The organism is Halosolutus gelatinilyticus (assembly GCF_023028105.1).
GTDB classification, from domain to species: domain Archaea; phylum Halobacteriota; class Halobacteria; order Halobacteriales; family Natrialbaceae; genus Halosolutus; species Halosolutus gelatinilyticus.
This window is the reverse complement of record NZ_CP095491.1, coordinates 892,877-947,424: the sequence shown is the minus strand read 5'-3', so window position 1 is coordinate 947,424 and position 54,548 is coordinate 892,877. Positions and strand designations below refer to the sequence as shown.

Here is a 54,548-nt window from a genome sequence, read left to right as displayed (position 1 = left end):
CGAGGAAGACGACCGCGCTCGCGGCGAGGATGTTCTCGACGTTCAGCCCCACCACCGCCGCGACGATGGCGACGATGGTGATCACGCTGATCGCCGGAAAGATCGACAGCCCCATCTTCGCGACGGCCGGCGCGCGCCTGTCCAGGACGTACCGAAGGACCAGTCCGGCGACGACGGGTACCAGGACGATCTGGACGATCGACTCGGCCATCTCGGCGAACGTGACCGCGATCGACTCGCCGGCCAGCAGGACGGCCCACGCCGGCATCACGATCGGGGCGGCGATCGTCGTCAGCGACGTGATCGTCACCGACAGCGCGACGTCGCCCCGACCGAGGTACGTCATCACGTTCGAGGCGGTGCCGCCCGGCGCCGCGCCAACGAGGATCAAGCCGAGGCCGACCTCCCAGGGAAGCGCGAGCGCGACGACCAGGGCGTACGCGGCCAGGGGCATCACGAGCCACTGGGCCGTCGCACCGATGAAGACATCCCGCGGCCGCTCGACGATCCGCCGGAAGTCGTCGGGCGTCAGCGTCAGGCCCATACCGAGCATGATGACGCCCAGCAGCGGCGAAATGTAGTCGGCGATCGGCGTGAACGCGCCGGGCGCGTAGAGCGCGATCCCGGAGAAGGCCAGCACCCAGACGACGAAGTACTTGCTCGTGACCTGTCCGATCCGTTCCAACTGCGTCGATACCATCATTCGTGTCTCACGTCCCTGCGGAAAGTACACTCAACTGGGGAAGAACACCGTATAATACTGTCTCTACACTCGTGGAGGACGAGTCCCGTCGATGCGCGTCCCCCGAAGCCTCGCGAATGCGCCCCGTCACAATAACCCCGTACGCCAGCCCCGGCGCGGTTGTCTCGTCGTCACTCGCTTCCGACGATCGACCGTAGCAGTTTGGACTCGGCCTTTCGAATGTGTTCGGCGGCCGTACTCGGAGCACAGCCGATCGCGTTCGCGACCTGTTTGTGGCTCGCGCTTCGCGGGAGTTCGTAGTAGCCGAGCGCCAGGGCGGCCTCGATCGCGTCGCGCTGGCGTTCGGAGAGCAGCGAGTCGGCGACGCCGGGCGCCGCCTCGATCCCGCCGATCTCGGTAACCGTCACCGCGATCGGCTCCGGGAGTCCGTCGATCGCGGTCTGAATCTCCGCCGGCGGCCCGACGATCGAGTACGACACCGTCCCGTCCGCGTACTCAACGGGCGGGATCACGAGCGCCGGCGCGCGATCGGCGAGTTCGAACACGTCTCTGAGCGGTTCCGTGGTCGCGTCCCTGATGTAGGCGTAGAAGGCCGCGTCGCCGGCGGGGACGAGTTCGTACGAGCGGACCGGTTCGATCGCCTCGATTCGGCCCCGGAACGCCTTGCGATCCCCCTCGACGTAGTGCATGATCCCGAGTTCCTCCCCGGTGAAGTTCCAGTGCATCGCGGTCGCCCGATCGACGTACGGTGCGTTGACCAGCAGGTCGTACATCGGGTGGATCTCGTCTTCGCGGCCACCCGCATCCAGGGTGAGCCGGACGTGTTTCATATCTGGTCAGTCGAGGGCGATACTATAAACCCCACGGACGGATCCGGCAGCGCGTATTCGGCGATCCGATCACAACTGCCCCGTGATGAACGGAACGCACCGAACGCTGCTTACGGGCGCAACCGGAACGCTCGGGCGGGCGCTTCGATCCCGGTTGCGCGAGGCAGGACACGAGGTTCGCGCGGCGAGTCGATCGCCGCCCACCGCTGGTGGCGCCGCCGACCGCAGCGACGCCGCCGACGTCGACTGGGTCGAACTCGATCTGCTCGACGGGACCGGACTCCGATCGGCCGTCGAAGGCGTCGACGTCGTCGTTCACGCGGCGTCCGCTCCTCGCGGCGACAGCGAGGCGGTCGACATTCGCGGAACCGAACGGCTCCTCGACGCGGCCGCCGAGGCCGACGTCTCGAACGTCGTCTACGTCTCGATCGTCGGCGTGGACGAGATCCCGCTCTCGTACTACGAGCACAAACTGGCCGCCGAGCGATCCGTCGAGGGGAGCGCGGTCCCGTCGACGATCGTCCGCGCGACGCAGTTTCACCCGTTCGTCTTCGACCTGCTCGAGGCGGTCTCGCGCCTGCCGATCTGGCCGCTCCCGACCGAGTTTCGGCTGCAACCGATCGACGTGGGCGAGGCCGCGGACGCGATCGTCGAGCGCGCGACACCCGAACCAGGGGGGCGGGTCCCCGACGTCGGCGGTCCAGCGGCGCGAACCGTGGGGGATCTCGCGCGTGCTTACCGCGACGCGACGGGGTCGAGACGGCCGATCGTCCGCCTCCCGCTCCCCGGATCGACCGCCGCCGCGTTCCGATCGGGGGCCGCGCTCTGTCCCGATCGGACCGTCGGCTCGGTGACGTGGGAGGAGTGGCTGACGGCCGGCGAATAGGAATCGCCGCTCCGCCGATTCCAGTGACGTGAACGCGAGCGGCGGCCCCGGTCGCCGGAGGTTCGCGATTCCGCTCCTCTCCTTGCTCCTGCTCGCACACCTGGCGATCCCGATCGTCACCGGGACGGGCGCCGCCGTGCTCGCGCGGCTCGGTCAGGTATCGGGTCTGGTCGCGATCGTGCGCTCCGGATCCCGCAATAAGCGCCGATCGTCGAGAAGGGGCGAACCGCAGCGGCCGGAGAATCGATCGCCCAAAGACTCAGTCCGCGGCGAGTTTGTCCAGGCCGGCGGACTCGATATCCGTGCCGCCGACCGACGATCGCAGCGAGTCCATCCCGTCGTCGCGGTCGATGTCGAAGTTCGTCTCGTACAGCTCTTCCACGCGAGTTAGTTCCTCGTCGGAGAGTTTGGGCACGTCGCTGGCGGCCGCCCACTCGTCGATATCGTCCGCGGTGCGGAACGTCGGCGTTACGGTCGCGACCGGCTCGTGCGAGAGCAACCACGCGATCGAGGCCTGGCCCATCGTTCGCTCGCCGTCCCGCTCTAAGAACCGCAGTTTCTCGAGTTTCTCCCAGCCGGTCTCGTACCACTCGTCGGGGCGGAACCCGCGGTGGTCGCCCGCGTCGAGTTCGGTTTCGGGCGTCACCTGCTCGTTCAGGATACCCGAGGAGTGTGGCACGCGGGGGATGAGGCTGGTCTGCGATCCCGTCCCGTCGATCGTCTCCAGGAAGTGGTTGCCGACCTCCTGTTCGAGCACGTTCCAGACGAGTTGCAGGGAGTCGAACTCCTCTTCGATCGCCAGGTCGCCCTCGGCGAGCCAGCCGATCGACGGCCCGAGCGCGAGCCCGCGCGCGCGGATCATCCCTTCCTCTTCGAGTTCGTCGAGCACCTCGAGCACGTCGGGGGTGATTTCTTCGACGTTCGCGTTGTGAAGTTGGAGGACGTCGATCGTCTCCACGCCGAGGCGATCGCGGCTCCCCTCGACGGCGTCCCGGACGTAGTCGGGTTCGATCTCCTTCGGGAGTTCGCCGTGGCCGGCCTGCGGGTTGTTGTAGAAGTCGTAGCCGACCTTGGTCGCGATCGTGACCTCATCGCGTCGGTCCGCGAGGGCTCGGCCGATCAACTCCTCGCTGCGGCCGTGGCCGTAGACGTCGCCCGTGTCGAAGTAGGTGATCCCGCGATCGAGGGCGTGGTGGATCATCTCGATCGCGTCGTCCTCGCTCCGATCTCCCCACCAGTCGGTGCCGACGACCCAGGCGCCGAAGCCGATCTCGCTGACCTCGACGTCGGAATCGCCGAGTTGCTGGTAGTGCATGCTCAAGGGTTCGTATTGAGGGGACTTATTGCGTGCGGAACTCGGCCTTGGCGGATCGGCGCTTCGTTTGGAACCGCGGATCCCTCGAGTACCCCGAGTATCGATCCTATCGCGAAATATTTTGGTCCCGTGCCACGGAAGACGTGACATGAGACATAACGATCCGGTCGGGTTGACCACTGCGCTCGTAGCAGTCCTGACGCTGCCGCTCGGCCTCCTCACCGGACTGTTCGTGAGTCTGCAGGCGGCGGTCGCCGTATTCGTCGTCGGGTGGCTGTTACTCGTCCCGTTGCTACCCATCGTCGGCAACGAAATCCTGGGGATCGACGAGCCGGAATTAGCGTTCTCCGAACCTGCCGATTCGCTCGACCGACTGAAACAACAGTACGTCGACGGGGAACTCGACGAAGACGAGTTCGACCGAAAGGTCGCCCGATTGGTCGATCCGACACCGGGACCCGAACGAGGGGGACGCGCCCGATCCGATGACGAGATCGACTCCGACATCACGGAGAGGGCGCTCGAGTAAGCGTTCTCGAGCGATTTCCCGGAGAGAACCCGTCCGCCGAACGAAGCGAGGACGCGATTTTGACGCCACCTCAAGGCTATCTGCAACGTACGTTACACGGTACCCCTTGCGGAGGAATGCGGACGTGAGTGACGACCGACAAACTGAACGCACAACCGAACCACTATCAATGCCGGCAGTAATACCTCGGGATATGACAAAGCGGTACGTCTCGCTTCCCGCCGAAGCGGAAGCAGGCATGCGCGAGTTCATCGACGAGGTCGACGAGCGACTCTCCGGCGACGAGGACACTTGTTCCGTCGTCGAGGACGTTCTGATCGACCTCTCCGGCGACCGGGAGGCGTACGAGCGGTGGCGGGCGGGCGAGCAGGTCTCCCCCGCAGAGCAGGTTCGCCTCCAGAGTTACGACCCCTGCAACACCACCCTCGAAAGCGAGTACTACGCCGAGAAGGACGAGGATCGATTCCGCCGATCGAAGCACCTCCAGTGGCTCTGGCGGCAGTTCGACAGCCTGCCGATCGCGGACAACGTCGAGTTCGCCCTCCGATTCCGCCGGATGCTCGCGGGCCACCTCTTCGAGGAGTGCGGCAAGGGCTGCCGGTTCTTCAAGGGAATCACCTTCACGTACGGCCACAACATCTCCGTCGGCGATAACACGATCATTCACGACGACGTCCACCTGGACGACCGCGGGAAACTGACCATCGGTAACCGGGTTTCGATCTCCGACGGCGTCCACATCTACAGCCACGATCACGACGTCGTCGATCAGACCGAGGTCCGCAACTACCACACGATCGTCGAGGACGACGTCCGACTCACCTACGACTCGATGGTCCGCGCGGGCAACAGGGTCGGCGAGAACGCGATCGTCGGCGCGCGCGGAGTCGTCCAACACGACATCCCCGCCCACCACATCGCCGTCGGAATGCCCGCCAAGAGCGCCAAGATCAAACCCGGCTGGGAGGGCGTCGCGACGCCCGTCGACGAGGCCGGCGTCAACCGCCAGGAAGAGCGCCGAATCGAGTACGAACTCCCGGCCGAGTTCGAGGCGTTCGACGAGTTCGAGCGCGATCTGGAACCCCCTCACCGGCGCACCGATTAGTCCGCCGCTCGTCCCGCCGACTCGATCGGCGACCGACCCCGTCCACCGGTGAATCGATCGTCCGCCTCCGCGTCCGGGTAGCTGGCTGCGGTCTCTGTCCCCCTGCTATCGTTACGCGTCCATCTCCGGTTCCGTCGACCGATACGCCGCCGTGACTGTCACCGAGCGATGAGACAGTGAATATCCAAGTGCGTTGAGAACGTATCGCACGGTGATGGAGCTCTGGGGTTGGCTCATCGGATACGTGGTGCTGTTCGCCCTGCTTCACGTGGTACTCTACTACGTGTACGTCCGTCGCGAGGACGGCGAAAGCCCGAGTCCGCCGTCGTTCGCCGATCCCGACCGCGCGAGTTCGTACTCCTCGCCCGGCCCCGATCGGTATCCCCGCGCGACCGACGACGCTCGCGACGTCGAACCCGAGGGTCGGGCGAGCGCCCTCGAACTCGAGGGCGAAACGATCCGCTGCCCACACTGCGGCGTTCGGAACGCGGCCGACCAGACGTTCACCTACTGCTGGAACTGCGTCTCGGCGCTCCGACAGTAACGCGGCCCGCGATCGGCCGCGGCGATCCGTCCGGGCGTCGATCGCGTTTCGCCGACCGCGATGCGATCGGGCGGCGATCGAGACGGTTCCGATTTCCGAACCGAAGGGGCGGGCTAACGCGACGTTCTGGCAAGTAATCGATGATTACGCTTTTGGTCTCCAAGCGCCGAGTGGTCGAGGAAGACGAACAGGTATGTACGACTCCACTCCCCCCGCATCGCGGTCTCGCTCTCCACCCGTGTATCGCGCCGTTCACGATCCCGAGGGGCCCGCGACGCTGAGTACGACTATCATCCACGCGCTGGCCGACTGCACGGGCGTCGACGTGACGGACAGCCGTATCTCGCTGTACGATACCGTCGATCCCGACGCGCTCGACGGGCTCTTTCGTCCCCGATACGACGGCACGCCTCGCGCCGGAGGCACCCTCTCGTTCGTGATCGACGGCCACTACGTCACGGTCAGCGGCGACGGCGAAATCCTGATCGAACCGCCCGCTCGCCGGTGAGCGTTCGGTTCGCGATCTCGTTCCGGTAGTCGCAGGTTAGTCGGCCAGCGCCGTCGCGAGCGCCTCCAGGTGATCGACGCCGACGACCGCGACGACGTCGCCGGTCGAGCGCGCCGATTCGAGGCGGTCGACCATGCAGCGTTCGCGCGTTTTGTCCCGGTAGGCCAGCGCGCTCCTGTCGGTGTCGACGCTCCGGAGCAGCGCCTGGACGCCGGCGACGTGGGACCGCTCGTGGGCCGCTTGCTCGGCCGGCGGATCGGCGCGCGTACAGCCGTACTCGATCGGATCGTCGCAGGCGATGGTCATCGAGGTCGCGTGCGTGAGGGTCGCCGCGATGCGACAGGTCAGCGCCGACCGCGTGGCGCCGCCGACGCTCGAGATGACTCGCCGTGCGGTCGACGGAGAGACGCGATCGGCGACCAGTCGGGCGACGAGCCGTCGAAGGAACGACCAGTTTGGCGCGTCAATACCGACGACATCGGCGTCGGGCGCCGCGCGGATCGCGGCGCTCATCTCGCCACCGAAGCGGGGCGGGCCGGCGTCACCACCGTCCGCGTAGGCGCGGTACAGCGGCAGCGCGGCGGCGGGTAACTCGAGCGCGAGCACGTCCGGGTCGATCGTTTCGAGGACGCGCTCGACGCGGGCGATACTGGCGGGGTGGTCGTGGACGACGCCGAGGAGGTGGACGTCGCGGTCGGCGTGTCCGGGGACGCACCGATAGAATCGGGGCGTAACGCGCGGATCGTCGATCGACGCGGGGACGGCGGCGGACTCGGCCATTGATCGAGGTGTAATACGCGACTACCGTCATAACCCTTCTGTTGTGTCGTCGCAGGGTCGGATTGTCGTCACGTCGGTCCGCCGTTTCCGGTCCCAATCGCAGATTAGCAAACGAACGCGCGGAAAGGGTATCCTGCCCGATGAAAACGATTTCGGCCGTTTATTGCGTCTACGTCCCTTCATTCGGCAGACCGGTCGCGACGGTTCGATCGCCGACCGGATGCGGACGTCTGCGCCGACTCGACCGATAGCCTCCCGCCGACCCGGGGATAGTATGACGCGAGAACGGATCACGAGAGCCGACGAAGGGAAACGAGTCCTGAACACCGACGGCACGGAGGTCGGGTTGCTCGTCGCGGTCGAAGAGGGGCGGGGCTACGTCGATCCCGATCCGGGTCTCGCGGATACAATCAAGGCGAAACTCGGCTGGGGAAGCGCATCTGAACGGGCGCATCCACTCGACGAGGGGAGCATCGAGGAGATCACCGACGACGCCGTCTACCTTCGGGGAACGCTCTGAGCGTCCGCGGCACGGGCTCGACGCTCCGCGGCGCGGACTGCGATCGCCACCCGCGCCCGGTGTGAGATCCGCCGATTGACGGTCAGCGGTCGGCGGTCATTCCGGCGGTGACAGCTTCTTCGCGGAGGTGCGGAACCGGCGGTACACGCCGGTGGCCCACTCGAGAGCGGCCTGCGAATCGTTCGTGAGAACCGCCTTGATATCCGTCTCCTGGATGGCGAACAGGAACACCTGCGAGCCGGTCGGTAACTCGAAGATCGTGAGTTCGTAGGGGAGCGAGTCGACGACGTAGAAGTCGACCGCGCCGGCGACGGCGAGGTCGTGTACCTGTTCGGGATACTCGGCCACGATGAACTCGGCGAGATCGTCGGTCATGAGCAGCTCCGCATCGAGGTCGCCGTTGACCGTCCGATCGTACAACCGCCGGCGGAGCTGTGGAATCCGCTCCGCCCCGGCGATCGCTCGCACCCGGTCGGCCCGATCGAGGTAGCAGGTGAGTTCCTGGAGGGGTTCGTTCGGCGCGTGCGACGGCGGCTCCGTCGCCTCGGAGCCCTCAAGCATGGCCGCCGACATCGGCGCATCGGGCGGCATGTGCCCCAGCAGGTGACTGCGCGTTTCGATCGATTCGAAGACGGCGGCGCTGCGGCGATGTTCCGCGAGCGCCAGCCGTCCCGCGGCGGTCAGCCGATAGGTGCCGTCCGTTCGGTCGACGAATTCGAGCCACTCGAGCTCGCGGACTGCCCGGTCGATCGTCGATCGGGAACAGTCGAGGTGGTCGACGAGGTCTCGCTTGTCGCGGGGCTGCTCCGCGAGGCTCGAGAGGAGCGGCTCTCTGCGGGCAACCGTCTCGAGGACGTCCAGTGTGGGACTTGGCGAAGACATCGACCCTATGCCAATACCAATTGCCGATCGAATAAAACTCCGCCGATGTCGAGACAGATCGCCGAGAGGTTCCGAACGGCCGGCCCCAGACGCGATCTCGTCGGCCGCGGCCACACCCTGTCGGACGGGAACCCGTTCGGCGCGAAATCGGCCGAATTGGAACGGTGCGAAGCGGTGTGGATCGGAACGGTGCAGCTCGTCGTGACGCCGATCGATATCGTTCCGGTCGGCTGACGTAGCCTCCCGTGTTCGCGACGTGTGAGTTCCGGATTCGCGACGATTTCGCTTCCGGACTCGTGAGGACGATCGTCGCAGGGTGGATCGAGCGGTATGAAGGTGGCTCGGTCGCGCGATTGCGTCCCCGGGACGAGCGCGTGGCGTCGGTTTAGACGCCGGTACTGTACCGCAGAATGCCCGCAAATCCGCCGAACGCGTTGTACAGTTGTTCGCCCTTCTCGAAGTCGGTCGAAATGAACTTGGTTTCCGTGCCCCGCTGTTCGGCGATTTCGATGAGGTGATCGATCGCGTCCTCGCGATCCTCCTCGGTGGCCTCGACCGTCGTGCCGCATTCGGTGCAGTCGTGGGCCGGCGTCGACTTCCGCCGATCGATCACCTCGCGATCGGTGTTGCCGCACTCCGGACAGTCGTAGGTGACGACGTCCCGCCGAAGGTCCTCGCTGATAAGGAGCCGATCGACCGCGCCCATCACGAGGTTCCGTCGGGTCTGCTCGAAGCCGTAGGTGGCGAGGTCGCCGGCGTTGAGTTCCTCGAAGAACTCCTCCATCACCTTCTTGTCCTTCATCACCTCGGCGTCGGCCAGCGCGTCTTCGGCGTTGTCGACGAGGTCTTTCAGGCCGGACTCGTCGGTGTAGGCGACGTCGAACTTGCCGAGGACTTTATCCTGGATTTCGTGGTGGAGGTAGTCGCCGTCGAGGAACTCGTCTTTGGTGGGCGAGGGACCGCCGACGAGAACGCCGTCGAGTTCGTGGCGCTTCGGGACGAACAGGTCGTTGGCCATCCCCGCGACCTCCTGGTAGAAGTTGTCGATCGCTTCGAGCCGCAGGCGGGCGAACCGCTGGGCCGACTGTCCACCCTTGCGCTGCTTGCCGGGGACGAGCGAGGAGGCTGACTTGACGGGTTCGATGCGTTTGCCCTTCAGCCAGCCGACGTTGGCCTCGCGCCGGTCGAGGACGATCAGGCCGTACAGCCCCTTGTCCGCCAGCATCTCCTCTAAGGGTTCGGTGAGGAAATCCGAATCGCAGTGGTAGCGAAACGACTCGACCGGCTGGGGCGGACTCTCGAGTACCTGCGTCACCATCTCGGTCTGGCCGCCGCCCGAGTCGACGGCGCCGGAAAACAGCACGATCCCGTTTTCCGGCGGATAGGTGTCGTAGTATCGAAGTCGATCTTTGATGCTCGTCAGCGCGTCTTGGACGGCCGTCCGGGTCTGTTTGGACTTGATGTTGGCGGCTTCGCTGTGTTCCTGCGTGACGTGTTGAACGACGTCGCTGATCTGGCGATCGTCGGGAACGTAGATCGAGACTAGCTGCGTACCGGAGCCCTCGTACTGCTTGAGGTCCTCGATGACCTTCCGGAACTCGTATTTTTTCCGGTCGGATTGCTCCTGCTCGCCCTCCTGGCTCATTGGCCGTACAAAACAGTGCTGCGGGTAAGTATCCTTTGACACACCGTGTAGCGTGCCACCGCGAGCCGATCGCCGGGGGCCGTTTCCCCCGCGAGGTGTGGTTACGATTTAAGGTGTTGCCGTTCCACAGTCCGGACAGTACTCCAGTATGTCTCAAGAGACGGTCTACGCTATCGCCAGCGGAAAAGGCGGCGTCGGGAAAACGACGACGACGGTGAATCTCGGGACGGCGCTCGCACAGGCGGGCGAGCGGGTTGCGCTCGTGGATGCCGATCTCGGCATGGCGAATCTCGCCGGGTTCGTCAGCCTGCGCCCCGATTCGACGACGCTCCACGATGTGCTGGCCGGCGACGCGTCGATCGACGACGCGACGTACCAGCTAACGGACAACATCGTCGCGGTCCCGAGCGGGACGGACCTCGACGCGTACGCCGACACGTCCCCCGAAGGACTCCGGGACGTCGTCGCCGAACTTCGATCGACCTACGACTACGTGATCCTCGACGTCGGTGCCGGCGTCAGTCACGAAACCGTTCTCCCGCTTGGCCTCGCCGACGCCGTCGTTCTCGTCTCGACACCGGAGCCCGCGGCGGTCCACGACGCCAAGAAGACCCTCGAACTGACCGGCCGCGCCGGCGGCGAGGTCGCCGGCCTCGTCGTCACCCGGACGCGACCGGACACGGACGTCTCCTACGAGGAACTCGCTGCGCGGCTCGACCTTCAGCTGTTGGGAACGATCCCCGAGGACCCGGCGGCTCGCGAGAGCGTCTACGCCGGGACGCCGCTCGTCGTCCACGACCCCGACGGCCCCGCCGCCCTCGCGTACCGGCGCCTCGCAGGCGACGTAGCCGGAATCGAGGCTCCCGGCCGGCCGCCGACGGCGCGGAATCCCGCGCCGTCGGCCACCGAGTCCCAGTCGGACCGATCGACGGCTCGTACCGACGACCGCCCAACGGATCGATCGGCCGACGAGGGGAAGCGGGAAGCCGCACACGACGACGTGTCCAGCGCGATCACGGAAGCCGAGACCGATCACTGATCGAGGCGACGGCTGCTCTCGAAAGCGGTACCTGATCCCCGGTTGAAACGTCTATTGTCAACCCCTACCGTTCCCATAGGTGCGGCCTGGAGACGCCGAGTCGTGTGATCTACCCGACGTTCGTTCGAACGGGGTGACTACCGTCGTATCGAGACGATCAGGGTCGTTGACAGCGGGTCCGATCGATCCTGTCAGTCCAAACGCCGAATACGCGGGGTATGAGAGATGTTACCGGTGTTCCGGGTAACGGGACAGTAGGGTGGTCGGGAGGGTCACGGGTGGGGACTGGTACGAACTCATTACTAATCACACCGTCTAGGGATGTCTGGACCATGGAGCGACGAAAACTCCTCCTTGGCTCCGGAGCCGCCCTCGCAACCGTACTCGCCGGCTGTTCCAGTTCCGACACCGGCGACGATGACCCCAACAACGCGGATGACGGGTCCAACTCGGACGCCGACGGCACTGACTCCGGTCAGAATGGCGACGACGGCAGTGATGGTGACAGCAACGACGGTACCGACTCCAACAAGGGCGCCGATTTCGATGACGTTCCCGGCTTCGACTCCGGCGACCTCTCGATGAAAAGCGATCTGGTGAGCGTCGACAGCGTCAAGCGCGACGGCGACGAAGTCCACGTCACCGCGACGACGAAGACGACTGATACTGAGAAACTCCGCAACGAGCTCGACTCGCTCGGGCACGACATGGATAAGGTGACCTACGATCTGGATCGGTTCAAAGCCGAGATCAAGGTCGTCCGCTTCTCGGTCGTCGATACCGACGGCAATCACGTGGTCTCGTTCTCCGTCTACACGAAGTGGATCGTCAAGTACGCGAACGGCCAGCTGACGGACGACGAGTTCTACGATCTGGTTCAGGCGACGGCGAAGTAATCGGCCGTCGCGATCGCGCCTTCTCCTTCGATCGCGTCCGTCTCGGAAGAGCGGCTACGCCGTTCGCGGCGCCCGATCGCCGACGGCATCGGACGCGTTCGCCGCGATGCAGACCGACGCCGCCTGGCTCGAGGCGTGGTTCGGCCGCCAATCGGGCCCGAAGGCTTTCACGGCGGCCTCGCACCGCTCCTTCTGACGATCAAGGATGACGAGAGGTGGAGGATCAGTGGAGACGTCGATGGCGGCGGCTCGGCGCCCGCCCATCGCAGCGGGTCAACGACGGAACCGACGTTGACGGTCTTGTCGCCGCGCATCGAATTCGAACCGGCGGTCGCCGGACCCTCCCGCTCCGAAACGCGAGTTCTGGCGCCGCCGACTCGCAGCCATCGGTTCGCCGTTCGGCCGAACGGGGCGGCTACCGGGTCCGCGAGACGGTCGGTCGTCCCGATCGATTCGGAGCGGGATCTCGATCGGTCGCACGTCGAACCGTCCGTTTCGAGGCCTCACAGCGCGGTTGCGCGCGTCGGAACGGTACGTCGCTCGGGAAATTTTCGGCGTGGAACCGGTACGAACCGGTTACTAATCAGTTCGTCGAGGGACGGCCCGGCCATGGACCGACGAACGCTCTTGGCGAGCAGCGGTGTCGCCCTCGCAGCCGCGCTGGCCGGCTGTTCCAGTTCCGACACCGACGATCCTCTCGACGACGAGTCCGAAGACGCCGACGGGACCGATTCGGACGCTGACGGAGACGCTTCCGCCCAGGATGGCGACGGGAGCGACGGTAATGGCACGGACCGGAACGGCGATACCGAGGACGGCGACGGCTCCGCACAGGAGGGAGAGACGGAGTCCGAAGAGGCCGACGATACCGGAAACAGCGACAGCGGCGGCGACGACGCCGATGCCCTCGATCGGAACGGCATTCCCGGATTCGATGCCGACGCCTTTACGATCGGGAGCGATCGGGTGACCGTCGATCGAGTCGAGCGCGACGGATCGACGGTCCGCGTCGACGCGACAACGACGACGACCGATCGGGTGGAACTCTACGACGAACTCGGATCGCTCGGGTCGGATCTGGAGGCGGCGGTGACCGACCCGGAGCGGTTCGAGGGGGCGATCGACCGGGTCGAATTCACACTCGTCGACGGCGACGGCGACCGCGTGGGTTCGTTCCACGCCCGCTCTCGGTGGATCGTCGGGTACGTAACCGGACGACTCACGGAGGACGAGTTCTACGACCGGGTCGTCGGGACGGCCGGATAGTCGCGACCGAATTCCCGGGGTCGATCGACGCGCCCGGGTCGGATCGCTCTCGCTTCCCTCCGTTCCCTGTGCGTCTTCCGCGCCGGAGGAAGCTACATCGAGCGTGGCGCCTCGACGCCGAGAATGCCGAGGGCGTTCGCGACGGTGTGTTTCGACGCCGCCACCAGCGCGAGGCGCGCGTCCCGGACCTCGGGATCGACGTCGTCGGCGAGCACCGGACACTCGCGGTAGAAGGCGTTGAACCGATCGGCGAACTCGCGCGTGTAGGTCGCGATCGCGTGCGGTTCGAGATCGCCCGCGGCCTCGTCGACGACCGCCGGGAACCGGGCGATCGTCTCGAGTAGGTTCCGCTCTGCGGCCGTCGCGAGCAGGTCGGCGTCGGCCGCCGACTCGAGGTCGAGGTCCTGATCCGCGAGGCCGCGATCGGGGTCGAAGCCGGCTGCTCGCGGGCTCTGCCCGCTCGCATTTTCCGCGGCGCTTCGCGCCGCGCTCTCCTCCAGGATGCCACAGCAGCGTGCGTGGACGTACTGGACGTACGGCGCGGACTGCGCTTCGAAGTCGAGCGCCTGATCCCACTCGAAGGTGATCGCCTTCGTCGGCTGCTTCGAGACGATGTCGTAGCGGACCGCGCCGATGCCGACCTGGTGGGCGATGCGCTCGATGTCCTCGTCGTCCAGGTCGTCGTCGCGGATGCGATCGTCGAGGCGGTCCTCGACCTCCTGGCGGGCGCGCTCGATCGCCTCGTCGAGCAGGTCGTCCAGGTCGACGCCCGTGCCGCGACGGGTGGACATTTTCCCCTCGGGCAGGTTGACGTACGAGTAGAGAACCTGGCGGAGCTGACCAGTATCGTTGCCCAGCAGTTCGAGCGTCGTCCGGAGCTGGTTCGCCTGAAGCTTGTGGTCCTCGCCGAGCACCGTCACCGCGCGATCGTAGTTGTCGAACTTCCACTCGTGGTGGGCGAGATCGCGAGTCGGGTACAGCGAGGTGCCGTCGGCGCGCAGGAAGACGAGGTTCTTGTCGATGCCGTACGCGTCGAGGTCGAGTTGCCACGCGTCGTCCTCGTAGACGGCCTCGTCTAAGTCCTGGAGGCGATCGACGAGATCGTCCGTCGAACCGTCGAACATGAACCTCGTCTCCTTGACGAACTCGTCGAACTCGGCGGGGAGGCGTTCGAGACACGCGTTCATCCCCGAGAGAACCTGATCGACGACCTCGCTGACGCGCTCATAGGTCTCCTCGTCGCCCTTCTCTAAGCCCTGCATGATCGCCTCGATCTCGGCTTCGGCTTCGGCGACTGCCTCCTCGCTGGCCTCGTCGAGGAAGGCGTTGCCCTTCCGGTAGTAGCGCACGAGGTCGTACTCGATCCGATCGCGCTCCGGGTCGCTCTCCAGATCCTCCTCGTCGAACGTCTCGTAGGCCCAGGTGAAGGTCGCGATCTGGCGACCCGCGTCGTTGACGTAGTAGTGACGGGAAACGTCGTAGCCGGCGTACTCGAGCAGGTTCGCCACCGCGTCGCCGATGATCGGATTCCGCGCGCGGCCGACGTGGACCGGCCCCGTCGGGTTCGCGCTCGTGTGCTCGACGACGACGGACTCCCGGCGATCGGGGAGCGCGCCGTACGTCTCGTCGGTCGCCGTCTCCAACGTTTCCGAGAAATAGGCGTCGCTCGGCAGGAAATTGAGGTACGGCCCCTGCGTCTGCACCGCGGAGACGTAGATCAGATCGTCCGCGTCGATGGCCTCTGCGATCTCTCCGGCGACCTGCGGCGGCGGGGCGCCGGCCTCGCTCGCGAGTCGGAAGGCGACGCTCGAGGCGAGCACGCTCTCGACGTCTTCGGGGGGTTCTTCGATCCCGAGATCGTCCGTGGGAAAGCCGCGATCGGCGAGTGCCGATTCGAGGGCGTCCTCGACCTCGGCGCGTAGGGCTATGAACATACCCGCTCGTATTCAGGGGCCGACTAAAGGAATGTCGGGTTTCGTCGGGAGGCCGCACTCACCGTCGTCGGATCGACAGCGCGGCCGAGTGCCGGCGTCTTCGAACGAGGTAGACGACGGCTGCGATCCAGAGCGCGACGACGAATCCGGCGATACCGTATCCGGACGGGTCCCGCGCACTCTGAAGTGAGGCGCCGGCGGCGGCGAGTACGTAGGCGCCGATCGGAACGCCGACGTACGCCCACGCGTTCGGGATCCAGCCGTCCCGGCCTCGAGGCGCGGTTACCTCGATGAACAGTCCGACGAGCGCGACGATCGCGAGCGGCCCCAGTACCGCGAGTCCGAGCAATCCGAAGGCGAATCCGACGCCGTCGTCGGGCAGCCCCAGAACGATCGCGCCCACGCACGCCGGAGCGGCGAGCGCGTACGCGGCGACGACCAGCCACCACCGCGAATCGGCGACGGGCCGGTCGATGTCGTCTCGAGCGTCGACTGCGCGCCGATCGCGATCGAGCCGCGGCAGCACCCAGTCGGCGAACACCGCGCCGGCCGTCACGACGAAAACGGAGAGGACGGCGCCGATGGCGATCGAGCCGACCGTCGAGACGACGGCGAGCGCGGCCAGTTCCGACGATTCCGATCGGACCGTGGCGACCGCGTTCGCAGCGTAGACGAGCCCCGGTCCGATCGCGGCGACGAGCCCGGCCCACACCCCTGCGCGGCGCGTGTCGACCGCTCGACGCCGGTAGCGGAAGCCGACGAGCAGCCCGGCCAGCAGCAGCGGGAGGGACGAAATCCGCCCGCCGACGGTGACGACGGCGTCGTCGGCGCTCGGCTGCCAGGAGAGGCCGACGGTGAACGGAACCGACGCGAGGCCGACGAGGATCGCGAACCGCACCGACTCGTCGGTTAACTCGCCGGGGAGGGCTCGAAGCGGGACCATGCGGGATAGTCAGTTTGTTTCGCGTGCAAAACCATCAATATGTCTATTCTCCCACAGAATCGGGCCTCGGTCGCGACGAGGCGTTCGATCCCGGCGGTTCGCGATCGGGCCCGGCCGTCGGTCTCACTCCACCGGCGGCCCGTCGATCGAGAGTTCGAGTTCGGGGTCGGTGCGGCCCGCGCCCTCGGAGAGTTCGGCCAGCACCTTCTCGGTGAGGAGGTCGATCGCCATCCGGTTGGCGCCCTCCGGAATGATCACGTCGGCGTGTTTCTTCGTCGGCGCGACGAACCGCTCGTGCATCGGTTTGACCGTCCCGAGGTACTGTTCGATGACGCCCTCGAGGTCGCGCCCGCGATCGATGACGTCGCGCTCGATCCGCCGGAGGATGCGGACGTCCGCGTCGGTCATCACGTACACCCGCAGATCGAGCATCTCGCGGATCGCCTCGTCGTGGAGGGCGAGGATTCCCTCGAGGACGATCACGTCCGACGGTTCGACGGTGACGCGCTCGTCCTTCCGGTTGTGCACCTCGAAGTCGTACCGGGGCATCTCGATCGACTGGCCGGTCAGCAGCGCGTCGAGGTGCTCCCGAAGTAGTTCCCACTCGAACGCGGACGGGTGATCGTAGTTAATCGCCTCCCGCTCATCCATCGTGAGGTGGGAGAGGTCCTCGTAGTAGTTGTCGATCGGAATCCGCGTGACGGCCTCGCCGACGGTTTCCGCGACCGTCCGTGCGACCGTCGTCTTCCCGGCGCCCGTGCCGCCGGCGATTCCGATGGCGAACGACGGTATACTCATCGTGGGTACCTGGCCCGGACCGCTAATGAATCTCCTGATCCCGCGTCGATCGTCGCGGGCTCTCAGAGGGTTTTCAGTCCGCTCCCGGTGAGCGGGACGACGACGTCGTCTTCGGACAGCACGTCCGCCTCGCGGTACCGCCGGAGCGCAGCAGGCGCGACCGCACAGGTCGGCTCGACGTAGAACCCGCCGCGGTGAAGCCGATCGAGCGCGGTCTCGATCGGGTCCGATCCGATCGCGATCGCGTCGCCGTTCGTCGCGTCGATCGCTTCCAGAATTTCGTCCTTGCGGGCGGGCGCGGAGATCTTGATCCCGTCGGCGATCGTCGTTCCGTTTCCGTCCTCGTCGGTGGTGTCGCCGCCGAGCGCGTCGACGATGGGCGCGTAGCCGGTCGCCTGCGCGCCGAGCAGCCGCGGCATCCCGTCGACGATGCCGGCCTCGTTCAACAGCGTGAACCCCCTGTACGCGCCGAGAAACAGCGTGCCGTGGCCGATCGGGAGGACGAGCGCGTCGGGGACGGCCCACCCGCGCTGGGCGGCCACTTCGAACGCGAAGGTCATCGTTCCGGCGTAGAAGGCTGGGTTCCAGGCGTGGCTGGCGTACCAGCCTTCGCCGGTCTGGCGCGGGACGTCGCCCGCCTCGCCGCCGTCGCCCTCGACCGCGTCGAGACAGGCCGCCGTGACGTCCTCCCGGGTTCCCTCGATCCGAACCGGTCGCGCGTCGGCCCGCTGGATCGTCATCAACTTCGACTGCTTGACGTCCGCCGGCACGTAGATGTCCGCCTCGATGCCCGCCCGCGCGGCGTACGTGGCGATCGCGGCCCCGGCGTTGCCCGAGGAGTCCTCGATGACCCGCTCGACGCCGAGTTCGACGGCCCGCGAGAGCGTCGTCGTCGCACCGCGATCCTTGAACGATCCCGTCGGGAAGACGTACTCGAGTTTGAAGTCGGCGCCCCAGTCGGGCGCCTCGACCAGCGGCGTAAAGCCCTCGTAGAAGGTGACGTGTTGCTCGATCGGAAGGAACTCGAAGAAGGTCCAGAGCCCCTCGCTGGTGTCGAGTCGCGAGAGCGGGAGCGGATCGCCCTCCGGCCGCGGACTCTCGGTGAACTCGAGGGCGTGACCGCAGGCGCAGCGCCACGGTTCGTCCGGGCCCGCTTCGTAGACCGCGCCGCAATCCGGACAGATGAGATCGGAGACCATGTTAGTACTGATCGATATCGGTGGCGACGGAACAGACGTACTCGCCAGTCGCGACCTGGGGGAGCCGGCGCGTTCGCCAGAGGATCCCGTCGCTGTCGGCCGTCACCGTGCGCTTGGGTTCGCCGAACGGGGTCGTCACCCGAAAGACGGTTTCGCCGGCGCTAACTCGCTTCCCGAGTTCGGGTTCGAACGTCACGAGGCCGCCGGCCGGCGCCCCGTACTGCTCGAATCCGCGCGCGCGGGTCTGGGTCTCGAACGGCGCCTCGCCGTCGAGAAAGCCGTAGTGTCTGAGCACGTTGAACACGCCGTCGACGCCCTTCCGAACGCTCTCTTCGTCCCAGCCGACGCTGCCGCCGAGCTCGGGATCGACGGTCGGCACGCCCTCGTCCGGCGCGGCGCGAGCGAGCTGTCCGTCCGGCCCCTTCTGGTCGAGGATGTAACCGCAGCCGAAGGCCTTCGCGAGTTCGAGACACTCGCTGTGGAGCCGGTGGCGGGTGCCACAGCGGACCCGAACCTCGTCGATCATCCGGCTGGTCGATCCCTGGTGGAGGTCGAGCACGAGATCGGCGCCCGTCGCGATATCGAACGTCGCCGCCGCGATCCGCTCGCTCGACGTGCCGTTCTCGTTGCCGGGGTACGCCCGGTTCATCTTCGTGTCGTCGATCGGGTTCCGGTGTTCGGCCACCTGGAACGCGTGGTAGTTGACGATCCCGACGATCAGGATCGTCCCGGCCAGTTCCGCGGGATCGAGTTGCGGGACGACGCGCTGGATAACGCCGACTCCGTTGAGTTCGTCACCGTCGCTCGCCGCCTGCACGTACAGCGTCTTCCCCGGATTCGCACCGTTGATCACGGCGACGGGCAGACCGAACGGGCTCCCGTCTCTGGTCTCGCCGACCTCGAGACGGCCCGTATCGATCTCGCCGGGCCCCGCGCTCGCCGTTCCGAGCGTCGTCGTCATGTACGCCACGTTGGACCCGCCGGTCTTTATTGATTCGGTATACTCTACGCCCTCGGGGAAACCCGGCGTCTCACCCGCCGATCGTCTCCTCTTCGACGATCGTCCTCGTTCGACGACCTCCGTCCGCCGAAGCCGCCAGTGTCACCGCCACTACCGGGCCGAACGGCAGTTCGAATCCGGCCGGGAAAGCAAGAACGAAGCCCGTCAGTCGCGAATCCGATCGTATGAGCCTCGAGCAGGACCGGCGGGGGAGGCGGACGTCGATCCCCTCGACGCGTTCCGCCAGTTCTTCGCCCTCGAGCGCGACGCCCTCGTGCTCTCGGCCGCGATGTTCGCGTTCAGTCTCGGCTTCCAGATGACCAGCCGGTACATGGCCGAGTACATGTCGGCGCTCGGGGCGACGGCGCTCGTCATCGGCCTGTTCGGCACGTTCGGGAATATCATCAGCGCGGTCTACCCGTATCCGGGCGGCGCGATCGTCGCATCGGCTCTCGCTACGCGCTGACACTCTTCGGACTGTGTTCGACGCTCGGCTTCGGCGTCTGGCTCGCCGCGCCGCTCGTCGCCGACGCGACGATCGGGCCGCTGACGATCGACTTCGGCTCGGTATCGATCGCCACCGTCATCGGGATCGTCGGCACGGGTTACTTCCTGCTGTTCGGCGAGGAGTTTGAGGCCTACCGGTGAGCGGATCGCGATCGATCGGCCGTCGGTTTCGAAGCCCCGCGAACGTGATCTCGGAACGCTACGTCCGCCCGATCAGAGGAACAGTCGGAAGTAGTACGGGCTGACGAACCCCTCGATGAAGCCCGCGATCGCCAGCAGGAGTCCGATACCGACCAGCACCCAGAAGGCCCGCTCCAACGCGTCGGCGATGTCCGATCGGCTGGCCTGACCCAGCGGGACGCGAGCGGCGACGGCGCCCAGCGAGATCCCGAGCGCGGTGGCGACGAGGATCGCCGGAATCTCGAAGATCCCGTGCGGAGCGACGAACGCCGCCAGTTCGGTCGGGGCGACCTCGGTCTGGGCGTAGACGCCCATCACAAGTCCGTTGAACGCAAGCGACGCGAGCGCCGGGACCACGAGCGCGAAGCCGGCGTAGGCCGTCGTGATCGCGACCAGCCAGTTGTTGGCGAAGAAATTGACGGCTGCCGTCGGCGGAATGTGCCCGTCGAGCCGGCCGCTGATCGACGTGTCGAACGTACCGGCGTACGGGCCGGCGAGTTCCCAGCCGACCCAGAACGAGCCGACGGCGAGGGCGACGACGAATGCATGCGTGAGCGGCGTCGATCGGACGAACCTGAGCATCTCGGCCCACCCAGCCCGCACGCCGTCGGCGAACTGGTCCCGGAGCGATCGGTCGACCGCTTCCGGCGGTTCGAGGCGTCCTCGCGAGTCCGTGTACAGTCCGGTTTTCAGCAGATCGAGAAACGGAGTCAGCACCAGCGTCGCGGCGAGGCCGACGATACTCGCCACCTCGACGAACGCGAGCAGACCGGTGACTATCAAGACTCCGATCACCGATCCGACGGCGATCATATAGTAGAAAACCGCCGCGATCGGATGGCGGCGAATGAACCCGAGCGCCCGGGAGAGCGACCCGAACACGCCGGCGTTATCGACGACGACGGCGACGGGGGCGAACGCGAACGTGGCTCGAATAGGGACGAGCAGGAGGAGCCCTAACAGAAGGAACGGAAGCACGACGAGGAGCGCCGCCGGCCCGATCGCGGCGCCGGCGACGCCGCCGACCAGGACCGTCGCGGCGACGACGGCGCCGGCGACGAGCGCCCAGAGGACGACCTCCAACAGGTAGAGGCCCAGAAACCGGAGCCAGTAGCGCCGTCCGCCGGAGAGACCGGCGATCAATCCGCGTTCGTCGCGGAGCCGTCCGTAGCAGCCCGCGATCTGGGCCGCGGAGACGATCGCGGACAGCACCGCGAGTGCAACGACACTCACGAGCGCCGTCGCGAGGACGAGGAGACGGGTTTCGGGCGTGATCAGCAGATCGACGATCGGTTCGAAGCCGGATACCCACTCCTCGAAGGCGTCGGGGTTGGCCTCCGGGTCCGGCGGATCGAGGTCCCGAGACGCCAGGTGGTCCCGGATCGCAGCGAGTCGGCCCGTCGTGTCGAGGTAGACGTACCCGAGGAGGAGTCCGACGAACGGGACGAGTCGCACGATCGCCGGGATCGCGGCCCCGAGCAGATACAACGGGAGGAGGTCGCTCGGCCGCCGGCGAAGGACCGAGACGGCGGCGCTGACGGAATCGGAGAGGTCCATACTGATGCTTGAACGGTCGATGGTTAAATAATCGTCCGGAACGACGGAATTTCGCCCGACGTCTCGACGGCGGCGGACTCCCCTCCAGCCGCGCTATTACGTACCGCGGCGTCGTACGATCGACATGGTCACCACGATCTCCCCCGATCGGCTGGCGGAACTTCAAGACGAAGGTGACGACTTCGCGCTCGTCGACACGCGGCCCGAGGACAGCTACGAGTCGTGGCGCGTCGCGGGCGCGTTACACTTTCCGTTCGGACCCGAGGAGGAACTCGACGGTCGCCTCGACGACCTCCGGGAACTGGTCGGCGACGTCGATCGGGTCGTCACCATCTGTGCAAAGGGGATCTCGTCCGGGAACCTCGCGACCCGACTCGAGTCCGCGACCGACGAGTACGAAGTCAACGCCGTCGACGGCGGGATGAAAGGTTGGAGCGGCGTCTACGATCGCGTCGACCTCGACATCGCCGACGGCCTCGAACTGATTCAGCTCCAGCGCCGCGCGAAGGGGTGTCTGAGCTACCTCGTCGGCTGCGGTGAGACCGGCGACGCGATCGTCGTCGATCCGACCGCCGATACGGACGAGGTCATGGCCGCGGCCGCGGAGCGAAGCCTGTCGATCGTCGGCGTCGTCGACACGCACGTCCACGCCGATCACGTCTCGGGCGGGCGAGACCTCGCGGACCAACTGGGCGTCCCCTACTACCTGAGCGATCGGGCCGAAGAGCGCGGCGTCGAGTTCGAGTTCACCCCGCTCTCGCGGAATCAGGTGCTCGACGTCGGGAACTTGGCGGTAAAAGCGATCGCCGCACCCGGCCACACCAGCGAGATGGCCAATCTACTCGTCGACGACGCGGCGCTGCTGACCGCCGACACGTTGCACGTCGACTCGACCGGGCGGACGGAACTGGAGTTTAGCGAAGACGAAGGCGAGCAGGGAGCGCGCATGCTCTACGAGACGCTCCACCGGACGATCCTCGCCGAACCCGAGTCGGTGGTCGTGTTGCCGGGCCACGTCGCGGTGACGAACGACGGCCGGTTCGAACACGGATCGCCGGGCGAGCCGATCGCGACGACGATCGGCGAGGCACGCACCGGGATCGACGTCCTCGACCTCGACGAGGAGGTGTTCGTCGATCGGCTGGCCGACGCCGGCGAGAAGCCGTCGAACTACGAGGAGATCATCGATCGCAACCGTGGCGCGATCGACCTCCCGCCGGAGGATCGGGCCGAACTCGAACTGGGGCCGAACAACTGCTCGGCGTGAGCGATCGCGATCGACAGGAATGAGCGGGCGCGGTCGGCCGAGACGGACGGTCGGCGGTGCGGAACGTCAGTCTGGCGCGCGAGTCGATCCACGGAATGGAGCCGACGAACGCGCCGGATTTCCTGAGAACCGGTTATCCCCCTGCGTGGCGTGGGATAACACGGGTGAGCGAGAATGCAACTACCAGCGACGCGGGAGGTCGCGTGTCCGCGGTGTGATGAGCGAACGAGCGTTCGGGTTCCGAGGGAGGACGCCGAACTGAACGTCAGACACTCCGTGGCGGCGTTCGGCGAGTACACGACGGTGACGTGTTCGAACGGCCACCGGTACTGGGTGTACTTCTGTTAGCGCGGCCGCTCAGAACGGATACTCCCGCGTTTCGTGCTGCACGGAGATCCACTTCTTCTCGGTGACCTCGTCCATGATGTCGGTGCTGTTGTAGGTGCCGACGCCGGAGGCCTTCGTGCCGCTGAACGTGACGTGCGCCTCGTCGTTGATCGGCTGGTCGTTGACGTGGACGTTTCCGGTGTCCATCCGCTCGGCGATCCGCATGCCCGTCCCGATGTCGCCGGCGTGAACCGACCCCGAGAGCCCGTACTCGGTATCGTCGTGCAGCTCGATCGCCTCGTCGACGTCCGAGAACGGGATCACCGGCGCGATCGGGCCGAAGTGCTCGTTGCAGGCGGCGGACATGTCGTTGGTCGCGCCCGAGATGACCGTCGGCGCGACCAGCAGCGAGTCGTCGACCCCGTCCATCGGGATCGTCTCGCCGCCGGTCTCGAGGGTCGCCCCCTGGTCGATCGTCTCCTCGACGTAGCCGAGCATCTCGTCGCGCTGGCCCTCGTCGATGATCGGCCCGACGATCGTGTCGGGATCGTGGGCGCTCCCGGTCGGCAGCGACTCGGCCCGCGCGGTCAGGCGGTCGACGTACTCGTCGTAGACGTCCTCGTGGACGAGGTGGCGGTTGATCGAGATGCAGACCTGCCCCTGGTGGACGAACGAGCCGAACACCGCCGAGTCGATCGCCGCGTCGAGGTCCGCGTCGGCGGTGACGATGTGGGCGTTGTTGCCGCCCAGTTCCAGCGCCAACTCGGAGAGGTTCTCGCCGGCGGTCGCCGCGACGCCGCGGCCGACCGGCGTCGAGCCGGTGAAGGCGACGAGGTCGCTCTCGGGGTGCCCGACGACGGCGTCGCCGATGTCGGAGCCGTGGCCGGTGACGACGTTGAGCAGGCCGTCCGGAAGCCCGGCCTCCTCGTACAGCTTCGCCATGAGGAGCCCGCCCGTGATCGGCGTGTTCGTCGCGGGCTTGAGGACGACGGCGTTTCCGGTCGCGAGCGCCGGTGCGATCGCCCGCCCCGAGAGGTTCAGCGGGAAGTTCCACGGCGAGATGACGGTGACGACGCCCTGCGGTTCGCGTCGAACGAAGTTCTCCTTGCCGGGGACGTTCGAGTCGATCTGCTGGCCGTTCATCCGTCGTGGGAACGTCGCCGCCTCCGCCGCCTGGTCGGACGCGATACTGATCGACGTCTCCCCCATAATCCGCGAGCCGCCCGCTTCGTGGGACAGCAGGTCGATGATCTCGTCTTCGTACTCCCCCAGCAACTGCGCGAAGTTCTGGGCGACCTGCTCGCGTTCGATCGGCGGCGCCTGTTGCCACTCCGTCTGGGCGGCAGCGGCGGCCTCGTAGGCGGCGTCGACATCCGCTTCGGTCGCCGCGGGAACGCGCGCGATCTCCTCGCGCGTCGACGGATCCTCGACCGCGATATCGTCCCCGCTCTCCGAGGGGATCCACTCGCCGTTTACGTAGAGGTCGTTCCAGTCGGCCTCGATCGAGAGATCTGGTGACACGACACACCCTATGCGACTACCGTGGAAAAGTCGTCGGCCGGATGCCGGTGAGAGTTCGATTCGGGCGACTCACGGATCGACCCGAGGTTCCGGAGCCGGTGTATGTCGCTCTCGTTCGGGGGACCGATCGCTGGAAGCCGCCCTCGAGTGCTCCTGCCTCTCACCGCGAGTACGTCTCGATCCGAACGATCCGATCGCCCTCGATGTCGAAGAAGTCGGCGAATTCGAACAGCGATCGATCCGCGGCGGTATCCACGACGCGACCGCAAGCGGCCGCTCGACCCTCGTCCGCGACGATCGCGGTTATCTCGTGGCGCGTGTCGGGGTTCGGACGGCCCTCTCGCATGAACCGGATGAAGGCGTCGCGGTTCTCGAAGCTCCGATCGGGTCGCCGCTGGACGAACGCGGGTGCGAGCACCGCCTCGAGCGCCTCGTACTCCTGGTCGTCGAGGGCGTCGTAGTACCGGCGTACGAGAGCCCTCGCGTCCGCGGTCATACCGGACGTTTCGTCGCCACCGCCAAAAGCGTGTGACTTCGGTCGCGAGATTCGACGAGCCGATCGACCGCTAGTCGCCGAAGCGCTCGCGAAGGGCGTCCGGGTGAACCGGCTCGTCGCGGTGTTCGACGGCGGCGTGGGACGGGTCGGCGTCGGCGGCGTAGTCGTCGCCGGTCTCCGTATCGCCCTTTCCGTACGCGCTGGCGGCCTCCGCGTACCACTTCGCGGCGTTTCGTCGATCCGTCGCCTGCTCGTTCGCCGTCGTCGCCGCGTCGACGAGACGGCCGTCGTCGGCGTATCTCCGGGCCGCGCCGAACGCCTCGAGCGCGTCAGACAGCGGCTCGATCGCCCGATCGAAGGCGGCGGCCGCCGTGACCCAGTCGGCCTCGGCGAACGCGGTTCGGCCGTGTTTGTACGCCTCCAGTCCGTTCTGGTACTGCCGGTGACCGATCCGGTAGCGCTCGACCGCCGTATCGTCGTCGGACGCGTCCTCGATCGCCGCCCGGACCGCGTCGAGGTTCGGCAGTTCGGTCGGATCGTCGGCCGACCAGGCGTCGCGGATGATCCGATCGGGGTCGAGGACGAACACCGACCGTTTGGCGACAATCCGGTGACCGTCGGACGCCTCCTCTTCGAGGACGCCGTACGCCCGGGCGATCGAGCCGTCGCCGTCCGAAACCAGCGGGAAGCCGAGGTCGTTCCGCTCGGCGAAGGCCCGGTGACTGTAGGCCGAATCGGTCGACACGCCGACGATCGAGACGGCCGGCTGGAGGGCGAACAGATCCAAATCGCGGAGGGAACAGAGCTCCGCGGTACAGGCGGGGCCGAAATCGGCAGGGTAGAACACCACGACGATCACGTCCGCGTCGGCGCTCAGGCCGCCGAAGGAGACGCGTCGGATCTCCCCTTCGACGACGGCGGGCCGTTCGAACGTCGGCGCGGTCTCACCCGACTCGAGCATACGCGGCCTTCGGCCGCCGACTACGTATTTCCACCGGCCGATTCGGTGGATACAATCGCCGCGCTCGACGGATCGGGGAGCTCCCAGAACCGTTACAGAACTCCGCTTCAGCGAACCTTTACACGGGTGCATGACGATCTCTCCCACATGTCATCGCCGGATGCGTTTCACGAACTCTCGTCGCTCGCCGAACTCGAGGAGACGGGGCGCAAACAGGTCGCGATCGACGGGACACCGCTGGTCGCATTCTACCACGAGGGGGAGGTCCGAGTGGTCGACAACCGCTGTCCGCACATGGGATTTCCGCTCTCGGAGGGGACCGTCGAGGACGGCGTCCTCACCTGCCACTGGCACCACGCCCGGTTCGAACTCTCCTGTGGCGACACGTTCGATCCGTGGGCCGACGACGTCCAGACCTACCCGACCGAGACCCGCGACGGAACCGTCTACGTGAACCCGAATCCGGTCCGGGATCGATCCCCCGGCGAGCACTGGGCCGATCGCCTCGGGACCGGCCTCGAAGAGAACCTCCGTCTCGTCGTCGCGAAGGCGTCGATCGGCCTGCTGGACGCCGACGTCGACTATCGCGAGCCGATGGCGTCCGCACTCGAGTTCGGCACCCGGTACCGCGAATCGGGGTGGGGACCGGGGCTGACGATCCTCGGGTGTATGGCGAACGTGATGGACGACCTCGAGCCCGAGGATCGCAAACGGGCGCTGTACACCGGCGTTCGCCACGTCGCCGACGACTGCGCGAACGAACCGCCGAACTTCGATCAGCCGTCGTTCTCGACGCGCGGCCTCGCGCTCGATCGGCTGAAGTCCTGGTTCCGCGACTGCGTCGAGGTGCGCGACGCCGACGGCGCCGAACGGTGCCTCCGCACCGCGATCGCGGACGGCCGATCGGAGGCGGAGGTCGCGGAACTGGTGGTCGCCGCCGGCACGGACCACCCGTACCTCTCGACGGGTCACGTCCTCGACTTCGCGAACAAGGCGTTCGAGAGCCTCGATCACGTGGACTGGGAGCAGGCGGATGACACGCTCGCGAGCCTCGTCGATCCGCTGGTCACCGCCTCCCGGAGCGACGAGCAGTCGTCCTGGCGCCAGCCGATCGACCTCGTCGCCCTGCTCCAAGACGTCTACGGGGGCGACGTCGGCGAAACGAGCGGTCTCGAATCGCTCGTCGCCGAGAGCGACGGTGCGCGCGCGAGCGGTGACGGCGACGGGAACGCGTGGGTCCCACCTGCAGATCTCCAGGAGACCCTGCTCGGCGACGATCCCGAGGCGATCGTCGACGCGCTCGCGGACGCGATCCGATCGGGTGCGACGACAGAGGCGCTCGCCGGCGAGGTGGCCCACGCCGCCGCGACCCGGGTCGCCCAGTTCGGGACGGCCAACGAGTTCTCGGACTGGAACACGGTCCACCACGCGTTCACCTACGCCAACGCGGTTCACGGGTTCGCGCGGCGGACCGACGCGATCGACGTCTACCGGGGCATTTTCGACGCCGCGCTCACCGTCTACCTCGATCGGTTTCTCAACACGCCGCCGGCGCCGATTCCCGATCCGGGCGAGCACGACACCGGTCGCGATCCCGACGCCGTCCGCGAGGAGCTGCTGGCGACGTTCGACGCCGAGGGCGAGGTGAACGAGGCGGCCCGCCTCGTCGGGGAGTTCTTCGACTGCGGCGGCGACCCTGCGGCGTTGAAACGGACGCTCGGTCACGGCCTCCTACGCGAAGACGCCGGCTTCCACACGCTGCAGAACGTCGAGGCTGCCTTCCGGCAGTTCGACCTCGCCACGGAGGCGGCCACGGCCGCGGCCGATCGGTCCGTCGACGACGACCGCCGCGAACGGCGACGTCGCATGCCGCTGATCGCGACCGCTCGGTACACGGCCGCTCACTTCCCGACGCGTCGTGAGGCCGAACAGACCTTCTCGATCGCCACCCGGTTGAACCGCGGGGAGACGCTTCACGACGAGACCTGACGGGGTTTCGCTCGTCGCGACGGACGATCGGTTCCGATCGCGGTCCGCGGTCCTTTTCTCTCGTCTCCCCGTAGACCGGGTGTGGAGTGTCACGTCTACTACGAGGGCGACGACGACCCCGCCAAGTGCACCGCTCGGCGCCTCGAGACGTTCGACGAGGCGATCCTCTACCGGCGGATGGAGCAGGTGCCCTACGGCGTCGTCCTCAACCCCCACGCCGATCGGGCGCTCTCGCCGGCCGACGCCGCGGACGGACTCGGGACGCTCGTCGCGCTCGACTGTTCGTGGGAGTCCGCCGAGGAGGCTTCCTTCCGGATGAACGGCGTCCACCGAGCGCTCCCGTTCCTCGTCGCGGCGAACCCCGTCAACTACGGCCGGCCGTTTCGGCTGACCACCGTCGAGGCGCTCGCCGCCGCCTGCCGCATCTTCGGCGAGGACGATCGGGCCGAGGAGCTCCTCGAGCCGTTTCGGTGGGGCGAGACCTTCCTGACGCTCAACGAGGAACCGCTCCGGCGCTACGGCGAGTGCGCCGACTCGAGCGAGGTCGTCGCCGTCCAAGACGACTACCTGGCCGACGAGGAGTGACGTCCTCGGACCTATCGAAAGCCGCTCCATCCTCCGATCGAGGACGACGATCGGCGCCGACACGGACCACAGCGGTTAAATGTCCCACGGGCTAACCGGGGTGTATGCCCAGTTTCGACGCTGCCGAGAAGCGTTCCCTCGACAAGATGATCTGTATGCGCTGTAACGCCCGCAACCCCAAGGGCGCCGACAACTGCCGGAAGTGCGGCTACGGTAAGCTCCGCCCCAAGGCGAAAGAACCGCGCGCGGCATAATCGACGTCGCGACTCGGTTCGGGTCGCTCGCCGCTTTCTGCTCACATCCGAGTTCGGACAGCCGCGGGGAGGTCGATCGGGTCAGTCGAGAGCGAGATCGCACACCCGATCGTACGCCGTTTCCAGCCGTTCGTTCTCGTGGTAGCGAATCGTTTGACTGCGAATATCGTAGTCGATAATGCCGGCGTCCGCCATTTTCGGCAGGTGATGGTGCTGGAGTTCGACTTGCACGTCGTCGTGGTTCGGTTGTCTCCCCTGTTTCCGCCCGACCTCCAGTATCGCGTACTCGGTCGCCTCTTCGAACGAACCGGCGTTCTGTGGTTGGTTCCACAGGTATTCCAGCAAGGCTCGGCGGCGGTGGTTCGCCAGGATATCGAGGAGGGCGTCGAGGGACAACGGTAGTTCGTGGAGCGAGCAATCGTCGCCGTCGTCGGATGAACCGCTGTCGGGACTCATGTTCGTTCACGCTTTCGATCATGTTGTCCGCCGAAGCGAATAATCTTGCACCCGGCAGTTTCGGGGTGGAACACTCGCGAACGCGCGTCGCGAATAAGCGGATCCGCCTGCGACGCCGGGCGCCGAACCGACGTCCGGACTGTCGTCATTCGTCGGGGTACTTCGGCTCTCGCTTCTCCGCGCGTTCGAGTGCGGTCTCGACCACGTCGCGGACGTCGCCGTGGAAGACACCGCCGTGGCCCGCGTACATGTGTTCGACGCCGGCGGACTCGCTCCGCTCGTCTTCTCGCGGGCCTTGCCCGCTCGAACGGTCCGAGGGACTGCGTCCCTCGCGACTCGTGCGACCGCCGTCCGGCATCCGATCGAGCAACTCTTCGATGCTCTCGATGAGCCGCTCGCGCGACTGGCCGGCCATGTCGGTGCGGCCGAAGCTGCCGTACTCGAACGCCCCGTCGTCGTGGACGACCACGTCGCCCGAGAACAGCGACGTGTCGGAGACGAACGAGACGTGGTCGTCGGCGTGACCGGGGGTGTAGACGATGTCGAACTCTTCGTCGCCGATCGCGACCATCTCGCCGTCTGCGAGTTCGTGGGTTCGCGCCGGGTGGTTGCCGTAGGCGTAGACGTCGGGACCGAACGCCTCGACGACGGCGTCGAGTTGCGCGACGTGATCGCCGTGCTGGTGGGTTATCACCACCGCATCCAGGTCGTCTACGTGCGATCGGATCTCGTCGACGACGCCGTCCCACGCGCCGGCGTCCACCAGCACGGTCCGATCGCCGATCGCCAGAAAGGCGTTGCAGGTGAACGTCTCCGCGTCTTCGGTGACGTGATGAACCTCCATACCCCACGCTCGTCAGCCGACGGCAAAACGATACCGTCCGGGGCACGCGATCGGCTGCTCGCGATCGACCCGAGTACCCGGACGGTGCCACGAGCGAATGCGGTTCGTTCGGGGTCGACTACACCGTCTCGCGGAACTAGCGTGCGGACGAACCCTCGCAACCGCGGAATTTTTGAACGGCAAGCCCTAAAGGGATACTGTATGGGATTCGGGAGTTACGACGAATCCGAGCAACAGGAGGTCGACGCTGATTTTGACGACGACGACGCGGTCAAATCCGAAGAGAACAGCCACGAAGGCACGATCGAGTTCGAGAACGGCGCGTCGAGTGACGAACTCCTCGACCGACTGCAGGAGATCAAAGACGACGGCTGAGGCCGAATGAAATCCGGGGTGCGAGCGCTGGGCCTCGCGGAATCGTTCTCCGGGCGTGACGACGCTGGCGGCCCCGTCCGGAGTACCATCGCGGGCGCGGTCGTTCGCGCGGACTGCGCGATCGACGGACTGCGTTACGCCGCGTGTACCGTCGGCGGTACGGACGCGACGGACGCCGTCCGATCGCTCGTCGAGACGTGCTGTCGGCCCGACGTTCGATACGTTCTGCTCGGCGCCGTCGCCCCCGCCTGGTACAACCTGCTCGATCTCTCGCGAATTCACGACGCGGCCGAGCGACCGGTGCTCGCCGTGACGTTCGAGGCGAGCGACGGCCTCGAGGCCGGCCTCAGAGACGCGTTTTCCGGAGACGAACTCGACGAGCGCCTCGCGACGTACCGATCGCTCCCTGACCGTCGTGCGGTGTCGGTCAACGGGGAAATCGTCTACGTCAGGTGCCTCGGATGCGATCGCGACGAGGCCGGCGAGATCGTCCGCGGCTTTACGCCCGCGGGCGGACGGCCGGAACCGATTCGCGTCGCCGGCATCGCGGCGCGAGCGGCGGACGAGTACGCGGCCGGTGATCGGGAGTGAAACGCCGTATTGTCTTTTCCACCGTGCGATAGCCCGCCGAACGATCGACCACGGGTGGGACTGAAGGAGCTGCCTTCTCGAGGAAGCACGGCGAAGTAAGGATCGCAGCGAGCCGCGCGATTCGAGAAGGCGGGGGCTTTCTGAGTCTTCTCTTCAACTGGTCCGTCCCCTCAGCAGGTTCGTCATCGTCGTGACCCGAAAGACGTAGGCCGTCCCCCTTTGACTCATTCGCCATGGGAACGATGGAGGACCTCCGCGTCACCGCCTGCACCCGGTGTCCGGAGCTCGTCGACTGTCGGAGTCGAATCGTCAACGGCACCGGCCCCGCGGACGCCGACGTGCTGCTCGTCGGCGAGGGACCGGGTGCGAACGAGGACGAGCAGGGCGAACCGTTCGTCGGCCGCAGCGGCACCGTCCTGAACGAGCAGCTTCGAGCCGTCGGCCTCGATCGGGAGACCGTCCGGATCACGAACTGCGTGCGCTGTCGCCCGCCCGAGAACCGCGATCCGACGAAAACGGAACTCGAGAACTGCCGCGAGTATCTGGAGCGCGAGATCGATCGGCTCGACCCGGACGTGATCGTCACGCTGGGCAAGGTTCCCAGCGAACACCTGCTCGGCCGATCGGTCGCCGTCACGAAGGAAGCCGGCGACGTCGTCGACGTTCGGATCGAAGGCGCGCCGCGTCGCGTGATGATCTGCGTGCATCCGGCCGCGACGCTGTACGATCGGAGCCAGGAGGCGACCTTCGAAGCGGCGCTGCAGCGGGCGGCGGAACTGGCCGGCGTCGACGCCGGCGACAACGGGAGCGGGCAGACGCGCCTCGACGGATTCTGAGTCGACGGCCGATCGGCCGACGGTCGACGATCGGTGCCACGTCGGCGGACGACCGGGCGATGGATCGACGGACGGTCGTGGATTAGCGGCCGACCGAACACCGGGCCGGCGATTGCGCGAAAGGCAATACACTTCACCGCGCCGTACCGAGGAGACGGTATGAGCACCGTTTCGTCCACACAGGACCGATCGCTCGCCTCCGTGGTCATCGTCGACTACGGGCTCGGGAATCTGCGCAGCGCCACCCGCGGCCTCGAGCGCGCGGGCGCGGACGTCGAGATCACCGACGATCCGGCCGCGTTCCGCGAGGCCGACGGCGTGGTCCTCCCCGGCGTCGGCGCGTTCCGAGAGGGCGTCGAGAACGCCGATCCGCTCCGCGAAGACCTCCTCGAGGTCGCCGCGGAGGGAACGCCGCTGTTCGGCATCTGTCTCGGCATGCAGATGCTGCTGACGACGAGCGAGGAAGGCGACAACGACGGCGAATCCGCGGTGCAAGGACTCGATCTGATCCCCGGCACGAACGTTCGATTCGCGGAGGGACAGAAGGTGCCCCACATGGGCTGGAACGAACTCTCCGTCGAGCGCGATCACCCCCTCGTCGAGGGCGTGGACGGCCAGTACGCCTACTTCGTCCACTCCTACTACGCGATCCCGGACGACGACCGCGCCGCCGTCGCGACCACCGAGTACGGCATCGAGTTCCCGTCGATCGTCGCGAGCGAGGACGGGACGGTCTTCGGAACGCAGTTCCACCCCGAAAAGAGCGGCGAAACTGGTCTGCGGATTCTGCGGAACTTCGTCGAAATCTGCGCGGAGGAGTAACCGTTCGACGGAACCGGTCGGCCCGCCGAACTCATCTCCAAGCGCCCGAATCGGGCGACGCCGGTCCTCGCGGCGATGGCTTGCTCGCACAGCAGAAAGAGGCGATACCGATCCCGTAACGACGAACGAAGCGTACGTACCGCTGCAAGCGCCTGTGCGATCGCTCCAACCCCTCGAGCCGCCCCCGAGCGGCGGCCGGTAACGGCTAATTACACGACTTTAATAACCCGTGTCAGCGAATGGCAGAACGCTCGGGTCGACAGTGACCACCACTTCCACCACCTACCGGTCGACCCGAGCGTATCATCTCGGATGCGAGTGCTCATAGTGTTTGTGCCCACGAACGTCGTAGTATGTGACCGATAGCTGACCGAATCGTCGATCGCAGGGGCAAAACGGCTTCCGAAGCGATAATCGGGACGTAACGCAGCTCGCGGAGCGACGATCGGCTCACAACAGCTCGCGAACGTCCGAGTACCACATATCGTGGTAGTCGACGTGGCCGACTCGGCGCGCGATCGCGACGGCGATCGCGTGCCAGCAGAGCTCGGTCGGGTCCTCCGGATCGAGGTTGTACTCGCTGTCTTTGCAGGTACAGCCGCCGTCCTCGACGATATACTCGTCGTCGTAGCCGACGACGATCGTGAAATCTCGGTACGTTTTCACCCGGCTCTCGCCGACCGCCTCGATCGCCCGGACCCCCCGATCGCCGTGCAGGCGCGAGATCCGATCGACGATCTCCGGCGTCAGCTCGCCTGTCTCCTCGAGCTCGGCTTGCCAGCGATCGACGGGCGTGGCCTCCGGCACGTCCGGAACTGTGCACCCAACTGTAAAATCGGTTCGGTTGTGTTGTCGAATGGCTCGAGGGCGACTCTGCGCGATTCCGTGCGATCCGAACCGGCGCCGGTATCGACGCCTACTCGGCGTCCCGCACCGAGCGATCGCGCAGTTCCGGCCGAAACGAACGACTGTCCGGATCGCTGATTCTCGGGACAACGCAAAAATAGATTCCGCACCGATATGTGATAATGGGTCGCCTGAACCGAACGATGGCTGGTATCAGGGGAAGAGGTACGATCGCGATCCTCGGGGCGCTGTATGTTGTGTTGGCGTTCGGATGGGCGTTCGGACAACTGGCCGACGGAGGAGCGGTTTCGAACGTCGCGCTCATCACGAGCTTCATCGCCGTCCCCGGAGTGATCCTTCTGTACGGCAGCTACTGGGTGTCGCGTACCGATATTTCCACCGAGTTCTACCCGACGATCACGAACTGGTCGTTCGGCGGATTCGGGCTGTTGCTCGCAATGCTCGCCCTCTACCAGTTCGAGCCCGCCGAGAGCGTGACCGATCCGGCCCGGGCCGCGCTAGTCCTCACCGCGTTCGGTACGGCCGCCGGCTTCGGCGTCGGGGTCTACGACGCCCTGGCAAAAACGCAAGCGCTCGAAGTCGAGCGGAGCAATCGGGAGCTCCGGCAACTGACGGAGCAACTGGACGAGACGGTGGCCCAACTCGAGGCGGCGAACCGCGAGTTCGAAACGTCGAACGAGCGGCTCGAACAGTTCGCCTACGCCGCCAGCCACGACCTCCAGGAGCCGCTGCGGATGATCACGAGCTACCTCTCTCTCATCGAGAGCCGGTACGGCGACGACCTCGACGAGGACGGCCGCGAGTTCATCGCGTTCGCGGTCGACGGCGCCGATCGCATGCGCGAGATGATCGACGGGTTGCTGAAATACTCGCGGGTCAACACGCAGGGCGATCCGTTCGAATCGGTCGACCTGGAGGACGTTCTCGCGGCGGTCCGAAAGGATCTGGAAGTGCAGATCGTCGAGCGCGACGCCATCGTCGAAATCGAGACGTTACCCCGCGTCGAGGGCGACGAGAACCAGTTACGACAACTGTTCCAGAACCTGCTGTCGAACGCGATCGAATACTGCGACGACGAACCGCCGCACGTTCGCGTCACCGCCGAACGAACGGGGCCGGACTGGACGGTGTCGGTCGAGGATAACGGAATCGGCATCGATCCGGCCGACGCCGATCGCATCTTCGACCTCTTCCAGCGCCTCCACGGCCGCGAGGAACACGGTGGGACCGGCCTCGGACTCGCGCTGTGCAAGCGGATCGTCGAGCGCCACGGCGGCGAGATCCGGGTCGAGTCCGAACCCGGTTCAGGGTCGACGTTCCTGGTCACGCTCCCGGCGGTCGGCGCCCGCAACGAGGCGACTGCGCCGCAGTCGTGACGGCGCGTCCGTCCCGCCGATCGCGCCGGTAGCTCCGTCCCGGCGCCGACCCGAGACCACGCCGTTTTTCGATCTCCGCCGACGAGAACGGGTATGCGCGTCACCGAGGGCGGCGTCGAACTCGAGGTGCCTGGCGAGCAGACCGAGGGCGTCGAGGAGGCGGTGTTCTACAATCCACGACAGGAACTGAATCGGGATCTGACGATCGCGGCGCTGCGAGCGTACGGCGATCGCGAACCGCGAGCCGAGACGTACCTCGACGCGATGACGGCGAGCGGTATCCGCGGCGTGCGCGCGGCCGCCGACGGCTGGGACGTCACCTGCTGCGACGTCGACGAGGAGGCCGTCGAGCTCGCCCGCGAGAACCTCGCGCGCAACGACTGCGAGGCGACCGTCGAACGCCGCAATGTTACCGCCCTCATGCACGACCGGGCCTTCGACGTCATCGATCTCGATCCCTACGGGACGCCGATGCCGTTCGCCGACGCGGCGTTCGCGAGGGGCCGAGACCTCGTCTGCGTCACCGCGACCGACACCGCACCGCTGTGCGGCGCGCACTTCAACAGCGGCGTCCGCTCCTACTCCGCCGTCCCGCGAAACACGGACTACCACCCCGAGATGGGCGTCCGCGTCCTCCTCTCCGCGCTCGCCCGCAGCGCCGCCCGGTTCGACGTCGGCATCGAACCGATCCTGACCCACGCGACCAGTCACTACGTCCGGACCTACCTCGAACTGGACCGAAAGGCGACGGCGGCCGACGCCGCGATCGATCGACTCGGCTACGTCGACCACTGCGAGGACTGCCTCCACCGCGAACACGCCTTCGGACTGATCGCCGACCCGATCGAGACCTGCCCCAACTGCGGCGGCGAGCGGGTGCTCACGGCTGGCCCCCTCTGGCTCGGTCCCGTTCGCGATCCCGACTTCGTCGCGGCGGTCCGCGACGAGATCCCGGCTGAATTCGGAACCGCCGAACGGGCCCGCGAACTCTGTACCGCGCTCGAACGCGAACTCGACGCGCCGACTCACTACGACCAGCACAAGCTCTGTCGAAACTGGGGACTGCCCGCCAACGCGATGGACGACTTCCTCGCGGACCTCCGCGCGGCGGGCTACGCAGCCTCGCGAGCTCACTACGGCGGAACCACGTTCAAGACGGATGCAACCGTCGACGAGATTCGCGCGGCGACGGCGGACAGCCTCGGCTAGTCGCCGTCGAGATCGGCGTAGAGTCTGAGCAATCCGCACTCGGGACAGCACACCGCGTCGACGCCGGCCGTCTTGCCGACGCCGAGTTTTCCGAGCACCCCACCACGGCTTCCGGTATCGACCACGAGCCGCTCCGCGCCGTTCGTTCGTAGCGACGTTGCCTCCGTTTCGATGCCGCAGTCCGGGCATCGAGTTCCGTTCATGGATCGAGAGACGGAAACCAGCCGTCAAAAAGTCGTTGATACGTCTCCGACGATACACGAACCGCATTCCGTCGCGATCTCGCCTGGACGGCACCGCCCTCGGCAAGCCCGTGCTACGCGATCGCATATTTGTCCCTGTCCCGACTAGTACTGAGTGTGATCGACTACAGAGAGGAACTCGCGTTCGCCTGGCACGTCGTCGGACTCGCGAGGCGTGGACAGTTGACGCTGCTCGCCGCGGGCGTCGCGTTCTACGGTTTCATCTCGATCGTGCCGTTGATGCTGCTCGCGCTCGGCATCGCCGCGTCGATCGGCGGCGAGGGGCTCGCGGCTCGGCTCACGGCGGCGGCCAGCGACGTCCTCACGCCGCAGGCTCGACAGTTGCTCACGCAGACGATCGTCGACGAGACGAATCGCACGGGGGCGACCATCGCGGGGATTATCGGTCTCCTCTGGGGATCGAGCCGGGTTCTCAGGGGGCTCGATCGCGCCTTCTCGCTGGTGTACGGCACTGCAGGATCGAAGTCGCTGGTGGACACGATGTGGGACGCGATGATCGTCTTCGTCACGATCTCGATCGGGCTCGCGCTCGTCGGGGCGCTCGAACTCGTGATCCGCTCCGTCCCGTTCGTCGGTGCCACCGTGCTCGGACCGATCTTCGTCGTGTTGGGACTGATCGTGACCTTCCTGCCGCTGTACGTGGTGTTTCCGAACGCCAACGTCGATATCCGCGAGGCGCTTCCCGGAACCGTCCTCGCCGCGGCGGGCTGGTACGTCCTCAGCCGAACGTTCTCGCTGTACACCGATCTCGCCGCCGGATACGCCCTCTACGGCGCGCTCGGTGCCGTCTTCCTCGTGCTCATCTGGCTGTACGCCGGCGCGGTCATCGTCGTCTTCGGGGCCGTTCTCAACGCGGCGCTCGCCACCCGTGAAGTGGATCGGCAGCTACAAAGTCCCCGCGCTCGACAGATTTCGACAGGAGCGATGACTGACGACGCCACGGGTGCCGACGAGGGCGACGGCGAAGCCGAGACCGCCGGACCGGATCGCAACGCCGATCGAGAGCCGACGCGCGAGCGATCGCGTGCGAGCGCCCGCACTCACGATCGGGCGGATGATCCCGAAGCGCTCCGCGAGGAGATCGAACGCCTTCGCGATCGCGTCGAGGAGTTCGAAGCGTCCGTCGACGAGCGCACCGTCAGAAAGGAATCCCTCGAGAGCGAACTCAAGCGCTACGTCCGGAGCCGAATGCGCCGCGGCCACGCTCACGGCTGGGGACCGTACCTCGTCCTGCTGTACGGGACGGCGCTCGCGATCGCGGCCTTCTACTTCCTCGACGACGGCTGGGCGATCCTCGCGATGTTCGTCGTCTGGACGTCGGTCCTCGGCGTCTACCTGCTGATGGTGCTGTTCGGGTTCGGCCTCTCGCTGCTCGGGATTCCGGGCCGCGTGCGCGACCGCGTCGGCGAGTGGCGATCCTGATCGCGTCCTCCTCGCGCACCCGTCTCGGGGCCTCCGCGCCTCGTACCGCACGGCCGCCTCGTTCTCGATCGAGAGACGTCCCTCGACGCGCGTTCTGCGGGGCCGTCTTCGATCAGCACCCCGTCTCGTCGCGCAATCGGACGCCGACCACCGGACGACGCTCGCAGTCGGGAATCCGTTCGCGCTGTCGACGAACCGCGTTCACGGCTGGCGACGATCGTGTGCACGGCCGGCGAACGAGCGGCGGGGCGGAGAGCCGCAAAAAGGTGCGTCTCGTGCGTTCTCTCGGGATCGATCGCGCCGGATTAGAACGTTTCGAGGTAGCGGTCGAGCTCCCACTGAGAGACGTCGACGAGGTAGTCCTGGAACTCCGCGCGCTTGGCTTCCACGAACTTCGGACCGATGTGCTCGCCCAGTGCGGCGTAGATGGCCTCGTCCGCCTCGAGGGCGTCGACCGCTTCGCCGAGATTGGTCGGCAGCGTGTCGATGCCGTAGTCCTCGCGTTTCCGCTCGTCGAACTCGTAGATGTTCTCGCGGACCGGATCGGGCGCTTCGAGTCCGTCCTCGATGCCGTCGAGGCCGGCGTGGATCATGACCGCGATCGCGAGGTAGGGGTTACACGACGGATCCGGTGAGCGCAGTTCGACGCGCGAGGCCGCGGGGACGCGCGCGGCCGGCTTGCGGATCAGCGCCGATCGGTTGCGGTCGGACCAGGCGACGTAGACGGGCGCCTCGTAGCCCGGCACCAGCCGTTTGTAGCTGTTGACTGTCGGGTTGGCGACGGCCGTGATCGCCGGCGCGTGTTCGAGGATCCCCGCGAGGAAGGACTTCGCCGTCCCCGAGAGGTCGAACTCGTCGTCGTCGTCGTGGAAGGCGTTCTCGCCGTCGTCGGTGAACAGCGAGATGTGAGTGTGCATCCCCGAGCCGTTGATCTGCGGGATCGGCTTCGGCATGAACGTCGCGTGGTAATCGTGCTGGGCGGCGATCGCGCGGACGACGGTGCGGAATGTGGCGACGTTGTCGGCGGTCGCGAGGGCGTCGTCGTAGGTGAAGTTGATCTCGTGTTGGCCTTCGGCGACCTCGTGGTGGCTCGCCTCGACTTCGAAGCCCATGTCCTCGAGGCCGTAGATGATGTCGCGGCGGACGTCCGAGGCGAGATCCTTGGGCGCGAGGTCGAAGTAGCCGCCGGCGTCGTTGGTCTCGGTCGTCGCGCGCCCCTCCTCGTCCTCCTCGAACAGGAAGAACTCGGGTTCGGGCGCGGCATTGACCGTGTATCCCATTTCGTCGGCGCGATCCAGGGCCCGCTTGAGGATGTAGCGTGGGTCGCCCTCGAACGGCTCGCCCGTGGAGGTGTTGTAGACGTCGCAGATCATCCGCGCCGAGGCGCCGTCGTCGTGGTTTCTCCACGGAAGGATCGCGAACGTTTCTGGGTCGGGCACGAGGCGCATGTCCGACTCCTGAATCCGCACGAAGCCCTCGATCGACGATCCGTCGAAGTAAATCCCCTCGGCGAACGCCTTCTCGGCCTGCCGGGCCGGCACCGAGACGTTCTTGACCGTACCCAGAATGTCGGTAAACTGCAGACGAAGGAAGCTGATATCTTTCTCTTCGATTTCGTCTAGAACGGCCCGCTCGGCCTCAGTAATGTTTCCGCTTGTCATCTTTCTTGTCGTGCTATCCAAGTATCTCGCCTACTAAAACCCTACTGCTCCAAGCAATTCTTCGGTCTCTCGTCTGTAATTGGATATTCGTAAACTTCTAAAGGGAGGAACGAGTGGGTTAGCGTGATGACGTACGAAAATCTCGATGCAAAGTTAGTGAATGCACTTCTCGGCGACGGGCGGGCGAGCCTTCGGAGCCTCGCCGAGGAACTCGACGTGTCGGTGACGACCGTCTCGAATCACCTCTCAGATCTGGAAGAAGACGGCGTGATCGAAGGGTACACGCCGCGCGTGGACTACGATTCGGTCGGGTACGACGTCACCGCCGTCATCCAGTTGCAGGTGGAGGGGAACGCCCTGCCGGACATCACGGATACGCTCCGCGACCACCGACAGATGACGAGCGTCTACGAGGTTACCGGCGACTACGACGTGATCGCGATCGGCAAGTTCAAGGACACGGACGGGATGAACGACCAGATCAAACAGTTGCTGACCGATCCCGACATCAAGGCCTCGAACACCAGCGTCGTCCTCAACGCCGTCAGCGAGAACGAGCAGTTCGAACTCGAAGTCCACGATACCTGAGTCGGTGCGTCGATCGGACAGTTTTGGCGTCCGGCGATCGCGGGTCCTGTGGTCGCCGCCACCGAAATTGGCGAGCGCCAGCTGCCGTCATCGGCCCCGACGAGCTCCTGGTGTCAGCTTCGATCGGCGGCGGCGTGGGCGCAGCAATCGCCATCGGCGCCGTCGGGTCAATTCGAGTCGGCGAGCGCCTCGGCCGCCGCCTCGCGATCGCCGGCCTGGGCCATCCACAGCGCCGCGTACCGATCGCCACGCTCAAGTAACTCCTCGTGGATCCCCCGTTCGACGATCCGCCCGTCTTCGAGGACGAGGATCTCGTCGGCGTCCTTGACCGTCGAGAGGCGGTGGGCGATCGCCAGGGTCGTCCGGTCCTCGGTCAGCCGGTCGATCGATCGCTGGATCTGGAGTTCGGTCTTGGTGTCCACCGCGCTCGTCGCCTCGTCTAAGATCAGCACCGGTGGATCTGCGAGGACGGCCCGCGCGAGGGCGATCCGCTGGCGCTGTCCGCCCGACAGCTTGACGCCGCGTTCACCTACGCGCGTGTCGTACCCCTCGGGAAGGTCAGCGATGAAATCGTGCGCCTGCGCCGCCGTCGCCGCCTCGCGGACGGCCTCGTCAGACGCCTCAAAGTGACCGTACCGGACGTTGTCGGCGATCGTCCCGTCGAACAGGAACGTGTCCTGGCTGACGTAACCGACCGCCGACCGGAGGTCCGAGCGCGCGAGGTCGCGCACGTCGTGGCCGTCGAGTCGGACCGTCCCCTCTTGTACGTCGTACAACCGAAGCAGGAGCTTGCAGACGGTGGACTTGCCCGCGCCGGTCGGGCCGACGAAGGCGATCGTCTCGCCCGGTTCGGCGTCGAACGTCACGGCGTCGACGACGGGTCCGTCGAACGACGCCTCGCCGTCGGATTCCGCACCGGTGTCCGTCCGTGCACCCTCGGCGTCCGCGTAGCTAAAGGAGACGTCCTCGTAGGAGACTCGCCCTTCGACGGGTGTGATATTGACTGGGTCCGCCGGGTCGTCGACGTGGACGGGAATGTCCATCAGGCCGAAGACGCGCTCGCTCGAGGCTCTGGCGTTCTCGTACTGGTCGACGATGTTCGAGACTTCGGCGAGCGGGTCGACGATCCGCTGAGTCAGAAAGAGGAAGACGACGAAGTCGCCGACGGAGAGCGCCCCGGTCAGCGGCCCCGGCGCGGCGTCGGCCGCGAGCCAGAGGCCGCCGACGAGAAACGTGGCGACGAACGCCAGCCCCGCGAGTAGTTCCATCCCCGGCCGGTAGATGTAGCTCAGTTTGAGGACGTCCATCGTCCGATCGAACAGGTTTCGAGAGGCGTCGGCGACGCGCTCGGTCTCGAACGCCTCGCTCGAGGTGGTCTTCGTCAGGTTCATGCCCGCGATCGCGTTCTCGAGGCGGGTGTTCAGCCGGCCGACGGCCGATCGCTGGCGGACGTACCGGGGTTCGGCGATCCGCATGAACCAGATCGTGAAGGCGACCATCGCCGGCACCGCGACCAGCGTGACGAACGCCAGTTGCCAGTTCAGGTAGAAGAGCACGCCAGCGATTCCGACGGTCATCACGATCAGTCGCGCCGAGTTCATCAGCGCGTCGTCGAGGAACCGCTCTAGGTTCTGCGTGTCGTTGTTCAGCACGGCCATGACCTCGCCGGTCTGCTTGTCGTCGAAGAAGGTCATGTCGAGTCGCTGCATCTTCTCGAAGCAGTCCACCCGGACGGCGTGCATCACGCCGTGGGCGAACAGGTTGGCCGTGACCCCGTAGATCCAGGTGAAGACGGTTATACAGACGAACGCGGCGGCGATCGCGACCACTGCGAACTCGAACTGCGCCGACTCGGTCGCGGGGAGCCAGACGTCCGGGACGAGCGGCAGCGAGAACTCCCCGTCCCCACCCTCCGAAAAGATCGCGTCGATGGCCGTGCCCAACAGTAGGGGCGGCACCAGGCTCGCCATCCGCGCGACGAAGTTGGCGGCCATGCCGACCGAGAACCAACCTAGCCGTCCGGGTGCGTACTCCCGGAACAGTCGCGCGAGCGGTCGATCGACCGCCTCGCGATACTCGTCGAACGGCGTCTCCGTCGCGTCGGCGCTCACGGTCGCTCGATACCGTTTCGAAACGTAAACGGGGCACGGTTTCGATCGGGTCGGGACGTGCGCCAGCGCGGGTTCGATCGCCCGGAGACAGCCACACCGCGATACCGGTTGTGTCAGTGACGACAAGACAGAGCTATCGGGCGGGCTCTCGTGGCGGACCACCGAGAAGGGATTTCTCTACCTCGGGATGAGCGTCTGCTTTTTCTTTGCAGCGGGGCTCGTCCTCCTCTCGGTTATCTGGCCGAGAACCGATCGTCGCTCACCGATAGAACAGCAGCATCAGGCCGAGCGCGAGCAATAACAACCCCCACCAGAGCGAATCGCCGGGGAGCGCCTTCAGGACGAGCGTGACGATACCCGAGGTGAACAGCGACCAGCCCATCGTGGTTCGCGAGGACATACGCGCCGTACCATCCCCGGCGCAAAAGGACACCGGCTTGCCACGAAACAGAAGAGGATTTGGGAGTCGACGTCTCGATCGCGAGAAGGAAATTGCTCACCGCACGTAGCCGTCCGATCGAGATCAAATCGGCGGTGGATAACCCGTCTGTAGATCGGGTGTCGGCGAGTGAGCGGTTCGGAGAACCCGAACGATGCCGTTCACCGCGAGCGCCGTACGGCGCTCGCGGGCCGACGAGCGACCGTCGGGAGCAGTAGGCTTTCATACTACATTTTGCCGAGGGGCGCCGAAGGCGGCCCGCAGAGCAAAGTTTCGTTTTACATCGCGGGTCACTTCGTTCCCCGCTCGTATTCGGAGGTTCTCGGTCTACGACCTCCGAACCTCCCTTACATCATGCCGCCCATGCCGCCGCCCATGCCGCCCATGCCGCCGGCGCCGGGCGCGCCGCCCTCTTCGTCGTCGCCCTTGTCGGTCGACAGATCGCCGGCGGAGATGATGTCGTCGATCTTGAGGACGAGGTTGGCGGCTTCGGCCGCGGAGGTGACCGCCTGCTCCTTGGCGTGGGCCGGTTCGACGACGCCGGCGTCGAAGGTGTCGACGACGCCGCCGGAGAAGACGTTCAGCCCGGCGCGGACGTCGCTCTCGTCGTGGGCCGCACGCAGGTCGACGAGCGTGTCGATCGAGTCGAGGCCGGCGTTCTCGGCGAGCACGCGCGGAACGAGTTCGAGCGAGTCGGCGAACGCCTCGACGGCCAGCTGCTCGCGGCCGGAGACGGAGTCGGCGTAGTCGCGCAGGCGCGAGGCGAGTTCGACCTCGATCGCGCCGCCGCCGGCGAGGACGCGGCCGTCGGAGACGGTCTGAGCGACGACGTCGAGCGCGTCCTCGACGCCGCGTTCGAGTTCGTCGACGACGTGGTCGGTCGAGCCGCGCAGCAGAAGGGTGACGCCGTGGGCGTCCTCGCCCTCGACGTAGAACAGTTCGTCCTCGTCGTCGCGGGTGACGTCACCGAAGCCGAGGTCGTCCTCGGTCGCGCTCTGGAGGTCGGAGACGATGCTCGCGCCGACGACCTCCTTCAGGAACTCGAGGTCGGACTTCTTGGCGCGGCGGACGGCGAGGATGCCCTCCTTCGCGAGGTAGTGCTGGGCGAGGTCGTCGATGCCCTTCTGGCAGAAGACGACGTCGGCGCCGAGCTCGGCGATCTTGTCGACCTTCTCGCGGAGCTGTTTCTCCTCGCGGTCGAGGAACTTCTGGAGTTGATCGGGGTCGGTGACGGAGACCTCGGTGTCGACGTCGGCCTCGTCGACCTCGATCGGGGCGTTCAGCAGCAGGATGTTCGCGTCCTCTGCCGAGTCGGGCATGTTGTCGTGGACGGGATCCTTGTCCACGATGCCACCCTCGAGGAGGTCGGACTCGCCGGCGCCGCGGCCGGTCTGGGTCTCGATGTTGAGGAACTCGAGGTCGACGACGTTGTTGCCCTCGTCGTCCTCGACGGTGACCTGGCGGACGGCCTCGACGATCAGTTCGGCGAGGTACTCCTTGTTGACCTCGGTGCCCTTGCCGGTCATCGAGGTCTCGGCGACCGAGCGCAGGAGGCCCTCGTCCTCCGTGTCGACGTCCTCGGCGATGTTGTCGATCTCCTCGCGGGCCTGCTCGCTGGCGAGGTGGAAGCCCTTGATGATCGCCGTCGGGTGGATCTCCTGCTCGAGGAGGTCCTCGGCGTTCTTCAGGAGTTCACCGGCGATCGCGACGGCCGTCGTGGTGCCGTCGCCGGCCTCGTCCTCCTGTGTCTCGGCGACCTCGATGATCATCTCGGCCGTCGGGTTGTCGATGTCCATCTCCTGAAGGATGGTGACGCCGTCGTTGGTGATCGTCACCGATCCCATGGAGTCGACGAGCATCTTGTCCATCCCTTTCGGGCCGAGCGTCGATCGGACGGACTGGGCGACCGCACGGGCCGCGCGGATGTTGTAGTCCTGCGCGTCGCGGTCCTTGACGCGCTGGGAGTCCTCGCTCATTACGATCATCGGCTGTCCCTGCTGCATTCGCTGGCTCATAGTCGAGCGGGTGATTGATTGTGGTTCCACATAAAAATTTCGTTACGGTCCTCCGCCGAAGCGATCACGGAGCTGCGATCGGTGACCGAAAACCGCACCAGTGCGATCCGATCGTCGGCGATCGGTCCGGTTCATCACCGACATCCTTCCTAACGTGTTGATCGTCCACACGGATCTTTTATATATTAGTGGCGGTCCGGACCGGGTGACGGCCGGTCGTCCGCAGGACGATCGGTTCGGGAACGATCGTCGGTTCGGTCCGCGGCGTCCCGACGGTCGCCGAGAGAGACCACAGTGATTAACCGTCAGTCCGCGAATCGGCAGCTATGCGACGTTCGAACCGACGCGTTCTCGTAACGGGCGGCGGCGGATTCATCGGCTCACACCTCGCGGAGCGACTGCTCGACGACGGCGCCGACGTGACCGTCGTCGACGACTTTTCGGCCGGGGACCGCGATCGGATTCCGGACGCGGCTCGCGTCGTCGAGGCCGATCTCACCGAGCCGGACGCGCTCGACGGCGTCCTCTCCGACGCGGAGCTCGTCTTCCACCTCGCCGCGTCGAAGCGCGTCGACACCGATCGCCCCCACGGGCAGTTCGCCGACAACACGCGGATGACGCGCAACATCTTGGAGGCGATGGCCGACGCCGACGTGACCGAGATCGCGTACACTTCCTCGTCGACCGTCTACGGCGAGGCGCCGCGACCCACGCCGGAGGACTACGCGCCGCTGGAACCGATCAGCGCCTACGGGGCGAGCAAACTGGCCGACGAGGGGCTGCTCTCGGCGCGAGCGCACAGCCACGATCTGACCGTCTGGAACTTCCGGTTCGCGAACGTCGTCGGCCCCCGCCTGCGGGGCGCGGTGATCCCCGACTTCATCGAAAAGCTTCGGGACGACCCCGAGGCGCTCACCATCCTCGGGAACGGTCGTCAGGAGAAGTCCTACCTCCACGTCGAGGACTGCCTGGACGCGATGCGTTACGCGATCGAGCGCGCCGACGACGCGATGAACACCTACAACCTCGGGACGCGCACGACGACCTCGGTCGATCGGATCGCCGCGATCGTCGCCGACGAACTCGACCTGGACCCCGACTTCGAGTATACCGGCGGCGATCGGGGCTGGACCGGCGACGTGCCGAAGATGCGCCTCTCGATCGAGAAGCTCTCTGCGCTCGGCTGGGAACCCGCGATGTCGAGCGACGAGGCGGTGCGGCGAGCGACCCGAGAACTGATCGCCGAACTGAGCTGACCGCGGACCGCTGCGGCTCGATCGGGCCGCGGCGGCTCCGATCGGCGATCGACCGGTCGCCGCGACTCGAGGGCGCACTCGAACCGGTTCTTCGGTCGCGGAGGGCGTTCAGATCGTCGCCGCAAAGCAGCGGACGCTCGTCGCGACCGACATCTTTTTGGCCAGCCTAAAAATTGCTCGGCAATGAGACGACTTCCGCGTGTGGCCCTGTCGCAGCACAGTTCAGGCACTACCGTTAGGCATCGGCCGCCGCTACGGTTCCTATGTCCGAGAATCGCTGCGGCCACGTCGCAAACATCAGCGGCATCAGCGAGAAGGGGTCGGTCTGCTGCTGGCGGCCCGCGTGGGGCGAGGGCGATCGCTGCATCTGGCACACCGAGCGGACGGTTCCGACGACCGCGTACGAACAGCACCGTCCGGAAGACGGCGAACGACTCGACGGCGCGGACTTTCGTCGGGCGCCGCTGAGCGAGACGGATCTGCTCGCCGGGTGTTCGCTCGTCGACGCCGACTTCACGGAAGCGACGCTCGACCACGCGGATCTCTCCCGGACGGACCTCCGCCGGGCGACGTTCCGAGACGTCGATGCCCACGGGACGTCGTTCCGCGAAGCCAACCTCCACGACGCGGTGTTCGTCTTCGCCGACCTCCGCAGCGCGGACTTTCGCGGGGCGCGGCTCTATCGATCCGGATTGACCGACGTCAGGATCAACCTCGACACGGCGTTCGACGAGCAGCCGGTCTACGAGGAGGAGTTCACACAGGAGGCGAGCACCGACGAAACCACCGCACGCGCCGAATCCGCGCGCTGGGTCTATCGAGAACTCCAGCGGCTCTACGAGGAGAACGCGTTCCCCGAACGCGTTTCGGAGTACTACATCCGGGAAATGGATCTGCGGCGACGACAGGCGTGGCACCTCGGGAATTATCTCCACGCGCTCAAACTCGCCGGTTCCCGGTGGATCATGCGCTACGGGACGAGCCCCTGGCGCGTCCTGACGACGTCGCTCGTCCTGATTCTCCTCTGTGCCGTCCTCTACCCGCTCACCGGCGGCATCCAGGAGGTGGGAACCGACAGCGCGGTGACCTACCAGATCGAGGATCCGACCGAGACGCCGGCGAACGTCCTCCTTCGGGCCTTCTTCAAGGGCCTCTACTTCAGCGTCATCACCTTCGCCACGCTCGGCTACGGCGACATCCAGCCGGTCGGCAGTTTGGCGCGGGCGATCGCCGGGGTCGAGACGATGCTGGGCTCGCTGCTGATGGCGCTGCTGGTGTTCGTGCTCACGCGCAGCGTTCGGTTCTAGAACGGCAGCGGCATCGCTTTTCGAGACGGACCGCGACGATCGACTTCGCGATCGCAGCGAAGGCGCGGTTGCCGAAGCGGTTGAACGCGGGCGAGTAGCGTGTCTTGGTGTCCGGCGATCGCAACCGGTACGCGGCCCCTACTCGCCGCACCGCGGTCGGTAGCTCCCCCGTTACGATAGTCGATCCCGGCGGAGTCGTCGCCGGGGACTGGATTCCGATGGCCGATCGCTACGAACTTGTGGTGTGTCAGGACGGACTGCTCGAGGTGCGCGATCCAGACGATCCCGATCGGTGGATCAAGACCGACAGCCCCGTCGAGATCAGGCGATAACGAGTCGGGTTGCTGGTAGTCGCCCCCGGTCCGTTCGATTGCTTCGAAACGGGACGGCTTATTCGTTGACTCGTCTGGTCCACTTCCGAACGTTGGTATACTGTAGCCATTTGGCCGTCGAACGTTGAGAATCCAAAAACGCCAGGACTGGGATTTGAACCCAGAATCCCAAAGGGAACACGCTTTCCAGGCGTGCGCCTTACCGTTCGGCCATCCTGGCTCACCTCATCCTTACCGCGTCCCTCGTTTAACTCTTACTTTTACCGTCGGCACCGTCGTGCGGTTCGGGGTCAGTCGTCACGCGATCGATCGGTCGCCCACCTCGCAACGTGACTCTCGAGGAAGTAGGTCCCGGTCGCGGCTCCGATCCCCACCAGCAGGGCGATCGCGATCCCCTGAACGATCGTCACCGGCGGCGCGATGAACAGGGCGTACCCCTGGAGGAGCACGAGGAACGTCAGGGTGCCGACGGTGCCCCACAGGAGCGCGGATTTGTGACGGGGTACGAGGCCGCCGCCTGACTCGCCGCCGTTCGCCGCGGTCGTCGAGCGATCGGCGGTCACGCCGGTCACTCGATCGAGGCGACGGCTTCGATCTCGACGCCGACGCCTTTCGGGAGGGCGGCGACCTCGACGGCGCTGCGAGCCGGCGGTTCGTCGCCGAAGTAGTTGGCGTAGGCCTCGTTCATCGCCTCGAAGTCGTCGATGTCGTCGAGGAAGACGGTCACCTTCAGGATGTCCGCGGACGTCGCGCCGGCCTCGTCGAGAACGGCGTCGAGGTTGTACAGCGCCTGTTCGGTCTGGTGTTCGATCGGCTCGTCGTCGAGCAGTTCGCCGTCGGCGGTCAGGGGAATCTGGCCGGCGGTGAACACTAGCGAGCCGTCGCTGGTCGCCTGGCTGTACGCGCCGACTGCAGCGGGCGCGTCGTCAGTTTCGATGATGCGTTTCATGGTATAGCTCTCTTCCCGACGCGGCTTAAAAGCGGGCGAAATCGGCTCGGTTTCGGTGCCCGATCAGCCCTGATCGATCGATCGCGGACCGAGCCTCCGTCCAGCGTCGTACAGCGGAACCCCACGGACGACCGAGAGGCGAACTCCGTCGATCGCGAGGGGACGACTATCGCGATCGCGAAGAACCCGTTTCGATGGGCTGCGAGGTCGAGATCAGACCAGAACGTCGACCTCGTATCCCGCGCTCCGCAGATCCGCGAGGAAGGTATCGACGTGCTCCGGCCCGCGCATCTCGAGTTCGATCTCGACTTCGGTGTCGCTCATCTCGACCTCGCGGGAGGTCCGATCGTGGTGGATCGCGTATATGTTGGCCTGGTGGACGGTGAATATCTCGAGCAGGTCCTCGAGCGCGCCCGGCTGATCCTTCAGCACCGTCCGGATCTTGAGGTAGCGGCCCGTCTCAACGAGCCCGCGGACGATGACGTTCGTGAGCGTGTTGAGGTCGATATTGCCGCCACAGAGCGCGGGGACGATCGTTTCGTCCGCCTCGAAGTCGAACTTCTCGAAGAGGACGGCGGCCAGCGGCACCGCGCCCGCTCCTTCGACGAGGGTCTTCGAGCGTTCGAGCAGGTACACGAGGGCGACCGCGATCTCCGGGTCGGAGACGGTGACGACCTCGTCGACGCGCTCCCGGATGATCTCGAACGTCCGCTCGCCGAGGCTGCGGGTCGCGATCCCGTCGGCGATCGTCTCGACGCCGCCGAGCGAGACGCGCTCCCCTTTATCGAGCGACGCCGCGGCGCTGGAAGCGCCCTCGGCCTGGACGCCGATCACGCGCACGTCCGGCTGGAGTTCCTTGATCGCGGTCGCGATCCCGCTGATGAGGCCGCCGCCGCCGATCGGCACCACGACCGTCTCGACCTCGGGGCAGTCTTCCAGGATCTCGAGGCCGATCGTTCCCTGGCCGGCCATCACGTACTCGTCGTCGAAGGCGTGGACGTACGTGCGGTTGTCCTCGCGTTCGATCTCGTGAGCGCGATCGGCGGCTTCGTCGTAGTCGGCGCCGTCGAGGACGACCTCGGCGCCGTAGCTCTGGGTGGCCTCGACCTTCGAGTTGGGCGCGTGCTTCGGCATGACGATCTTCGCGTCGACGCCGACGCGAGTCGCGGCGAGTGCGACGCCCTGGGCGTGGTTGCCCGCGCTCGCGGTGACGACGCCGGCGTCCTTCTCCGCGTCCGAGAGCGTCGCGATCCGGTTCGTCGCGCCGCGGATCTTGAACGCGCCGGTGCGCTGGAAGTTTTCCAGCTTCAGGCGGACGTCTGCGCCGGTCAGCTTCGAATACGTGTGCGAGTACTCGAGCGGCGTGTGGCGAGCCGTTTCCCGTACACGTTCACGAGCGTCGAGAATGTCCGAGAGTTCGAGCATACGCCCGACTACTCGGTGCGTCGGGTAAGTATTGTCGGGGAGCCGCCCGAGAGCCGGCCGCGTGGGCGTTGGAACTCCCCCGACGGAACATGCTGCCGGAGGCAGCACGACAGGGAATACAGGGAATGCACGGCGTGTGACGTGCGACTGGAGAGGGGAGCGCAGACCATATAAATGTCATGGACCCGGACCGGAAGTGAAATCGCAAGCCTGCATCGGGGTCTATCTGATGTCTGACGCTCGACAGACGCGCGTCATTCGTTACGCTCTCGCACGATCTCCGCCGACGAGAGCGCCGATCGAACCCGCTCTCGAAGCGGACCGTTGCCGGGCCAGTCGACGTTGACGCGCAGTCGATCGGGATCGCCCACGTACGTCCAGACCGGCGCCGACGCGTCCTCTCGCGGTACCGCCACTCGAACGTAGAGGCCACGGTCGACGCCCTCGTACCGATCGAGCCGTTCGAGGCCGGATTCGTCGACCGCGAGCAGCCGCCCGTCGACGCTTCCGCCGGGTGCCAGCGTCGGATACCGGCCGTCGACGCGGCGAAGCCCGTCGAGCCTCGCGGACCCGACGAACCTCCAGGGCGTCTCGACTGCGGGGCCGAGAACGCCCTCGACCCGCGTCGGATCGGTCAGCGTTCCGTAGACGAAGACGAGTTCGGGCGGCCGATCGGACGCGGGTGGTGAACGGTCGCGCATAGGTGACGGCGGACGAGTGATACGTGCCACTCGTGTTTCCCCCTGAGGACACAAAACGCTTATACAACTACGTCGGCGCAGCTGCCACGAAACCGGGAGTACGCCCCGACGATCGCCGCCCTGACGGATCTGATTTTGATCGCCTCTCTCACCACCATCGCCCTCGCCGAGTCGATCGCCGATCCCGACGAAAACCATCCCCGAAGAGACGGTACAGGGCCGAATCGGAATCGATCGCAGAAATCGATAGTATGAGCCGCCGGGCCGCTTACCGGTCTTCGATCGGGACGAACTCCTGATCCTCGGGGCCGGTGTACTGCGCACGCGGTCGGATGAGGCGATTGTCCTCCTGATACTCGAGAACGTGGCCGACCCAGCCGCCGACGCGGCTCATCGCGAAGATGGGCGTGTACATGTCGATCGGGATGCCGAGCTGGTAGTAGACCGAGCCGGAGTAGAAGTCGACGTTCGGGGCGATTCCCTTCTCGACGAGGCCCTTCTCGTCGGTGAGGTACCCCTCGATCGTCGTCGTGATGTCGTACCACTTGGAGTCGCCGGTTTCGGCGAGCTCCTCGCTGCGCTCCTGGAGGATCTTCGCCCGCGGGTCCTTGACGTTGTAGACGCGGTGGCCGAAGCCGGGGATGCGCCGGCCCTCCTCGGTCGCCTGCTCGACCCAGTCGCGGGGATCGAGATCGCTCTCGTCGATCTCCATGAGGACCTCCATCACGTCCTGATTCGCGCCGCCATGGAGCGGCCCGGAGAGGGCGCAGACGCCGCCGGTCACGGCGCTGTAGATGTCGGCCATTGTCGAGCCGATGACCATCGAAGTGAACGTCGAGGCGTTCAGGCCGTGGTCGGCGTGCAGGATCAGCGCCTGGTCGAACGTCTCCGCGGCGACGTCGTCCGGCTCGTCGCCGGTCAGCATGTAGAGGAAGTTCGCCGCCAGTCCCAGGTCGGGGTGCGGATCGACCGGCTCCTCGCCCAGCCGGTAGCGCTCGAAGGCCGCGAGCGCGGTCGGGACCTTGGCCGCGATCCGCCGTCCCTTCCTGAGGCTCGCCCCGAGGTCGTCGGGTTCGGCGTCGACCTCCGGCTCGTAGGCCGAAAACATCGAGACCGCAGTGCGCAACGCGGCCATCGGCTGCTCGTCGGCGTCGGCGAGTCGCTCCATCGTGGCGAGGACGTCGTCGTGGACCCGCCGTTCCTCGTTGATGGACTCGGTGAACGCCGCCAACTCGTCTTCGTTCGGAAGGTGTCCGTGCCAGAGGAGGTACACGACTTCCTCGTAGCTCGCGCCTCGAGCGAGGTCGTCGATCGTGTACCCGCGGTAGATCAGCCGACCTTCGTCGCCGTCGATCGAGCTGAGTTCCGACTCTGCGACCAGGACACCCTCCAGCCCTTTCTTGAGGTCGTCAGCCATAGAGGAGGTTTCGCAGCCCCATGGAAAAGTATTGTCGTTTGTCCGCTGTCAGAGCCGAACAGTGATGATATGGTGGTTTCCGAGCGACATGTTCGGACGGCTCGTCCCGGGCAGGCGGATTTAAATTGACATCTGTAAACAGGTTATAAATAATTTGGTTTCGAATCGACGACTCGCTGCGCGTCACGGCCGAAAATGACCGGCAGGCGAGCGACTCCGTCTTCCGATCGACCCGATCCCGACGAGCGTCAGAGCCGTCTCGATCGGCGATCACTCAAGCCGTTCGACGAGTTCGACGACGTAGCCGTCCGGATCCTCGACGAACGCGACGCGGCGGTCGATCGTCTCCATCGTCGTCGGTTCCTCGCGCACCGGCGGATCCGCCCGCGTTCGCAGTCGCTCGAACGTCTCGTCGGTGCTGTCGACGCCGACCGCGACGTGCGCCATCGTCCCCGGATCGATCTCGGGTCCGCCGTTCGGATCGTACTTGAACTGGAACTCGGCGTTCTCGCCGCCGATGTACACGTTTCTGACGCCGTCGTCGGCGGTGAACGACCAGTTCTCGGTCAGGCCGAGTCCGTCGACGTAGAACTCCCGCGTTCGCTCGATGTCGGATACCCAGATAGCCGTGTGAATGACGTCCATGCGTCGGCTGAGAACGCGGGTCTGCAAAGTGCTACCGGCTCCCGCGGCGATCGGGCGATCGACCGCCGACGTCCGGACGACGGCGACTATACCGGCAACCCAGTGCGCCTATCCTCGCCACTTAGGTGTGGCGAACGCGCTATCATCGATCGAATGGACAGTTCGGACCGTCGGATCGTGCTGTTTACGGCCGGCTCTCACGCCCTGGTCCACACCTACGAACTGTCGATCCCGATCCTGATGACCGTCTGGCTCGCCGAGTTTTCGACGACCGCGGCGACGCTCGGGTTGCTCGTCACGGTCGGTTACGGACTGTTCGGTGCCGGCGCGTTACCGGGCGGCGTCCTCGTCGACCGGTACGGATCGAAGCCCCTCATTCTCGCGTGTCTCGCCGGGATGTCCGGCTCGTACTTCCTGCTCGGACTCTCGAATTCGATCCCGACGCTGGGGCTTGCGATCGCTCTCTGGGGCGTCACGGCGAGCGTCTACCACCCGGCGGGGCTCTCGTTACTGTCGCGGCGGGTCGATCGAACGGGACTCGCGCTCGGCTACCACGGCATCGGCGGCAATCTCGGCATCGCGCTCGGCCCGCTCGCGACCGCCCTGTTGTTGCTCCGGTTCGACTGGCGAGTCGTCACGGCCGCGCTGGCCGCGCCCGCGCTCGCGGTCCTGGCGCTCGGATCGCTCGTGGAGACGTCTCCCGCGGACGCGGGTGCGACCGCAACGACTGACGGCGGCGACGAGTCGCCCTCGAACACCGCCGGCCGTAGCGAAACGGACGACACGAAGGGACGGATTACGATCGCGACCACCGTCGACGACACCCAGACGCTCGCCACGCTCGCGTTCGGTCTCGTTCTCCTCGTCGTGATGGCGAGCGGCCTCTACTACCGGGCGTTTCTCACGTTCCTGCCGGACCTGCTGAGCGACTATCTCGCGACGCTCGTCCGCGTCGAACTGGTCGCCCCGTCCAGCCCGTACGCCGAGGAGTTCGACCTCGCGCGGTACGGGTACGTCGCGATCCTCGTGGTCGGCGTCTTCGGGCAGTATCTCGGCGGCCAGCTCGCGGATCGGATGGCGACTGAGCGGGCGCTCGTGCTCGCGTTCGGCGTTCTATCGCTGCTCGCTGCTTCTGTTCGTGCCCGCGACCGCGATGACGGGGTCGTTCGTCGCCGTCTCGCTCTTGCTCGGAATCGCCCTCTTTACGATCCAGCCGCTCCAGCAGGCCGCGGTCGCCGAGCACTCGCCGCCCGGGACGCGCGAACTCTCGTTCGGATACGCGTATCTCGCGATCTTCGGCGTCGGCGCGCTCGGCGCCGGGATCGCGGGCGCGCTGCTCACGTACGCATCTCCCAGCGCGCTGTTCACCGTTCTCGCGGCCTTCGCCGCGACCGGCGCGACCGCCGCCTTTGCCTTGCTTCGCGCGGAGCGGCGCTGAACGACGGCGAGGTGCGCGGCGGCCGTCGAGCGATACGGTACCGGCACTACCATCAATTACAATACGTGTTCGATCGTGCGAGTAGATGACGACCGCGACGGATTCGCCGACCGACGGACGATCGCTCGGCGCCGGCGCCCAAGCGGCCGTCGGCGTCTACGTTGCGGCGATCTCCGTCGGGATCGCGTCGCTCGCCGCGGCCGCGGCAGCGGCGTCGATCGAGACCGCACTGTCGCT

Annotated in this window: 56 protein-coding genes, 1 tRNA gene and 2 pseudogenes (2 of these 59 running past the window's edge); 29 read left to right on the top strand and 30 right to left on the bottom strand. The window is 66.3% G+C overall.

Annotated elements, in window-relative coordinates:
• Positions 1–703, bottom strand: the 5' portion of a protein-coding gene (locus tag MUH00_RS04805; RefSeq protein ID WP_247002628.1) for a bile acid:sodium symporter family protein. The gene continues 284 nt to the left of window position 1, outside the view; 703 of the gene's 987 nt are visible here — the first part of the coding sequence; its start codon is at positions 701–703; the stop codon falls past the left edge of the window.
• 170 nt (positions 704–873) lie between these two features.
• Entirely contained in the window at positions 874–1,533 is a 660-nt protein-coding gene (locus MUH00_RS04800; RefSeq protein ID WP_247002627.1) for a helix-turn-helix domain-containing protein, read from the bottom strand.
• Between the two features lie 85 nt (positions 1,534–1,618).
• Between MUH00_RS04800 and MUH00_RS04795 the strand changes: the two genes are divergently transcribed.
• Positions 1,619–2,419 carry an SDR family oxidoreductase gene (locus MUH00_RS04795; RefSeq protein ID WP_247002626.1) on the top strand — a complete coding sequence of 267 codons (801 nt, stop codon included), beginning with the start codon at positions 1,619–1,621 and terminating at the stop codon, positions 2,417–2,419.
• Between the two features lie 259 nt (positions 2,420–2,678).
• On the opposite strand, the gene MUH00_RS04790 is transcribed toward MUH00_RS04795, so the two are convergent.
• Positions 2,679–3,734 carry an aldo/keto reductase gene (locus tag MUH00_RS04790; protein ID WP_247002625.1) on the bottom strand — a complete coding sequence of 352 codons (1,056 nt, stop codon included), beginning with the start codon at positions 3,732–3,734 and terminating at the stop codon, positions 2,679–2,681.
• A gap of 148 nt (positions 3,735–3,882) precedes the next feature.
• On the opposite strand from MUH00_RS04790, the gene MUH00_RS04785 reads away from it, so the two are divergent.
• The 4 genes from MUH00_RS04785 (at position 3,883) to MUH00_RS04770 (ending at position 6,420) form a co-directional block, all read left to right on the top strand.
• Positions 3,883–4,263, top strand: coding sequence for an SHOCT domain-containing protein (locus tag MUH00_RS04785; protein ID WP_247002624.1), 381 nt, complete (start codon positions 3,883–3,885; stop codon positions 4,261–4,263).
• Positions 4,264–4,456: 193 nt separating this feature from the next.
• The gene (locus MUH00_RS04780; protein WP_247002623.1) at positions 4,457–5,368 is read left to right on the top strand and encodes an acyltransferase; all 912 of its coding nucleotides are present in this window, start codon (positions 4,457–4,459) and stop codon (positions 5,366–5,368) included.
• 214 nt (positions 5,369–5,582) lie between these two features.
• Positions 5,583–5,912, top strand: coding sequence for a DUF7577 domain-containing protein (locus MUH00_RS04775; RefSeq protein WP_247002622.1), 330 nt, complete (start codon positions 5,583–5,585; stop codon positions 5,910–5,912).
• 193 nt (positions 5,913–6,105) lie between these two features.
• On the top strand, positions 6,106–6,420 hold the full coding sequence (locus tag MUH00_RS04770) for a HalOD1 output domain-containing protein (protein ID WP_247002621.1): 315 nt from the start codon (positions 6,106–6,108) through the stop codon (positions 6,418–6,420).
• 36 nt (positions 6,421–6,456) lie between these two features.
• Here MUH00_RS04770 and MUH00_RS04765 read toward each other — a convergent pair whose 3' ends face one another.
• Positions 6,457–7,200, bottom strand: a complete 744-nt coding sequence (locus tag MUH00_RS04765) for a hypothetical protein (RefSeq protein ID WP_247002620.1) — start codon at positions 7,198–7,200, stop codon at positions 6,457–6,459.
• 274 nt (positions 7,201–7,474) lie between these two features.
• Between MUH00_RS04765 and MUH00_RS04760 the strand changes: the two genes are divergently transcribed.
• Positions 7,475–7,720 (top strand): PRC-barrel domain containing protein, encoded by a 246-nt coding sequence (locus MUH00_RS04760; protein ID WP_247002619.1) that lies wholly within the window; start codon positions 7,475–7,477, stop codon positions 7,718–7,720.
• Between the two features lie 96 nt (positions 7,721–7,816).
• Here the strand turns inward: MUH00_RS04760 and MUH00_RS04755 are convergent, their stop codons facing one another.
• On the bottom strand, positions 7,817–8,602 hold the full coding sequence (locus MUH00_RS04755; RefSeq protein WP_247002618.1) for a helix-turn-helix transcriptional regulator: 786 nt from the start codon (positions 8,600–8,602) through the stop codon (positions 7,817–7,819).
• Between the two features lie 45 nt (positions 8,603–8,647).
• On the opposite strand from MUH00_RS04755, the gene MUH00_RS04750 reads away from it, so the two are divergent.
• On the top strand, positions 8,648–8,836 hold the full coding sequence (locus MUH00_RS04750; RefSeq protein ID WP_247002617.1) for a hypothetical protein: 189 nt from the start codon (positions 8,648–8,650) through the stop codon (positions 8,834–8,836).
• Positions 8,837–8,987: 151 nt separating this feature from the next.
• On the opposite strand, the gene prf1 is transcribed toward MUH00_RS04750, so the two are convergent.
• Positions 8,988–10,247, bottom strand: a complete 1,260-nt coding sequence (gene prf1, locus MUH00_RS04745; protein ID WP_247002616.1) for a peptide chain release factor aRF-1 — start codon at positions 10,245–10,247, stop codon at positions 8,988–8,990.
• Between the two features lie 148 nt (positions 10,248–10,395).
• Between prf1 and minD the strand changes: the two genes are divergently transcribed.
• The 3 genes from minD (at position 10,396) to MUH00_RS04730 (ending at position 13,448) form a co-directional block, all read left to right on the top strand.
• Entirely contained in the window at positions 10,396–11,286 is an 891-nt protein-coding gene (minD, locus tag MUH00_RS04740; protein WP_247002615.1) for a MinD/ParA family ATP-binding protein, read from the top strand.
• A 332-nt stretch (positions 11,287–11,618) separates the two neighbouring features.
• A complete protein-coding gene (locus tag MUH00_RS04735) occupies positions 11,619–12,182 on the top strand; it encodes a DUF8159 domain-containing protein (RefSeq protein ID WP_247002614.1) in 564 nt (187 codons plus the stop codon).
• A gap of 609 nt (positions 12,183–12,791) precedes the next feature.
• Positions 12,792–13,448 (top strand): DUF8159 domain-containing protein, encoded by a 657-nt coding sequence (locus tag MUH00_RS04730; RefSeq protein ID WP_247002613.1) that lies wholly within the window; start codon positions 12,792–12,794, stop codon positions 13,446–13,448.
• 92 nt (positions 13,449–13,540) lie between these two features.
• On the opposite strand, the gene argS is transcribed toward MUH00_RS04730, so the two are convergent.
• The 5 genes from argS to MUH00_RS04705 all read right to left on the bottom strand — a co-directional run bounded on the left by argS (position 13,541) and on the right by MUH00_RS04705 (position 19,283).
• Entirely contained in the window at positions 13,541–15,382 is a 1,842-nt protein-coding gene (gene argS, locus MUH00_RS04725) for an arginine--tRNA ligase (protein WP_247002612.1), read from the bottom strand.
• A 58-nt stretch (positions 15,383–15,440) separates the two neighbouring features.
• Positions 15,441–16,325: a DUF5518 domain-containing protein gene (locus tag MUH00_RS04720; RefSeq protein WP_247002611.1), complete on the bottom strand. Its 885-nt coding sequence runs from the start codon at positions 16,323–16,325 to the stop codon at positions 15,441–15,443.
• A 123-nt stretch (positions 16,326–16,448) separates the two neighbouring features.
• The gene (gene udk / locus MUH00_RS04715) at positions 16,449–17,123 is read right to left on the bottom strand and encodes a uridine kinase (protein ID WP_247002610.1); all 675 of its coding nucleotides are present in this window, start codon (positions 17,121–17,123) and stop codon (positions 16,449–16,451) included.
• 62 nt (positions 17,124–17,185) lie between these two features.
• On the bottom strand, positions 17,186–18,322 hold the full coding sequence (locus MUH00_RS04710; RefSeq protein ID WP_247002609.1) for a pyridoxal-phosphate dependent enzyme: 1,137 nt from the start codon (positions 18,320–18,322) through the stop codon (positions 17,186–17,188).
• A gap of 1 nt (position 18,323) precedes the next feature.
• Complete coding sequence (locus tag MUH00_RS04705) at positions 18,324–19,283, bottom strand: succinylglutamate desuccinylase/aspartoacylase family protein (RefSeq protein ID WP_247002608.1); 960 nt, start codon at positions 19,281–19,283, stop codon at positions 18,324–18,326.
• Positions 19,284–19,507: 224 nt separating this feature from the next.
• Between MUH00_RS04705 and MUH00_RS04700 the strand changes: the two are divergent.
• Positions 19,508–19,880 (top strand): annotated as a pseudogene (locus MUH00_RS04700) (MFS transporter); the annotation flags it as partial.
• 162 nt (positions 19,881–20,042) lie between these two features.
• Here the strand turns inward: MUH00_RS04700 and MUH00_RS04695 are convergent.
• Positions 20,043–21,566: a stage II sporulation protein M gene (locus MUH00_RS04695; RefSeq protein ID WP_247002607.1), complete on the bottom strand. Its 1,524-nt coding sequence runs from the start codon at positions 21,564–21,566 to the stop codon at positions 20,043–20,045.
• Positions 21,567–21,690: 124 nt separating this feature from the next.
• Between MUH00_RS04695 and MUH00_RS04690 the strand changes: the two genes are divergently transcribed.
• Together MUH00_RS04690 and MUH00_RS04685 are read left to right on the top strand one after the other, a co-directional pair.
• The gene (locus MUH00_RS04690; protein ID WP_247002606.1) at positions 21,691–22,833 is read left to right on the top strand and encodes an MBL fold metallo-hydrolase; all 1,143 of its coding nucleotides are present in this window, start codon (positions 21,691–21,693) and stop codon (positions 22,831–22,833) included.
• A gap of 174 nt (positions 22,834–23,007) precedes the next feature.
• Positions 23,008–23,181, top strand: coding sequence for a hypothetical protein (locus MUH00_RS04685; RefSeq protein WP_247002605.1), 174 nt, complete (start codon positions 23,008–23,010; stop codon positions 23,179–23,181).
• A 9-nt stretch (positions 23,182–23,190) separates the two neighbouring features.
• On the opposite strand, the gene MUH00_RS04680 is transcribed toward MUH00_RS04685, so the two are convergent.
• From MUH00_RS04680 to MUH00_RS04670, 3 genes are all read right to left on the bottom strand, one after another.
• On the bottom strand, positions 23,191–24,681 hold the full coding sequence (locus tag MUH00_RS04680) for an aldehyde dehydrogenase family protein (RefSeq protein ID WP_247002604.1): 1,491 nt from the start codon (positions 24,679–24,681) through the stop codon (positions 23,191–23,193).
• A 160-nt stretch (positions 24,682–24,841) separates the two neighbouring features.
• Entirely contained in the window at positions 24,842–25,177 is a 336-nt protein-coding gene (locus MUH00_RS04675) for a nuclear transport factor 2 family protein (protein WP_247002603.1), read from the bottom strand.
• 70 nt (positions 25,178–25,247) lie between these two features.
• Positions 25,248–26,138 (bottom strand): redoxin domain-containing protein, encoded by an 891-nt coding sequence (locus MUH00_RS04670; RefSeq protein WP_247002602.1) that lies wholly within the window; start codon positions 26,136–26,138, stop codon positions 25,248–25,250.
• Positions 26,139–26,285: 147 nt separating this feature from the next.
• Between MUH00_RS04670 and MUH00_RS04665 the strand changes: the two genes are divergently transcribed.
• The 3 genes from MUH00_RS04665 to MUH00_RS04655 all read left to right on the top strand — a co-directional run bounded on the left by MUH00_RS04665 (position 26,286) and on the right by MUH00_RS04655 (position 28,966).
• Positions 26,286–28,127 carry a Rieske (2Fe-2S) protein gene (locus MUH00_RS04665; protein WP_247002601.1) on the top strand — a complete coding sequence of 614 codons (1,842 nt, stop codon included), beginning with the start codon at positions 26,286–26,288 and terminating at the stop codon, positions 28,125–28,127.
• A gap of 81 nt (positions 28,128–28,208) precedes the next feature.
• Positions 28,209–28,712, top strand: coding sequence for a DUF367 family protein (locus MUH00_RS04660; RefSeq protein WP_247002600.1), 504 nt, complete (start codon positions 28,209–28,211; stop codon positions 28,710–28,712).
• Positions 28,713–28,816: 104 nt separating this feature from the next.
• Complete coding sequence (locus MUH00_RS04655; RefSeq protein ID WP_247002599.1) at positions 28,817–28,966, top strand: 50S ribosomal protein L40e; 150 nt, start codon at positions 28,817–28,819, stop codon at positions 28,964–28,966.
• Positions 28,967–29,047: 81 nt separating this feature from the next.
• Here the strand turns inward: MUH00_RS04655 and MUH00_RS04650 are convergent, their stop codons facing one another.
• Positions 29,048–29,422, bottom strand: a complete 375-nt coding sequence (locus tag MUH00_RS04650; protein ID WP_247002598.1) for a DUF7344 domain-containing protein — start codon at positions 29,420–29,422, stop codon at positions 29,048–29,050.
• A 145-nt stretch (positions 29,423–29,567) separates the two neighbouring features.
• Positions 29,568–30,266 (bottom strand): MBL fold metallo-hydrolase, encoded by a 699-nt coding sequence (locus tag MUH00_RS04645; RefSeq protein ID WP_247002597.1) that lies wholly within the window; start codon positions 30,264–30,266, stop codon positions 29,568–29,570.
• A 201-nt stretch (positions 30,267–30,467) separates the two neighbouring features.
• On the opposite strand from MUH00_RS04645, the gene MUH00_RS04640 reads away from it, so the two are divergent.
• The 4 genes from MUH00_RS04640 to hisH all read left to right on the top strand — a co-directional run bounded on the left by MUH00_RS04640 (position 30,468) and on the right by hisH (position 32,890).
• Positions 30,468–30,641, top strand: a complete 174-nt coding sequence (locus tag MUH00_RS04640; protein WP_247002596.1) for a DUF5786 family protein — start codon at positions 30,468–30,470, stop codon at positions 30,639–30,641.
• A gap of 6 nt (positions 30,642–30,647) precedes the next feature.
• Entirely contained in the window at positions 30,648–31,232 is a 585-nt protein-coding gene (locus MUH00_RS04635; protein ID WP_247002595.1) for an endonuclease dU, read from the top strand.
• A gap of 233 nt (positions 31,233–31,465) precedes the next feature.
• Positions 31,466–32,068, top strand: a complete 603-nt coding sequence (locus tag MUH00_RS04630) for a uracil-DNA glycosylase (protein WP_247002594.1) — start codon at positions 31,466–31,468, stop codon at positions 32,066–32,068.
• Between the two features lie 159 nt (positions 32,069–32,227).
• Positions 32,228–32,890 carry an imidazole glycerol phosphate synthase subunit HisH gene (gene hisH / locus MUH00_RS04625; protein ID WP_247002593.1) on the top strand — a complete coding sequence of 221 codons (663 nt, stop codon included), beginning with the start codon at positions 32,228–32,230 and terminating at the stop codon, positions 32,888–32,890.
• Between the two features lie 450 nt (positions 32,891–33,340).
• Here the strand turns inward: hisH and MUH00_RS04620 are convergent, their stop codons facing one another.
• Positions 33,341–33,697: a hypothetical protein gene (locus tag MUH00_RS04620; RefSeq protein WP_247002592.1), complete on the bottom strand. Its 357-nt coding sequence runs from the start codon at positions 33,695–33,697 to the stop codon at positions 33,341–33,343.
• Positions 33,698–33,939: 242 nt separating this feature from the next.
• Here MUH00_RS04620 and MUH00_RS04615 point away from each other — a divergent pair, with 242 nt between their 5' ends.
• Together MUH00_RS04615 and MUH00_RS04610 are read left to right on the top strand one after the other, a co-directional pair.
• Positions 33,940–35,133, top strand: a complete 1,194-nt coding sequence (locus MUH00_RS04615; RefSeq protein WP_247002591.1) for a sensor histidine kinase — start codon at positions 33,940–33,942, stop codon at positions 35,131–35,133.
• A gap of 93 nt (positions 35,134–35,226) precedes the next feature.
• On the top strand, positions 35,227–36,342 hold the full coding sequence (locus tag MUH00_RS04610) for a tRNA (guanine(26)-N(2))-dimethyltransferase (protein ID WP_247002590.1): 1,116 nt from the start codon (positions 35,227–35,229) through the stop codon (positions 36,340–36,342).
• On the opposite strand, the gene MUH00_RS04605 is transcribed toward MUH00_RS04610, so the two are convergent.
• On the bottom strand, positions 36,339–36,545 hold the full coding sequence (locus MUH00_RS04605) for a hypothetical protein (RefSeq protein WP_247002589.1): 207 nt from the start codon (positions 36,543–36,545) through the stop codon (positions 36,339–36,341). The two genes, MUH00_RS04610 and MUH00_RS04605, sit on opposite strands and share 4 nt — an antisense overlap.
• Before the next feature lie 156 nt (positions 36,546–36,701).
• On the opposite strand from MUH00_RS04605, the gene MUH00_RS04600 reads away from it, so the two are divergent.
• Positions 36,702–38,027 carry a YihY/virulence factor BrkB family protein gene (locus MUH00_RS04600; protein WP_247002588.1) on the top strand — a complete coding sequence of 442 codons (1,326 nt, stop codon included), beginning with the start codon at positions 36,702–36,704 and terminating at the stop codon, positions 38,025–38,027.
• A gap of 305 nt (positions 38,028–38,332) precedes the next feature.
• Here the strand turns inward: MUH00_RS04600 and glnA are convergent, their stop codons facing one another.
• Complete coding sequence (gene glnA, locus MUH00_RS04595) at positions 38,333–39,688, bottom strand: type I glutamate--ammonia ligase (RefSeq protein WP_247002587.1); 1,356 nt, start codon at positions 39,686–39,688, stop codon at positions 38,333–38,335.
• A gap of 126 nt (positions 39,689–39,814) precedes the next feature.
• On the opposite strand from glnA, the gene lrp reads away from it, so the two are divergent.
• The gene (gene lrp, locus MUH00_RS04590; protein ID WP_247002586.1) at positions 39,815–40,276 is read left to right on the top strand and encodes an HTH-type transcriptional regulator Lrp; all 462 of its coding nucleotides are present in this window, start codon (positions 39,815–39,817) and stop codon (positions 40,274–40,276) included.
• 167 nt (positions 40,277–40,443) lie between these two features.
• Here the strand turns inward: lrp and MUH00_RS04585 are convergent, their stop codons facing one another.
• From MUH00_RS04585 to thsB, 3 genes are all read right to left on the bottom strand, one after another.
• Positions 40,444–42,387: an ABC transporter ATP-binding protein gene (locus MUH00_RS04585; RefSeq protein ID WP_247002585.1), complete on the bottom strand. Its 1,944-nt coding sequence runs from the start codon at positions 42,385–42,387 to the stop codon at positions 40,444–40,446.
• Positions 42,388–42,646: 259 nt separating this feature from the next.
• A complete protein-coding gene (locus MUH00_RS04580; protein ID WP_247002584.1) occupies positions 42,647–42,787 on the bottom strand; it encodes a hypothetical protein in 141 nt (46 codons plus the stop codon).
• A 386-nt stretch (positions 42,788–43,173) separates the two neighbouring features.
• Positions 43,174–44,829, bottom strand: a complete 1,656-nt coding sequence (gene thsB / locus MUH00_RS04575; RefSeq protein WP_247004079.1) for a thermosome subunit beta — start codon at positions 44,827–44,829, stop codon at positions 43,174–43,176.
• A 338-nt stretch (positions 44,830–45,167) separates the two neighbouring features.
• Here thsB and MUH00_RS04570 point away from each other — a divergent pair, with 338 nt between their 5' ends.
• Complete coding sequence (locus MUH00_RS04570) at positions 45,168–46,097, top strand: NAD-dependent epimerase/dehydratase family protein (RefSeq protein ID WP_247002583.1); 930 nt, start codon at positions 45,168–45,170, stop codon at positions 46,095–46,097.
• A gap of 263 nt (positions 46,098–46,360) precedes the next feature.
• Entirely contained in the window at positions 46,361–47,404 is a 1,044-nt protein-coding gene (locus MUH00_RS04565; RefSeq protein WP_247002582.1) for a pentapeptide repeat-containing protein, read from the top strand.
• A 471-nt stretch (positions 47,405–47,875) separates the two neighbouring features.
• On the opposite strand, the gene MUH00_RS04560 is transcribed toward MUH00_RS04565, so the two are convergent.
• From MUH00_RS04560 to MUH00_RS04530, 7 genes are all read right to left on the bottom strand, one after another.
• Positions 47,876–47,956 (bottom strand) — tRNA-Ser (locus MUH00_RS04560).
• Positions 47,957–48,026: 70 nt separating this feature from the next.
• Positions 48,027–48,299, bottom strand: a complete 273-nt coding sequence (locus MUH00_RS04555; protein WP_247002581.1) for a DUF7981 family protein — start codon at positions 48,297–48,299, stop codon at positions 48,027–48,029.
• Between the two features lie 5 nt (positions 48,300–48,304).
• Positions 48,305–48,685, bottom strand: coding sequence for a Rid family detoxifying hydrolase (locus tag MUH00_RS04550; protein ID WP_247002580.1), 381 nt, complete (start codon positions 48,683–48,685; stop codon positions 48,305–48,307).
• A gap of 213 nt (positions 48,686–48,898) precedes the next feature.
• On the bottom strand, positions 48,899–50,110 hold the full coding sequence (ilvA, locus tag MUH00_RS04545) for a threonine ammonia-lyase (protein WP_247002579.1): 1,212 nt from the start codon (positions 50,108–50,110) through the stop codon (positions 48,899–48,901).
• Positions 50,111–50,364: 254 nt separating this feature from the next.
• The gene (locus MUH00_RS04540; RefSeq protein ID WP_247002578.1) at positions 50,365–50,811 is read right to left on the bottom strand and encodes a gamma-glutamylcyclotransferase family protein; all 447 of its coding nucleotides are present in this window, start codon (positions 50,809–50,811) and stop codon (positions 50,365–50,367) included.
• A 268-nt stretch (positions 50,812–51,079) separates the two neighbouring features.
• Positions 51,080–52,228, bottom strand: a complete 1,149-nt coding sequence (gene citZ, locus MUH00_RS04535) for a citrate synthase (RefSeq protein ID WP_247002577.1) — start codon at positions 52,226–52,228, stop codon at positions 51,080–51,082.
• A 270-nt stretch (positions 52,229–52,498) separates the two neighbouring features.
• On the bottom strand, positions 52,499–52,873 hold the full coding sequence (locus MUH00_RS04530) for a VOC family protein (RefSeq protein WP_247002576.1): 375 nt from the start codon (positions 52,871–52,873) through the stop codon (positions 52,499–52,501).
• 153 nt (positions 52,874–53,026) lie between these two features.
• Between MUH00_RS04530 and MUH00_RS04525 the strand changes: the two are divergent.
• The 3 genes and pseudogenes from MUH00_RS04525 to MUH00_RS04520 form a co-directional block, all read left to right on the top strand.
• A pseudogene (locus MUH00_RS04525) lies at positions 53,027–53,947 on the top strand (MFS transporter); the annotation flags it as partial.
• Positions 53,922–54,311: an MFS transporter gene (locus MUH00_RS23135; RefSeq protein WP_425603062.1), complete on the top strand. Its 390-nt coding sequence runs from the start codon at positions 53,922–53,924 to the stop codon at positions 54,309–54,311. The pseudogene MUH00_RS04525 and the gene MUH00_RS23135, both read left to right, overlap by 26 nt.
• Before the next feature lie 85 nt (positions 54,312–54,396).
• Positions 54,397–54,548, top strand: partial view of a hypothetical protein gene (locus tag MUH00_RS04520; RefSeq protein WP_247002574.1) — the beginning only. Its footprint extends 367 nt past the window's final position; only the first 152 of its 519 coding nucleotides appear in the window; its start codon is at positions 54,397–54,399; its stop codon lies off the right edge, out of view.

What these genes read in the sequence shown, in the direction of transcription:
- MUH00_RS04610 (WP_247002590.1), top strand. Translation starts at nt 35,227, where the DNA reads ATGCGCGTCACCGAGGGCGGCGTCGAACTCGAGGTGCCTGGCGAGCAG.
- argS (WP_247002612.1), bottom strand. Translation starts at nt 15,382, where the DNA reads ATGTTCATAGCCCTACGCGCCGAGGTCGAGGACGCCCTCGAATCGGCA.
- MUH00_RS04775 (WP_247002622.1), top strand. Translation starts at nt 5,583, where the DNA reads ATGGAGCTCTGGGGTTGGCTCATCGGATACGTGGTGCTGTTCGCCCTG.
- MUH00_RS04640 (WP_247002596.1), top strand. Translation starts at nt 30,468, where the DNA reads ATGGGATTCGGGAGTTACGACGAATCCGAGCAACAGGAGGTCGACGCT.
- MUH00_RS04635 (WP_247002595.1), top strand. Translation starts at nt 30,648, where the DNA reads ATGAAATCCGGGGTGCGAGCGCTGGGCCTCGCGGAATCGTTCTCCGGG.
- MUH00_RS04675 (WP_247002603.1), bottom strand. Translation starts at nt 25,177, where the DNA reads ATGACCGCGGACGCGAGGGCTCTCGTACGCCGGTACTACGACGCCCTC.
- MUH00_RS04795 (WP_247002626.1), top strand. Translation starts at nt 1,619, where the DNA reads ATGAACGGAACGCACCGAACGCTGCTTACGGGCGCAACCGGAACGCTC.
- MUH00_RS04785 (WP_247002624.1), top strand. Translation starts at nt 3,883, where the DNA reads ATGAGACATAACGATCCGGTCGGGTTGACCACTGCGCTCGTAGCAGTC.
- MUH00_RS04550 (WP_247002580.1), bottom strand. Translation starts at nt 48,685, where the DNA reads ATGAAACGCATCATCGAAACTGACGACGCGCCCGCTGCAGTCGGCGCG.
- udk (WP_247002610.1), bottom strand. Translation starts at nt 17,123, where the DNA reads ATGAGTATACCGTCGTTCGCCATCGGAATCGCCGGCGGCACGGGCGCC.
- MUH00_RS04735 (WP_247002614.1), top strand. Translation starts at nt 11,619, where the DNA reads ATGGAGCGACGAAAACTCCTCCTTGGCTCCGGAGCCGCCCTCGCAACC.
- MUH00_RS04655 (WP_247002599.1), top strand. Translation starts at nt 28,817, where the DNA reads ATGCCCAGTTTCGACGCTGCCGAGAAGCGTTCCCTCGACAAGATGATC.
- MUH00_RS04770 (WP_247002621.1), top strand. Translation starts at nt 6,106, where the DNA reads ATGTACGACTCCACTCCCCCCGCATCGCGGTCTCGCTCTCCACCCGTG.
- MUH00_RS04615 (WP_247002591.1), top strand. Translation starts at nt 33,940, where the DNA reads ATGGCTGGTATCAGGGGAAGAGGTACGATCGCGATCCTCGGGGCGCTG.
- MUH00_RS04685 (WP_247002605.1), top strand. Translation starts at nt 23,008, where the DNA reads ATGCAACTACCAGCGACGCGGGAGGTCGCGTGTCCGCGGTGTGATGAG.
- MUH00_RS04800 (WP_247002627.1), bottom strand. Translation starts at nt 1,533, where the DNA reads ATGAAACACGTCCGGCTCACCCTGGATGCGGGTGGCCGCGAAGACGAG.
- prf1 (WP_247002616.1), bottom strand. Translation starts at nt 10,247, where the DNA reads ATGAGCCAGGAGGGCGAGCAGGAGCAATCCGACCGGAAAAAATACGAG.
- MUH00_RS04750 (WP_247002617.1), top strand. Translation starts at nt 8,648, where the DNA reads ATGTCGAGACAGATCGCCGAGAGGTTCCGAACGGCCGGCCCCAGACGC.
- MUH00_RS04765 (WP_247002620.1), bottom strand. Translation starts at nt 7,200, where the DNA reads ATGGCCGAGTCCGCCGCCGTCCCCGCGTCGATCGACGATCCGCGCGTT.
- MUH00_RS04570 (WP_247002583.1), top strand. Translation starts at nt 45,168, where the DNA reads ATGCGACGTTCGAACCGACGCGTTCTCGTAACGGGCGGCGGCGGATTC.
- glnA (WP_247002587.1), bottom strand. Translation starts at nt 39,688, where the DNA reads ATGACAAGCGGAAACATTACTGAGGCCGAGCGGGCCGTTCTAGACGAA.
- MUH00_RS04630 (WP_247002594.1), top strand. Translation starts at nt 31,466, where the DNA reads ATGGGAACGATGGAGGACCTCCGCGTCACCGCCTGCACCCGGTGTCCG.
- MUH00_RS04650 (WP_247002598.1), bottom strand. Translation starts at nt 29,422, where the DNA reads ATGAGTCCCGACAGCGGTTCATCCGACGACGGCGACGATTGCTCGCTC.
- MUH00_RS04790 (WP_247002625.1), bottom strand. Translation starts at nt 3,734, where the DNA reads ATGCACTACCAGCAACTCGGCGATTCCGACGTCGAGGTCAGCGAGATC.
- MUH00_RS04540 (WP_247002578.1), bottom strand. Translation starts at nt 50,811, where the DNA reads ATGCGCGACCGTTCACCACCCGCGTCCGATCGGCCGCCCGAACTCGTC.
- MUH00_RS04695 (WP_247002607.1), bottom strand. Translation starts at nt 21,566, where the DNA reads ATGGACCTCTCCGATTCCGTCAGCGCCGCCGTCTCGGTCCTTCGCCGG.
- MUH00_RS04705 (WP_247002608.1), bottom strand. Translation starts at nt 19,283, where the DNA reads ATGACGACGACGCTCGGAACGGCGAGCGCGGGGCCCGGCGAGATCGAT.
- MUH00_RS04760 (WP_247002619.1), top strand. Translation starts at nt 7,475, where the DNA reads ATGACGCGAGAACGGATCACGAGAGCCGACGAAGGGAAACGAGTCCTG.
- citZ (WP_247002577.1), bottom strand. Translation starts at nt 52,228, where the DNA reads ATGGCTGACGACCTCAAGAAAGGGCTGGAGGGTGTCCTGGTCGCAGAG.
- MUH00_RS04645 (WP_247002597.1), bottom strand. Translation starts at nt 30,266, where the DNA reads ATGGAGGTTCATCACGTCACCGAAGACGCGGAGACGTTCACCTGCAAC.
- MUH00_RS04755 (WP_247002618.1), bottom strand. Translation starts at nt 8,602, where the DNA reads ATGTCTTCGCCAAGTCCCACACTGGACGTCCTCGAGACGGTTGCCCGC.
- MUH00_RS04690 (WP_247002606.1), top strand. Translation starts at nt 21,691, where the DNA reads ATGGTCACCACGATCTCCCCCGATCGGCTGGCGGAACTTCAAGACGAA.
- MUH00_RS04580 (WP_247002584.1), bottom strand. Translation starts at nt 42,787, where the DNA reads ATGTCCTCGCGAACCACGATGGGCTGGTCGCTGTTCACCTCGGGTATC.
- ilvA (WP_247002579.1), bottom strand. Translation starts at nt 50,110, where the DNA reads ATGCTCGAACTCTCGGACATTCTCGACGCTCGTGAACGTGTACGGGAA.
- MUH00_RS04710 (WP_247002609.1), bottom strand. Translation starts at nt 18,322, where the DNA reads ATGGTCTCCGATCTCATCTGTCCGGATTGCGGCGCGGTCTACGAAGCG.
- MUH00_RS04565 (WP_247002582.1), top strand. Translation starts at nt 46,361, where the DNA reads ATGTCCGAGAATCGCTGCGGCCACGTCGCAAACATCAGCGGCATCAGC.
- hisH (WP_247002593.1), top strand. Translation starts at nt 32,228, where the DNA reads ATGAGCACCGTTTCGTCCACACAGGACCGATCGCTCGCCTCCGTGGTC.
- thsB (WP_247004079.1), bottom strand. Translation starts at nt 44,829, where the DNA reads ATGCAGCAGGGACAGCCGATGATCGTAATGAGCGAGGACTCCCAGCGC.
- MUH00_RS04670 (WP_247002602.1), bottom strand. Translation starts at nt 26,138, where the DNA reads ATGCTCGAGTCGGGTGAGACCGCGCCGACGTTCGAACGGCCCGCCGTC.
- MUH00_RS04530 (WP_247002576.1), bottom strand. Translation starts at nt 52,873, where the DNA reads ATGGACGTCATTCACACGGCTATCTGGGTATCCGACATCGAGCGAACG.
- lrp (WP_247002586.1), top strand. Translation starts at nt 39,815, where the DNA reads ATGACGTACGAAAATCTCGATGCAAAGTTAGTGAATGCACTTCTCGGC.
- MUH00_RS04780 (WP_247002623.1), top strand. Translation starts at nt 4,457, where the DNA reads ATGACAAAGCGGTACGTCTCGCTTCCCGCCGAAGCGGAAGCAGGCATG.
- MUH00_RS04730 (WP_247002613.1), top strand. Translation starts at nt 12,792, where the DNA reads ATGGACCGACGAACGCTCTTGGCGAGCAGCGGTGTCGCCCTCGCAGCC.
- MUH00_RS04605 (WP_247002589.1), bottom strand. Translation starts at nt 36,545, where the DNA reads ATGAACGGAACTCGATGCCCGGACTGCGGCATCGAAACGGAGGCAACG.
- MUH00_RS04720 (WP_247002611.1), bottom strand. Translation starts at nt 16,325, where the DNA reads ATGGTCCCGCTTCGAGCCCTCCCCGGCGAGTTAACCGACGAGTCGGTG.
- MUH00_RS04665 (WP_247002601.1), top strand. Translation starts at nt 26,286, where the DNA reads ATGTCATCGCCGGATGCGTTTCACGAACTCTCGTCGCTCGCCGAACTC.
- minD (WP_247002615.1), top strand. Translation starts at nt 10,396, where the DNA reads ATGTCTCAAGAGACGGTCTACGCTATCGCCAGCGGAAAAGGCGGCGTC.